The sequence below is a fragment of the Bartonella sp. 220B genome (assembly GCF_026930205.1).
GTDB lineage: Bacteria > Pseudomonadota > Alphaproteobacteria > Rhizobiales > Rhizobiaceae > Bartonella.
Map to the genome: position 1 here is coordinate 115,344 of NZ_JANHOI010000004.1, position 57,671 is coordinate 173,014.

The 57,671-nt window shown below is 38.3% G+C and carries 48 protein-coding genes (2 of these 48 cut by a window edge); 11 read left to right on the forward strand and 37 right to left on the reverse strand.

What is annotated here, in order from left to right:
• The 3 genes from aroC to NPX99_RS04345 all read right to left on the reverse strand — a co-directional run.
• On the reverse strand, positions 1–315 hold the 5' portion of the coding sequence (gene aroC, locus NPX99_RS04335) for a chorismate synthase (RefSeq protein WP_269030676.1). Its footprint begins 786 nt before the window's first position; 315 of the gene's 1,101 nt are visible here — the first part of the coding sequence; its start codon is at positions 313–315; the stop codon falls past the left edge of the window.
• A gap of 143 nt (positions 316–458) precedes the next feature.
• A complete protein-coding gene (fabI, locus tag NPX99_RS04340) occupies positions 459–1,277 on the reverse strand; it encodes an enoyl-ACP reductase FabI (protein WP_269030677.1) in 819 nt (272 codons plus the stop codon).
• A 123-nt stretch (positions 1,278–1,400) separates the two neighbouring features.
• Positions 1,401–2,303, reverse strand: a complete 903-nt coding sequence (locus NPX99_RS04345; protein WP_269030678.1) for a J domain-containing protein — start codon at positions 2,301–2,303, stop codon at positions 1,401–1,403.
• Positions 2,304–2,630: 327 nt separating this feature from the next.
• Between NPX99_RS04345 and pdxH the strand changes: the two genes are divergently transcribed.
• Positions 2,631–3,254 (forward strand): pyridoxamine 5'-phosphate oxidase, encoded by a 624-nt coding sequence (gene pdxH, locus NPX99_RS04350; protein WP_269030679.1) that lies wholly within the window; start codon positions 2,631–2,633, stop codon positions 3,252–3,254.
• A 276-nt stretch (positions 3,255–3,530) separates the two neighbouring features.
• Here the strand turns inward: pdxH and ubiA are convergent, their stop codons facing one another.
• Positions 3,531–4,535 (reverse strand): 4-hydroxybenzoate octaprenyltransferase, encoded by a 1,005-nt coding sequence (gene ubiA, locus NPX99_RS04355; protein ID WP_269030680.1) that lies wholly within the window; start codon positions 4,533–4,535, stop codon positions 3,531–3,533.
• 91 nt (positions 4,536–4,626) lie between these two features.
• On the opposite strand from ubiA, the gene purD reads away from it, so the two are divergent.
• Complete coding sequence (gene purD, locus NPX99_RS04360; protein WP_269030681.1) at positions 4,627–5,901, forward strand: phosphoribosylamine--glycine ligase; 1,275 nt, start codon at positions 4,627–4,629, stop codon at positions 5,899–5,901.
• A gap of 597 nt (positions 5,902–6,498) precedes the next feature.
• Here the strand turns inward: purD and NPX99_RS04365 are convergent.
• From NPX99_RS04365 to NPX99_RS04395, 7 genes are all read right to left on the reverse strand, one after another.
• On the reverse strand, positions 6,499–7,026 hold the full coding sequence (locus tag NPX99_RS04365; RefSeq protein WP_269030682.1) for a DUF6101 family protein: 528 nt from the start codon (positions 7,024–7,026) through the stop codon (positions 6,499–6,501).
• A 150-nt stretch (positions 7,027–7,176) separates the two neighbouring features.
• Complete coding sequence (locus NPX99_RS04370) at positions 7,177–8,586, reverse strand: FAD-binding oxidoreductase (protein ID WP_269030683.1); 1,410 nt, start codon at positions 8,584–8,586, stop codon at positions 7,177–7,179.
• 2 nt (positions 8,587–8,588) lie between these two features.
• Positions 8,589–9,551 carry an L-threonylcarbamoyladenylate synthase gene (locus NPX99_RS04375; RefSeq protein ID WP_269030684.1) on the reverse strand — a complete coding sequence of 321 codons (963 nt, stop codon included), beginning with the start codon at positions 9,549–9,551 and terminating at the stop codon, positions 8,589–8,591.
• Positions 9,548–10,189 (reverse strand): ribonuclease HII, encoded by a 642-nt coding sequence (locus NPX99_RS04380; RefSeq protein ID WP_269030685.1) that lies wholly within the window; start codon positions 10,187–10,189, stop codon positions 9,548–9,550. The genes NPX99_RS04375 and NPX99_RS04380 overlap by 4 nt, the downstream gene beginning before the upstream one ends.
• 293 nt (positions 10,190–10,482) lie before the next feature.
• Positions 10,483–11,391, reverse strand: a complete 909-nt coding sequence (locus NPX99_RS04385) for a 4-(cytidine 5'-diphospho)-2-C-methyl-D-erythritol kinase (RefSeq protein ID WP_269030686.1) — start codon at positions 11,389–11,391, stop codon at positions 10,483–10,485.
• Between the two features lie 243 nt (positions 11,392–11,634).
• Positions 11,635–12,486 (reverse strand): S49 family peptidase, encoded by an 852-nt coding sequence (locus tag NPX99_RS04390; protein WP_269030687.1) that lies wholly within the window; start codon positions 12,484–12,486, stop codon positions 11,635–11,637.
• A gap of 192 nt (positions 12,487–12,678) precedes the next feature.
• Positions 12,679–13,470: a tRNA1(Val) (adenine(37)-N6)-methyltransferase gene (locus NPX99_RS04395; RefSeq protein WP_269030688.1), complete on the reverse strand. Its 792-nt coding sequence runs from the start codon at positions 13,468–13,470 to the stop codon at positions 12,679–12,681.
• Positions 13,471–13,727: 257 nt separating this feature from the next.
• Between NPX99_RS04395 and NPX99_RS04400 the strand changes: the two genes are divergently transcribed.
• The 4 genes from NPX99_RS04400 to glyS all read left to right on the forward strand — a co-directional run bounded on the left by NPX99_RS04400 (position 13,728) and on the right by glyS (position 19,801).
• The gene (locus NPX99_RS04400) at positions 13,728–14,744 is read left to right on the forward strand and encodes a polyprenyl synthetase family protein (RefSeq protein WP_269030689.1); all 1,017 of its coding nucleotides are present in this window, start codon (positions 13,728–13,730) and stop codon (positions 14,742–14,744) included.
• 94 nt (positions 14,745–14,838) lie between these two features.
• Complete coding sequence (locus tag NPX99_RS04405; RefSeq protein WP_269030690.1) at positions 14,839–16,533, forward strand: tetratricopeptide repeat protein; 1,695 nt, start codon at positions 14,839–14,841, stop codon at positions 16,531–16,533.
• A gap of 102 nt (positions 16,534–16,635) precedes the next feature.
• Positions 16,636–17,586: a glycine--tRNA ligase subunit alpha gene (locus NPX99_RS04410; RefSeq protein ID WP_269030691.1), complete on the forward strand. Its 951-nt coding sequence runs from the start codon at positions 16,636–16,638 to the stop codon at positions 17,584–17,586.
• On the forward strand, positions 17,579–19,801 hold the full coding sequence (gene glyS / locus NPX99_RS04415) for a glycine--tRNA ligase subunit beta (protein WP_269030692.1): 2,223 nt from the start codon (positions 17,579–17,581) through the stop codon (positions 19,799–19,801). Before NPX99_RS04410 ends, glyS begins: the two co-directional genes overlap by 8 nt.
• Positions 19,802–20,427: 626 nt before the next feature.
• Here glyS and NPX99_RS04420 read toward each other — a convergent pair.
• From NPX99_RS04420 to NPX99_RS04455, 8 genes are all read right to left on the reverse strand, one after another.
• Complete coding sequence (locus tag NPX99_RS04420; RefSeq protein WP_269030693.1) at positions 20,428–20,922, reverse strand: F0F1 ATP synthase subunit B; 495 nt, start codon at positions 20,920–20,922, stop codon at positions 20,428–20,430.
• An 11-nt stretch (positions 20,923–20,933) separates the two neighbouring features.
• A complete protein-coding gene (locus NPX99_RS04425; protein WP_269030694.1) occupies positions 20,934–21,500 on the reverse strand; it encodes a F0F1 ATP synthase subunit B in 567 nt (188 codons plus the stop codon).
• Between the two features lie 130 nt (positions 21,501–21,630).
• Entirely contained in the window at positions 21,631–21,861 is a 231-nt protein-coding gene (locus NPX99_RS04430; RefSeq protein ID WP_004860748.1) for a F0F1 ATP synthase subunit C, read from the reverse strand.
• Between the two features lie 54 nt (positions 21,862–21,915).
• Positions 21,916–22,674: a F0F1 ATP synthase subunit A gene (locus NPX99_RS04435; protein ID WP_269030729.1), complete on the reverse strand. Its 759-nt coding sequence runs from the start codon at positions 22,672–22,674 to the stop codon at positions 21,916–21,918.
• Positions 22,675–22,681: 7 nt separating this feature from the next.
• Positions 22,682–23,113, reverse strand: a complete 432-nt coding sequence (locus NPX99_RS04440) for an AtpZ/AtpI family protein (RefSeq protein WP_269030695.1) — start codon at positions 23,111–23,113, stop codon at positions 22,682–22,684.
• Positions 23,114–24,007: 894 nt separating this feature from the next.
• On the reverse strand, positions 24,008–25,432 hold the full coding sequence (der, locus tag NPX99_RS04445; protein WP_269030696.1) for a ribosome biogenesis GTPase Der: 1,425 nt from the start codon (positions 25,430–25,432) through the stop codon (positions 24,008–24,010).
• 4 nt (positions 25,433–25,436) lie between these two features.
• Positions 25,437–26,108 carry a DUF2659 family protein gene (locus NPX99_RS04450; RefSeq protein WP_269030697.1) on the reverse strand — a complete coding sequence of 224 codons (672 nt, stop codon included), beginning with the start codon at positions 26,106–26,108 and terminating at the stop codon, positions 25,437–25,439.
• Positions 26,109–26,718: 610 nt separating this feature from the next.
• Positions 26,719–28,491, reverse strand: a complete 1,773-nt coding sequence (locus tag NPX99_RS04455) for an SLC13 family permease (protein ID WP_269030698.1) — start codon at positions 28,489–28,491, stop codon at positions 26,719–26,721.
• A 373-nt stretch (positions 28,492–28,864) separates the two neighbouring features.
• Between NPX99_RS04455 and NPX99_RS04460 the strand changes: the two genes are divergently transcribed.
• Together NPX99_RS04460 and nhaA are read left to right on the forward strand one after the other, a co-directional pair.
• The gene (locus NPX99_RS04460) at positions 28,865–30,556 is read left to right on the forward strand and encodes a hypothetical protein (RefSeq protein WP_269030699.1); all 1,692 of its coding nucleotides are present in this window, start codon (positions 28,865–28,867) and stop codon (positions 30,554–30,556) included.
• Positions 30,557–30,707: 151 nt separating this feature from the next.
• Complete coding sequence (nhaA, locus tag NPX99_RS04465) at positions 30,708–32,069, forward strand: Na+/H+ antiporter NhaA (protein WP_269030700.1); 1,362 nt, start codon at positions 30,708–30,710, stop codon at positions 32,067–32,069.
• A 915-nt stretch (positions 32,070–32,984) separates the two neighbouring features.
• Here the strand turns inward: nhaA and NPX99_RS04470 are convergent.
• Entirely contained in the window at positions 32,985–34,241 is a 1,257-nt protein-coding gene (locus NPX99_RS04470) for an aspartate kinase (protein ID WP_269030701.1), read from the reverse strand.
• A gap of 169 nt (positions 34,242–34,410) precedes the next feature.
• On the opposite strand from NPX99_RS04470, the gene ubiG reads away from it, so the two are divergent.
• Positions 34,411–35,154: a bifunctional 2-polyprenyl-6-hydroxyphenol methylase/3-demethylubiquinol 3-O-methyltransferase UbiG gene (gene ubiG, locus NPX99_RS04475; RefSeq protein WP_269030702.1), complete on the forward strand. Its 744-nt coding sequence runs from the start codon at positions 34,411–34,413 to the stop codon at positions 35,152–35,154.
• A 20-nt stretch (positions 35,155–35,174) separates the two neighbouring features.
• Here ubiG and grxC read toward each other — a convergent pair whose 3' ends face one another.
• Both grxC and NPX99_RS04485 read right to left on the reverse strand, forming a co-directional pair.
• On the reverse strand, positions 35,175–35,429 hold the full coding sequence (gene grxC, locus NPX99_RS04480) for a glutaredoxin 3 (protein ID WP_269030703.1): 255 nt from the start codon (positions 35,427–35,429) through the stop codon (positions 35,175–35,177).
• Positions 35,430–35,475: 46 nt separating this feature from the next.
• Complete coding sequence (locus tag NPX99_RS04485; protein ID WP_269030704.1) at positions 35,476–36,261, reverse strand: ComF family protein; 786 nt, start codon at positions 36,259–36,261, stop codon at positions 35,476–35,478.
• Between the two features lie 188 nt (positions 36,262–36,449).
• On the opposite strand from NPX99_RS04485, the gene NPX99_RS04490 reads away from it, so the two are divergent.
• Entirely contained in the window at positions 36,450–37,334 is an 885-nt protein-coding gene (locus NPX99_RS04490) for a methyltransferase domain-containing protein (RefSeq protein ID WP_269030705.1), read from the forward strand.
• A 15-nt stretch (positions 37,335–37,349) separates the two neighbouring features.
• Here NPX99_RS04490 and NPX99_RS04495 read toward each other — a convergent pair whose 3' ends face one another.
• The 4 genes from NPX99_RS04495 to NPX99_RS04510 all read right to left on the reverse strand — a co-directional run bounded on the left by NPX99_RS04495 (position 37,350) and on the right by NPX99_RS04510 (position 43,482).
• A complete protein-coding gene (locus NPX99_RS04495; RefSeq protein ID WP_269030706.1) occupies positions 37,350–38,705 on the reverse strand; it encodes an L-cystine transporter in 1,356 nt (451 codons plus the stop codon).
• Between the two features lie 230 nt (positions 38,706–38,935).
• Positions 38,936–40,309, reverse strand: a complete 1,374-nt coding sequence (locus NPX99_RS04500; RefSeq protein ID WP_269030707.1) for a glutamate--cysteine ligase — start codon at positions 40,307–40,309, stop codon at positions 38,936–38,938.
• A 68-nt stretch (positions 40,310–40,377) separates the two neighbouring features.
• The gene (locus tag NPX99_RS04505; protein ID WP_269030708.1) at positions 40,378–41,121 is read right to left on the reverse strand and encodes a 16S rRNA (uracil(1498)-N(3))-methyltransferase; all 744 of its coding nucleotides are present in this window, start codon (positions 41,119–41,121) and stop codon (positions 40,378–40,380) included.
• A 480-nt stretch (positions 41,122–41,601) separates the two neighbouring features.
• On the reverse strand, positions 41,602–43,482 hold the full coding sequence (locus NPX99_RS04510) for an AsmA family protein (RefSeq protein ID WP_269030709.1): 1,881 nt from the start codon (positions 43,480–43,482) through the stop codon (positions 41,602–41,604).
• 324 nt (positions 43,483–43,806) lie between these two features.
• On the opposite strand from NPX99_RS04510, the gene folD reads away from it, so the two are divergent.
• A complete protein-coding gene (gene folD, locus NPX99_RS04515; protein WP_269030710.1) occupies positions 43,807–44,706 on the forward strand; it encodes a bifunctional methylenetetrahydrofolate dehydrogenase/methenyltetrahydrofolate cyclohydrolase FolD in 900 nt (299 codons plus the stop codon).
• Positions 44,707–44,753: 47 nt separating this feature from the next.
• Here the strand turns inward: folD and edd are convergent, their stop codons facing one another.
• The 11 genes from edd to NPX99_RS04570 all read right to left on the reverse strand — a co-directional run.
• Positions 44,754–46,577 carry a phosphogluconate dehydratase gene (gene edd, locus NPX99_RS04520; protein ID WP_269030711.1) on the reverse strand — a complete coding sequence of 608 codons (1,824 nt, stop codon included), beginning with the start codon at positions 46,575–46,577 and terminating at the stop codon, positions 44,754–44,756.
• A 66-nt stretch (positions 46,578–46,643) separates the two neighbouring features.
• Positions 46,644–47,381 (reverse strand): 6-phosphogluconolactonase, encoded by a 738-nt coding sequence (gene pgl, locus NPX99_RS04525; RefSeq protein WP_269030712.1) that lies wholly within the window; start codon positions 47,379–47,381, stop codon positions 46,644–46,646.
• Between the two features lie 10 nt (positions 47,382–47,391).
• On the reverse strand, positions 47,392–48,867 hold the full coding sequence (gene zwf, locus NPX99_RS04530; RefSeq protein ID WP_269030713.1) for a glucose-6-phosphate dehydrogenase: 1,476 nt from the start codon (positions 48,865–48,867) through the stop codon (positions 47,392–47,394).
• A gap of 119 nt (positions 48,868–48,986) precedes the next feature.
• A complete protein-coding gene (locus tag NPX99_RS04535; protein WP_269030714.1) occupies positions 48,987–50,270 on the reverse strand; it encodes an NAD(P)/FAD-dependent oxidoreductase in 1,284 nt (427 codons plus the stop codon).
• Positions 50,271–50,281: 11 nt separating this feature from the next.
• Positions 50,282–51,709: a glutamine synthetase family protein gene (locus NPX99_RS04540; RefSeq protein WP_269030715.1), complete on the reverse strand. Its 1,428-nt coding sequence runs from the start codon at positions 51,707–51,709 to the stop codon at positions 50,282–50,284.
• A gap of 272 nt (positions 51,710–51,981) precedes the next feature.
• Positions 51,982–52,149: a hypothetical protein gene (locus NPX99_RS04545; RefSeq protein WP_269030716.1), complete on the reverse strand. Its 168-nt coding sequence runs from the start codon at positions 52,147–52,149 to the stop codon at positions 51,982–51,984.
• Between the two features lie 435 nt (positions 52,150–52,584).
• Positions 52,585–53,100 (reverse strand): DUF6622 family protein, encoded by a 516-nt coding sequence (locus NPX99_RS04550; RefSeq protein ID WP_269030717.1) that lies wholly within the window; start codon positions 53,098–53,100, stop codon positions 52,585–52,587.
• An 823-nt stretch (positions 53,101–53,923) separates the two neighbouring features.
• Complete coding sequence (locus tag NPX99_RS04555; RefSeq protein ID WP_269030718.1) at positions 53,924–54,838, reverse strand: hypothetical protein; 915 nt, start codon at positions 54,836–54,838, stop codon at positions 53,924–53,926.
• Positions 54,839–54,840: 2 nt separating this feature from the next.
• Positions 54,841–55,728, reverse strand: a complete 888-nt coding sequence (locus NPX99_RS04560) for a hypothetical protein (RefSeq protein ID WP_269030719.1) — start codon at positions 55,726–55,728, stop codon at positions 54,841–54,843.
• On the reverse strand, positions 55,721–56,356 hold the full coding sequence (locus tag NPX99_RS04565; protein ID WP_269030720.1) for a hypothetical protein: 636 nt from the start codon (positions 56,354–56,356) through the stop codon (positions 55,721–55,723). Before NPX99_RS04565 ends, NPX99_RS04560 begins: the two co-directional genes overlap by 8 nt.
• A 490-nt stretch (positions 56,357–56,846) precedes the next feature.
• Positions 56,847–57,671 carry the 3' portion of a hypothetical protein gene (locus NPX99_RS04570; protein WP_269030721.1) on the reverse strand. 75 nt of this gene lie beyond the right edge of the window, so the window shows 825 of its 900 coding nt (coding positions 76–900); its start codon lies off the right edge, out of view; it ends in the stop codon at positions 56,847–56,849.

Sequence of the window (57,671 nt, forward strand, 5' to 3'; positions counted from 1 at the left end):
AGCAATCGAGCCATAGTCTTTCGAGCGCTGATCCGTATTTTGAATTAACAAGGAAATTGGAGTCCCTGTTGTCATCAATGTTGTCTCATCATCCTGAATAACAACTCCCGAAAGAACTTCTACTTGGTCTAGCTCTCGCCGCTGCGTCGTATATTTGCTTTGTCCTGGTCGACGCTTATCAAGATAAGTTTGAATCTCCGCAAGCGTAAAAATAATTCCCGGAGGACAACCATCGATAACACACCCAAGAGCAGTACCATGACTTTCACCCCATGTTGTTACACGAAACAAATGACCAAATGTATTATGCGACATAAAAAATGACCCGTTTCTCCGTCAAAATATACGCAACCACAGTCTCTGTTAAGATGTGCAAAACAACCTCTCTTCCAAAATATCATTGGCCGTTTTAAATTCGGTCAAATCACCGCTGTTGAGCCAAACTTTATAACAAAACTTTATTCTTTAACGACGGAAATGTCTGGCGCATCAACAGCTTTCATGCCTATGACATTATAACCTGAATCCACATGATGCACTTCACCCGTAACAGAACGAGACAAATCTGAAAGAAAATAAAGAGCAGAATCACCTACTTCTTCAATTGTCACCGTACGACGTAAAGGAGCGTTATATTCATTCCATTTTAAAATATAACGGAAATCACCAATGCCAGAAGCGGCTAATGTTTTAATTGGACCAGCAGATATAGCATTAACACGAATATGCTGAGGACCTAAATCCACTGCTAGATATTTCACGCTGGCTTCAAGAGCCGCTTTTGCAACTCCCATCACATTATAATTGGGAACAACCTTTTCTGCACCATAATAGCTTAATGTTAAAATTGAACCACCATCTGACATTAATTTTTCTGCACGTTTGGCTAAAGCCGTTAAGGAATAAACAGAAATATTCATGGTCATCATAAAATTTGATTCGCTAATATCAATATAACGACCGCTTAATTCATCTTTATCAGAAAAACCAATAGCATGAACGAGAAAATCGAGTTTGCCCCATTTCTTCTCTATTACTTTAAAGGCTGTATCAATCGATTCACTGTCAGAAACATCGCAATGACCGCAAACAAACCCCTTTACTTCTGCAGCTAAAGGCTCAACACGTTTTTTCATCGCCTCACCTTGATAGGTAAAGGCAAGTTCTGCCCCCGCATTACGCGCCGCTTTAGCTATTCCCCAAGCGATAGAGCGATTATTTGCCAATCCCAAAATTAAACCACGCTTGCCGTACAATAAACCATTACCCTTAGCCATTAGCATTGCCCCATTGTTATTTAAAAATGAATATTATTCATCTGCCTATGGCATAGGTCAACTTTTTCTTCAAGCAATTGGTTAAAAATCAAAACAAAAACTACGCTTTATATCTCATTAAAATTAACTCTTTTGCATTTGCAAGAATTGTTCTAAAGCAGCATCTCTACCTTCCGGCAACATGATACGAACATGCACATAAAGATCGTCTCTTGTACCGTTTTTTAAACGAAGCCCTTTTCCTTTCAACCGTAAAACACGATCAGAACTTGACCAAGCGGGAAGAGTTAAAACTACACGCCCTTCCAAGGTCTCTACTTCTTCTTTTGCTCCCAAAACAGCATGTTGAAGGGAAACCGGTAAATCAAGATGAAGTGCCCTTCCTTCAACACGAAAACGAGGATGTTTTTGAATCTGAATGGTTATCAACGCATCCCCTGCTTGCCCAAAAGGCGCCTCTCCTCCTTGACCTTTCAAACGAATAGTTTGTCCATCTTCAACATAATCTGGTAATTTAATTTTTAACTTTTTTCCATTAGGAAAAACAGCTTCCACTTTTTCTGCTCCAACCATCTGCTCCAATGTTATGGCAAGATTAGCACGAACATGAGCACCTTGTTGAGAATGCGTATATTGTCTAGAATTTGAAAAGCTCCTTCCTCCACCAAACAAATCGCGAAAAATATCGCTCGCATCAAAACCAGTATCACTTGCAGATCTAAAATCAAAGCCTTTCGCCCCTCCTGAAAAAGGATTGTGACTATTGCCAAAGTTTTCACCAGCACCATAAGCTTGATAAAGCGGTTTTCCTTCCATATCAATTTCACCGCGGTCAAATTGGGCTTTTTTGTCTTTATCACCTATAATTTCATAAGCTTGATTGATTTCAGAAAACTTTTCTTTAGCCTTTACATCATCCTTATTGTGATCTGGATGATATTTCTTTGCTAATTTTCTGAATGCCGATTTAATCTCTTGCGGTTTTGCGGTACGTGCCACACCCAGAATCGCGTACGGATCACGCATATTGCCCTCTTTTCAATGTTTTCGTTTTGAAAATATCAAAACTGGTATGTTGTTAATCTCTCTCACAGCTTCATCAAACTATTCTCAAGAATGATTTTTTCTCTCTTTATATGTCTATAAAGAAACCAAAATACCAGATAAAAGAGACATTTTATTTTATAACTTATTGCATTTATACTAAAAACAAGAATGATTAAATGATTAAGATACTACAAGAGTACATGGCAGTACTGTTTTTGTTAATAAGAAAAAAACAGCATTTTATTTCTTGGCAACAAAGTAAATTAAAGAGCGCGCCACTCATACTCACTGACATTCGGAGTCGTTATGAACGATAAAGTACAAAAAGACGATGATTTTATGCAAATGCAAAAACCTTTTGCACTTTTTACAAAATGGCTTGAAGAAGCAACAGTGAGTGAAATAAATGATCCCAATGCTATGGCACTCGCAACGGTTGATGAAACGGGTTTGCCTAATGTTCGTATGGTTCTTCTCAAAGATTACAGTCCTCAAGGATTCGTCTTTTATACCAACTATGAAAGTTGCAAAGGACAAGAAATTTTAAAATCAATGAAAGCATCCTTAGGTTTTCATTGGAAATCGCTGCGTCGTCAGGTTAGAATTCGGGGAATTGTTGAAAAAGTCAGTAATCAAGAAGCAGATGCATATTTTCAATCGCGACCACGGGGTAGTCGAATTGGTGCATGGGCATCTAAACAATCTCGACCATTAGAAAACCGTTTTGTCCTCGAAAAAGCAATTGTTCAATATACTACGCGTTATGCGGCAGGAAATATTCCACGCCCACCGTATTGGTCCGGATTTCGTGTCATACCCCTTTCTATCGAATTCTGGCGTGATCGCCCCTTTCGTTTACATGAACGCCTGCTTTTTACACGTGATTCTGTCGAACATGATGATTGGCAAAAGCAAAAACTTTATCCCTAATTCTTCAAACTTTAAAAACAGAATAGAATTTGAATGAGAGTAAGTGATTTTAGTATCCCCATTAAAGTCTGTTTTCAGTTCCTTTAAGAAATAGGTAAAATTTGACGAGGTCACAATTTACATGGAAAAGTTTTCTGAGAAAAAAACACGTAGAATGCAAATTGACTATAAAAATTGCAAAGAATCAGAAAATTTTTAATCACTAAAAGCATCTTTAAACTTTCATTCCCTTCACTTCCAAAATCACATACATGTGGTCCTTTTTCTAACTTGTTGTTAAATAGCTGGGTAAATGATCATCCATATACCACCGCACATTAAACCAACGAAAACTATAAAACCAATAAACGAATTCGATTTGAAAAGCTTTAAGCATTGTGAATTGTCATCTACATCAAGCGTTTTAATTTGAATAAACATATGAATGCTTGCAATAATAATTCCCAAAAAGCTAAGGAGAGGAACCTGTGCCAAATAAAATGCTAGGCTAACAAAAATTACAAAACCACTATACAAAAATACCAAAGCACACTTAGTACCTTCACCAAAAAGAAGTGCCGTGGAACCTACACCGACAGTAGCATCATCCTCCTTATCTTGATGTGCGTAAATTGTATCATATCCTATTGTCCATAAAATAGATCCTACATAAAGTGAAATGGGGGCCCAACTCAAATTTCCACACACAACCGCCCACCCCATTAATGCTCCCCAATTAAATGCAACACCTAAAAAAAACTGCGGCCAATATGTTATACGTTTCATAAAAGGATATACCGCAACTGCTATCAATGATGAAATCCCTAGAAAAAAACTGTATCTATTAAATTGTGATAAAATACCTAAACCAACCAAACATTGCACTAGTATGAAAATTTTTGCTTGAAACCGACTCACATGCCCCGTTGGCAATGGTCGAGAGCGTGTTCTTTCTACCTGGGAATCAATTTTATGATCTACAAGATCGTTCCAAGTACACCCTGCACCCCGCATAGCTATAGATCCTAGAAAAAAAAGAAAAAGATACCAGAACCAATGAAAGAGCATTGATAAAAAAGGCAATTTGTGCATTTCATAAGAGACAAAAGCCATTGTCGTTGACCAAAAACAAGGCCACATCAATAACTGCCACCCAATAGGTCTATCCCAACGTGCCAATTGAGCATAAAACCACAAAGAAGATGGCAGGAAATAATAAACCCACTGTTTGGAGGATGCATCCATCACCCGTCCCTGTTTCTCAGGAGATTGAATATGTGCAATATTTTTATTTTTTTTCATCAAATAGTTTTACCTTTAGTCTTGCGATACAGGTATTTCATTCTTATGACAAGAAAACGTATTTAATCATCTTCTATGATAGGAGCAAACAATGAACATCCTTCTTATCGGCTCTGGTGGACGAGAACACGCTTTAGCATGGAAAATAGCAGCATCACCACTGCTAACAAAATTATATTGTGCTCCTGGAAATCCTGCAACAATGGAACTGGGTGAAAATATTGATTTGAACATTAATGACCACTCTCTCGTTGTTAACTTTTGTAAAACCCATTCTATTGACTTGGTTGTTGTTGGACCAGAAGCACCTCTCGTTTCTGGTATAACAGACTCTCTTAATAACGCTCATATATGTGTATTTGGACCGACTCAAAAAGCTGCTCAGTTAGAAGGTTCAAAAGCTTTTACAAAGGATCTGTGCCATAAGAATAACATTCCTACAGCATCCTACCAATGTTTTAATGATGCTGTAAAAGCCAAAGCTTATATCCATCAACAAGGTGTTCCTATTGTTATTAAAGACGATGCCTTAGCTGCTGGTAAAGGTGTTGTTGTTGCAACAACTATGGAAGAAGCATTTAACGCTGTTGATTCCTGCTTCAAAAATGCCTTTGATAAGGTAGAAAAAAAAATTGTTGTAGAATCTTTTCTTGAAGGAGAAGAAGCAAGTTTCTTTTGTCTTTGTGATGGTAAAATTGCTCTTCCCTTTGGATCTGCACAAGATCATAAACGCGTGGGGGATGGTGATACAGGAGCAAATACCGGTGGAATGGGAGCGTATTCACCAGCTCCTATCATGACACAGGAAATGGTTCAGCGTACTCTCAAAGAAATTGTCGAACCAACTCTCTACAGCATGAATGCAATGGGAGCTCCCTTTAAAGGTATCCTCTTTGTCGGATTGATGATAACGAAAAAAGGACCTGAACTCATTGAATTTAATGTACGTTTTGGTGATCCTGAATGTCAAGTTTTAATGATGCGTCTCAAAGAGGATATTCTTCCGCTTCTTCTTGCCGCAGCTCAAGAAAAGCTTGAACATAAAACCCTTCAATGGTCTGAAAAAACTGCTTTAACTGTTGTTATGGCTGCCAAGGGTTATCCAGACTCTCCTCAAAAAGGTACTGTTATCCGTAATCTTGATAAGGTAAATACTCTCCCTGATGTGAAGGTTTTTCAAGCTGGCACAGCATTACACAATGGAGAGCTCATTGCTCATGGTGGGCGCGTTTTAAATATAACGGCAACAGGAGAAACCGTTACGCAAGCTCAAAAACGTGCCTATGAAGCTGTCGATTGTATTGATTGGACAGAAGGATTTGTCCGCCGAGATATCGGATGGCGAGCCGTTGCACGAGAAAGTTAAATCCTTCGAGAAGTTTTTTTATCATTTAAATTCAGCTGTGATAATATTGTGCGTAAATCTGCTTACTGTTTTATATTTATCGTGATTTTAAAATATTGAATTTTACTTGAAAAATAAAACATATAAATAGGCTATTCATAGCCATTACAAAATAGGAAAAACAAAAAACTGATTATAAAGTTATGATTGCAATCACATAGTTATCTTGTTGTTATATTGATTTAAAATTCATTTGCTTTCCAGTTTTACAACGCATCTTTTGCTTATAAAAGCTTGAAAGCAAGTATTATATACTGTCATTTTCTTGGATAGAGAAAGCCATCAATTGTCTGTCCTCACTTACCAATACTTTCATGATAAGCGCAAAAACGAAACCACCATTGTCAAAAAGCATATTCTCACTGTATTAAAGCTGACTTAAATGCTTTGAAAAAAGGCGTTTGATATTATTAAGCATAAAGGAAAGAAGTCTCATACAATCAACACCTATTACAAGCTTAGGTTGTCAAAATTTTAATTTACAGTCAATAAAACGCAGAATGTAGCGTAAATAAACACATAGGACAGCACAATATAAAAAATGAATGCACATCAATACTACTGTAGAGCAACGCGATTCCCGATCACCAAACGCAAACCCAATGGATTGCTATAACGAAGTAAAAAGCGCTTTTGTTTAGAATGCAGTGTTGTCCCTAAAAAACGACGTAAATCAGAACGATCTTTAACAACCATAATGCGATGATCTTCATTAATCATCAGCATAGGAAGATCATAAATATCCGCCCATAATCGCCAATCCAGAAGAACATTATTTAAATCTCTAGAAACAAGAAGCGGAATGCAAGATTCTTTATCTGTATGGAATAACTCTAATGCAACCGCTCTCTCTCCTGAACGCGTTTTTACAGTACGTGCCGCAATTCCTTTGAAGTGATAAGAGGGTACTAAATGTGACAAGCTTGAGGGAGTATCGGTTTTAAAAAAAACACCGCGCTCACTTAACGAACAAACGATTTGATTGCCCGTTTTTGAGGAGAAATATGTCGTTGTTTGTGGCAAATGGCACGGATCTAATCGAAATTCAAGCACCGCTTTTGCCTGATTAAAGCATTGATTAGCCATATATAGTGTCCCAATTTATTCTAATAATATACCCCCTTTAACAGCTTTTTCTCATTGGATTATTAAAAGATTGAATAAAAAACAACTGGTTTCTTTTTTGGTTATTAAAATCTAAACAAAAACACGTGATAAAATTCATCTCTCTTTGAATTATAATATTTTTTTGGGATTCATAATTCCTAAAGGGTCAAGCATTTTTTTAATCCCTTGCATAATATCCAAGGCAACAGGTGATTTGAAAGTGCGAAGTTCCTCGCGCTTTAATTGACCAATTCCGTGTTCAGCAGAAAAAGCACCCTGATAGTGCATCACTAAATTATGAATATGATGATTCACTCGTGACCATAACTGCAAAAACACTGCAGGATCAGCTCCCACAGGTTGAGTCACATTATAATGCAAATTTCCATCACCCATGTGACCAAAACAAACCACCCGTGCTCCTGGAGCAATTTCTTCAACAATACGTGCTGCTTCAGCAATAAAATCAGGAATAGCAGCAAGAGGCACCGCAATATCGTGCTTAATAGACCCTCCTGCTAACTTTTGTGCAGAGGATATACTTTCACGCAATTGCCAAAAAAAATCTTGCTGCTTTAATGATTGCGCAACAACTGCATCCTCTATCACAGCATTTTTAAAAGATTCTTCTAAAATAGTATTTAGTACTGATAGTGCTTCACCCTCACCTTGTAATGACGAAATATTGACTAATACATACCATTCATGTTCATGTTCAAAAGGAGATCTCTCACACATCTTATAGTCTAAAGCCATTTGTAAGCTCAGTTGTCCCATAAGCTCAAAGCCTGTCAACATCTCTCCTCCATAACATTGAGCAAGAGATAAAAACTCGAGAGCTTTCGCTGGATTACTTAACCCCACCAAAGCAACTGCTTTTCCTTTTGGTCTTGGAAAAAGCTTTAAAACTGCAGCTGTTATAACGCCTAAAGTACCTTCTGCACCAATAAAAAGGTTTTTCAAATCATAACCGCTATTGTCTTTTTTTACAAAACGCAAATCATCCAAAATACGGCCATCAGGTAAAACGACCTCCAAGCCAAGACAAAGTTCACGCATATTACCATAAGCTAAAACAGCTGTCCCTCCAGCATTAGATGAAAGGTTTCCCCCTATCTGGCAAGAACCTTCTGAAGCTAAAGAGAGAGGAAAAAAACGATCTAATTCATCTGCTTTTTTCTGTAAATCCTGTAAAATAACACCAGCCTCTACTACAGCAAAATTACCTTCAAGACTCATACATCTTATCTTGTTCAATCTTTCCATGGATAAAAGAACACCCTTCCCACTCTCATCGGGTTGTTGACCACCCACAAGACCTGTATTCCCTCCCTGCGGCACAATTGGTGTGCGCGTTTGACTAGCTAACTGCATAATTGACGATATCTCTGCATTAGAAGACGGACGTAAAAGCAATGGTGTTTTTCCATGAAAAAATCCGCGTTCTTCAAGCAAATAAGGTGCAATTAACGCCTGATCTGTTATAGCGTGCGCCGCACCAACAATACTTCTAAATCTTTCAATTAATTTCTGCTCCATCTTCATTTCTCCTTTGGAGCTGCAGCACGCATGAGACGATCATTAATAGCCTCGCCCAATCCGTATGATGGAATAGACTCTACCGCAATAGATTTCACTTTGCATGAATCTAATTGCTTCATATATTGAAATAAATGAGAAGCTGCCTCTTTCAACTGGCCACTCTCACTCAAATTTAAAATAGAAACAGCATTTTCAACACCCATAATACGTTTGGGACCAAATGCTAAAAGGGCTTCACCGCTTTCCACCTTTTGTGCATTCAAACGAATTGCAGCATTGGGTGCATAATGCGATTTTAACATCCCTGGTGCCTCAATTGCAGCTTGCTGATCTATTCGTTTTAGCGATTTTCCTGCAATTTTTTCAATCTCTTCAGCCGCAAGTCCTCCAGGACGCAAAAGATAAAGTCTTTCACCACATACCTTAATAATCGTCGATTCAAGTCCTATTTTAGAAGGTCCTCCGTCAAGTATCAAAGGAACAGATTTTCCTAAAGATTCTAAAACAGCTTCAGCAGAAGTCGGGCTAAGACGTCCAGACTGATTCGCACTCGGAGCAGCGAGAGGACGACCAAAACTTTGTACAACTTCTGCAAAACAACTATCTGGAAAACGAACAGCCAATGTATTCAAACCAGAAGTGGTTAAAGGATGAATATCATGATGCACTTTTAAAGGTAAGACAAATGTCAAAGGGCCAGGCCAAAATACCTCCATCAATCGACGTGAAAGAATATCAATGTCAACGTAGCATTCCGCCATTTCGATGCCGCTTACATGAGCAATCAGAGGATTAAATTGTGGCCGCTTCTTTGTAGAAAAAATAGAAGAGACTGCCCTCCCATTGGTTGCATCACCCGCCAATCCGTAGACAGTTTCTGTCGGTAGCGCTACTAACCTTCCCTGTTCAAGAAGTGCAACTGCTTCCTTTATTGAAACACTATTGAAAGGCAAAATTGTCATGACACGTCATCCCTATAGTTTTCTTTGATGGGTGAAAAACTATATCGGTGTAATCCTACAACTGGTCCATATTTATGAAGAGCTACACGATGTGCTAACGTTGCATAACCTACGTGTTTTTCTAAACCATAATCTTTATAAACCTGTCCCGCACATTCCATCATTCTATCCCGTGTTACTTTGGCAATAATAGATGCCGCTGCAATTGAAACCGAACGTTGATCACCTTTAATCAAAGCAGCTGCTGGACATGGTAGTTTAGAAGGAATATCACGTCCATCAACCAGTACATAATGGACTGGAATTGCTAGCCCTATAATACTGCGACGCATCGCTTCCAAAGTTGCTTTTCTAATATTAGACTGATCAATTGTATGAGCACAAAGACTAGCAAGTGAAACCGCTAATGCATTTTGCAAAATTTCATCGTACAGTTTTTCACGTTGTAAAATAGAAAGCTTTTTCGAATCATTCAGCCCTTCAGGAATATGATCTTTATTCAAAACAACGGCTGCTGTTACAACAGGCCCCGCGAGAGGTCCACGTCCTACTTCATCAACACCCGCTATATAAAAAAAACCCTGTCTCTGCAAATCCAGTTCATAGGAAAAATTTGGCTGAAGTGGTAAATTAAACATTTTTGATAAACACAAATATAACCGAACAAATATCCATTTTTGCGTACAGCCTCTTTTCTAAAAGCTCTACAAAAATAGATCAGCAAACATCTTCATAAATTCTTGCACAAGCACCAGAAATAAAAGAACTTCATTACGCGGTCTCCCGCATTGCTATCCGATACTTCTCATAAAACAGCATCTTAGCATGTAACAATTTAATCTGGAAAACAAAAAATTATGCCATTACTTAATCTCTCTATTGCACATGATGAATCTTTACCCCAAAAAATCTTTTACCTTTAATTTATCTCTCAAGTTTTTCCTAAAGTTACGATAGGTTTTACAAACCAACTTGGGTGTATCGATTTGATAAAGAGAGCCGCCTTTTGAGCTGCTTTCTGATCTTTAAAAATACCAAAGCAAGTTGCTCCAGTTCCTGACATACGAGAAAAAAGAGCGCCACTCTCATCTAATAAAGATAACACGTGCGTTAATTGAGGTGCAATTTTTAATGCAGGAGCAAAAAGATCATTACGCGTTTCTTGTAAAGCCTCAACCAATGAATAAACTGTTTTAAGAGCTTCTGGATTAATCTTTAAAGAAGGATAATCATGCTTCTCCAAAGCCTTAAAAACAGCTTTCGTTGAAATTTGTTGTCCATGATTGACCAACACCATTGCAAAAGAACAAGCTTCTGGAAGTGGTATAATATCTTGACCAATTCCTTGCACAAAAAGTGGCTGCTGATATTCCAATGCAAAAAGACACATTGGCACATCAGCACCAAGAACTAAGCTCATTTGTGCTAATTTTTCACAAGAACAATCAAGATTCCACTGTTGACGCAATATGCTTATAACACCCGCAGCATCACCTGAGCCACCACCAATGCCTGAAGCAATAGGTAGCGTTTTAATCAGCCGAAAAAAAGAAGGCTTCGCATTTATAGGAAATGTGTTGCGCATAAAATCGCGTGCACGAACAACTAAATTATCCGCATCAGAAACAAGCTTATTTGCAAATGGTCCCTCTAAAAAAAAGCGATCACTTTCACACGGAGCATAACCTAGACAATCACCACTCAGACTAAAATAAACCAAACTTTCTATTAAATGATAACCATCCGCGCGCTGCCCAACAACGTGCAAAGCTAAATTCAACTTAATAGGCGTGAATAGATAAGAATGCCTTTTGAATGAAGCTTGCACATCCGATATCATCTTACGTAATATTCACCTGTACAGAGATCTTTTACCAATGTGCCCCTTGCCCCTTTATTAGATTCTCCGCAATAAGCATCTTGTAACATCTTCTGTACTCGTTTTTTAAAAAAACGATAAATGTAAAAAGCTATTATACATAATAGGCTGAATGCAGTCATCCGCATCATTTCATGCTTTCTCATAAACGCTTTTGAAGCAAAATTATCAACTCTCTTGAGAATTATCGAATGATACTTCTTATCACAAACCATAACGTTGCCAAAGTGCTCGCTCTTCTGCTAGCATCAAAGCACTATCAACCGCTGTATAAACCGCATGAGCAGAAATACCCGAAGGGAATTTAGGTCCTAAAAGGCTTTTTGGAGGTGTGATTAATCGAAGCTTGGTATCATTCCCAAACCGCTCCTTAATAACGGAACGCACATCATTCAATCCATCAATAAGTCCAAGTTCAATACTTTTCTTTCCGCTCCAAAACATTCCTGTAAAAATATTCGGATCATTTGATAACTTCGCTGCACGCCGCTCTTTAACCAAATCAATAAAAGTTTGGTGAACTTCGAGTTGTAGAGATTTCAAATGCTCAATATCTGCCTTCTTTTCAGGCTGAAAAGGATCTAAGGTAACCTTGTTCTTTCCTGCTGTGTAAACACGTCGTTCAACACCAATTTTCTTCAAAAGCTCAGGAAAACCAAAGGATGCTGAAACAACGCCGATAGAACCAATAATCGAAGAAGGATCAGCAAAAATCTCATCCCCTGCACAAGCAATCATATAGCCACCTGACGCCGCTATATCTTCAACAAATACAAGAACCTGTTTATTCTTTTCCTCTGCCAAATCACGGATACGCTTAAAAATAAAACGCGATTGCACAGGTGACCCTCCAGGAGAGTTGATAATAAGTGCAACAACCGGTGCTTTTTTATGTGCAAAAGCCTTCTCCAAAAGACTCGCACACCTGCCTAATGAAAGCGAGCGTGCTATCGGTGATGTTGAATCCATAATTGCCCCATGAAGGCGCACCACAGGAATTTCAAGTTTACTAGAACAAAAACGACGTGGAACAAGATTTTTAATAACGTCCAACAAAACAAAACCTCCTCATGAATTAAGACAAACCAAATAAGCAAGGACAACAGAAAGGAAGAACGCCGTAACCTCCAAAAGCAATAACCACCCCCCACATCACAACTAGAAATAAAACTTCATACAAAGTTTAAAGTCTCCTAAAAAACAAAGCTTTAATTTGAATTTAAGCAATAAACCGGAAAACACAAGAGATCATTTAAAAAGTTCCCACAAACTTATACAGCCATTATTAATTGCATCCACCCGCGGGGAAAAAATATGATCATCACCCTCATGTATAACCAATGCCGGCAATATGGATAAAGCCGCTTTGCTTCCCCGCTTTGCATAAAATAAAAGACGAATCGCCGCTGTTTTCGCGCGTGCATGAACGGGAATGATACAAATACCACCAAAGCGCCCTTCTAAAGCGCGTAAGATATCAGTCAGTGATTGTGGACGAGCAATTAACCCTAAATATCCACTTGGCTTCACAATTGCTGCTGCACTGCGCAACCAATGATCAAACATCTCTTCAGACATAACATGTGCCTCAGACTTTTGTTTATCAGGTGTCTTGCGATCCGTGGGACTATTAAAAGGTGGATTCATAATTGCAAAATCAAAAGAATTATCTGCCAATCCTGCTTTTAAGCGATTCTTACCTTTCAAAGTAACATCTGCTTCTAATAAACAAATTCGCTCAGAAAGTTTTTTATTTTGTTTTAGCATAAGCGTTTTTTGCGCATAAGATGCCATAAAAGCTGATCGCTCAACCAATGTAACATGAACCTCTAAACAACGCGAAGCAACTGCCAACCCTGCTGCACCAGCACCAGCACCTAAATCAACAACCTTCCCCTTTAAATCATTGGGAACTAAACTGGCTAATAACATAGCATCCATACCAGAACGATGACCATATTTACGTGGTTGCACCAAATAAAACTTCCCATGATGAAAACTGTCAATTGTGTCATCACTCTGATTCGTCATATCATTCATTTAAAAACCTAATGTTCATCTTTATGAATTGCACTTTTTCTATCAATTGTTGTCTAAAAAGCTGTTTTAAATTTTTCCCACAACTTCATAACAATCACCTCACACAAGCTTTTAAAATATTCCTTGCGAATATCATTCAAAACTTCTGTTCCTAAAAATGGCATCAAAAGCTTGAGTCAAAACAAAACCCCCTTTATGCTAGCAAATGAAAATAGAATTCATATCTGTCCATTGCAATACTTCTAGGAGAAAACACATTGAGTGTCGCCACAAAATTAAATCAGACAAGCAATAATCAAAACTCTCTCCAATCCCTTATCAACCTTACTCAACATGATATGGAGCGCGTAAATCAATTTATTCTCTCTATGGCAAAATCAGAGGTTGAAATGATCCCTGAAATTTCCAATCATCTGATCTTATCAGGTGGAAAGCGGTTACGCCCAATGATTACATTAGCCTCCGCTCATATGTTCGGTTATCAAAGTGATGGACATATAAAACTCGCAACAGCTGTTGAATTTATGCATACGGCAACTTTGTTACATGATGATGTCATTGATGAAAGTAATTTACGACGCGGAAAATCTACCGCACGAATGATCTGGGGAAATCAAGCAAGTGTCCTTGTTGGAGATTTCCTTTTAGGACAAGCTTTTAAAATGATGGTTGATGTTGGTTCTATAGAAGCGCTCTCTGTCCTAGCAAATGCTGCTGCAATCATTGCTGAAGGAGAAGTAATGCAACTCTCTACTGCAAAAAATGTAGAAACAAGTGCTTCAGACTACCTCAAAGTTATCAACGCAAAAACAGCAGCACTGTTTTCAGCTGCTGCTGAAGTGGGACCAATTATCGCCGGCTATGAAGAGAAAGAGCGTTCTGCATTGCGTGAGTATGGAACATTTCTAGGTCTCGCTTTCCAATTGATTGATGATGCATTGGACTATGGTGGCGCTACACAACATTTTGGAAAAAATATAGGGGATGATTTTAGAGAAGGCAAAATTACAATGCCTGTTATCCTTGCATATGCACGGAGTAATACAGTAGAAAAAGAATTTTGGAAACAAGCTCTTGAAAACGGTAATAACGATGATGAAGCTTTCACTCATGCAAAACACTTAATAGAAAAATATGATAGCCTCACAGATACAATAGAGCAAGCACGCATCTATGGTAAGCGTGCGACCAATGCACTTGCTTCAATAAACAAAAACCCTGCTCACCACGCTCTCATTGAAACTGTTGATTTTTGTATTGCGCGCGTAAACTGATTGTTTGCAAGCATCACAGTATTTTTCAATAAAGTAATCGGATATGATCTATAACCCATACAATCGATTGATTATCTTGAAAAGGATTAACTCTATGTGCAGTGCAGCAGTAGCCCGCTTTTTTACTCTCTTTATCGCGGGTATCATACTGATGCCATCAGCGACCTACGGCAAAATAAACGCCACAATTAATACAACCTCATTTACAGGTGCTTATTTAGCTGGAAAAATTGCGAGTTATGAAAACAAAACAGATCTTGCCATCAATTATTTTAAACAAGCACTTGTTTATCAACCTGATAACATCGAAACACAAAAAGAACTCTTTGAATCTATGCTCTCCGTGGGAACTTTCAAAGAAGCTGTTCAACAAGCAAAAAAACTTAAAGAGCAAGGTGTTGTCACTCCCTTTGTTTCCTTAACTTTATCGATAGAAAGTCTCATCAAAAAAAACTACGAAGACGCCAAACTTTTTCTACAATTAAAAGCACCTCCTGCTGCAAACAATCCAATACCTGAACTCATCGGTGCTTGGGCTACATTCGGGGCTGGACAACAATCTCAAGCAATCGCTGATCTTGAAAAAATCCAAGGACCTGCTTGGTATAGTCTTTTTATACGCTACCATCTTGCACTCATGAGTGATCTAGCAAAACACACACAAGATGCAGAAAAATATTTTACTCAAGCACTTAATAACCGACAAACTATTCTCATAGCTCCCAATACTTACGAACGTATTGTCATAGCTTATGCCTCATTCCAATTGCGTCATAAAATGCGCAATCAAGCTCTCCAAACTCTCAAGCATGGCGAAAAGGTGTTGCCAGGCCGAGAAATATTTAAAAATATCCGAGAAAAGATTGAAAAAGGTACTTCCTTAGAAAGATTGGTTAAAACACCCCAACAAGGAGCGGGTGAAGTATTATATAACTTTGGAACAGCCTTAAACCACAAAAATTCAGGACAAATTGCACGTATTTTTAAACAATTATCTTTTGCATTATTTCCTCAAAATGAAGCAACCCTTTTTCAATTAGCAAATATTTCTGTCAAACTGAATGATCTTGATCAAGCCATTAAGCTTTACCAATCTTTATCACCTAGCTCTCCTTACTATAAAGGTGGGCAGCTACGACTTGCATTCATTCTTGCACATAATAACAAGCATAACGAAGCCATTAAATTACTTCACGCATTAAAGAAAAAATTCCCTCACGATCGCCATATTGTGATAACGTTAGCCGCTTTTTATATGCAAGAAAATAAATTTGCTGAAGCTGTACAAATTATGGATCGTGCTATTGAGCAAATAACAAATTTTCAACGTGATGATTGGAAACTTTTTTATCAGCGCGGTATCGCTTTCGAGCGTTTACAGCAATGGCAAAAGGCTGAAATTGATTTGCGAAAAGCACTTCAATTTTTCCCTGATCAGCCACAAGTCCTTAACTATTTGGGCTATTCACTTGTTGAACGTGATCAAAAACTTGAGGAATCGCTTCGTATGCTGCAAAAAGCTTCTGCATTGCAAACTCAAAATAGTCATATTCTCGATTCTCTAGGATGGGCTTATTATAAGCTTAAGCAATATGATCAAGCTGTTCAAATATTGGAAACCGCTGTCAAATTGCAACCTGAAGATCCAACATTGAATGATCACTTAGGCGATGCTTATTGGCAAGTTGGGCGCAAACGTGAAGCAATATTTCAGTGGAATCATGCAATTGATGGGGAAGCAAAAGACTTCTTAAAAATCCAAAAAAAACTAAAATATGGTTTACAGTAAATAACGGTGCTTGACCATAACCCCATGAAACAATAGACAAGTATAGAAGATGAAGTCCTTTTGGACGCTATCTATGAGTTCAATATGAAAAGAGTATAAAGCATGAAACTGCCTGAACATCTCAATCCCAAACGTTCTTTTCAAGGACTTATCTTAACTTTACAAAATTATTGGGCTCGTTATGGATGCGCAATTTTACAACCGTACGATATGGAAGTTGGGGCTGGGACTTTTCATCCGTCCACAACATTGCGTTCACTAGGACCGCGCCCTTGGAAAGTAGCTTACGTCCAACCCTCTAGACGCCCAACAGATGGACGATATGGTGAAAATCCAAATCGTTTACAGCACTATTATCAATTCCAAGTGCTTATCAAACCTTCCCCTCCCAATTTACAAGAGCTTTATATTAAGTCGCTACAGGCCATCGGTCTTGATACAAAGCTTCATGATATTCGCTTTGTTGAAGATGATTGGGAAAGTCCAACGCTTGGTGCTTGGGGGCTTGGATGGGAGTGCTGGTGTGATGGAATGGAAATCTCTCAATTTACTTATTTTCAACAGGTTTGTGGCATTGAATGTTCTCCAGTTTCAGGAGAGCTCACTTATGGGCTTGAACGCCTCGCAATGTATATACAAGGTGTTGATAACGTCTATGATCTTAACTTTAATGGTTTAGATGGCGAAAATAAAATAAGTTATAGAGATATTTTTTTACAAGCAGAACAAGAATATTCATACTACAATTTCAAATTTGCTGATACGAAACTGCTACATCAACATTTTATCGATGCAGAACGCGAATGCATTGCACTTCTTGAAGCTGGGAAACCAAATAAAGAAAATGTTTTTCATCGATGCGTTTTTCCAGCTTATGACCAATGTATTAAAGCAAGTCATATTTTTAATCTTTTACAAGCACGTGGCGTTATCTCTGTAACTGAAAGACAAAGTTACATTCTTCGCGTTCGCGATCTTGCACGTCGTTGTGGAGAAGCTTTCTTACATACAGAAGCTGGTCAAATCACACTAAAGGAAAAATCTAATGTCTGATCTTCTTCTTGAACTTTTCAGTGAAGAAATCCCCGCACGCATGCAACGAAAAGCGGCTGCTGATCTCAAAAAATGTCTTACGGATCAAATCGTAAAAGCAGGCTTAACTTATAGGGCTGCTAAGGAATATTGGACACCCCGTCGTCTAACATTAGACATACGCGGTCTTTCTCTATGTTCAAAAGATGTTTATGAAGAACGTAGAGGCCCCAGTACAAAATCACCACAGCATGTCATTGATGGCTTCCTACGCTCAACAGGACTAAGCGATATTTCTGAAGCAGATATTGCTCATGATAGTAAAAAAGGCGATTTTTATGTCGCTAAAATCATCAAAAAAGGCCGAAAAGTAGAAGAAATTATAGCGGATATTTTACCAGATATTATTCGTAACTTTCCCTGGCCAAAGTCTATGCGTTGGGGTAAAGATTCAGCAAAAAGTGGCGCTTTGAAATGGATTCGATCTTTACAAAATATTCTTTGCGTCTTTGGACCAGAGATTGGTGAAACACATGTTATTCCGTTTGCCATCGGTTCTCTCAAAAGCAATAATCTAACCTATGGTCATCGTTTTTTAAGTGACGGAAAATCACTTCAAATCCGCCGCTTCGAGGATTATATTAGTAAACTTGAAGCCCATAAAGTTATTCTTGACGCGGAAAGACGAAAGAATATTATTTTGGCTGATGCCCAAAATCTTTGCTTTGCAAATGGTTTAGAACTAGTTCAAGATGATGCTCTTTTAGAAGAAATTGCGGGACTCGTCGAATGGCCTGTTGTCCTTATGAGCAATTTTGACAAATCTTTTCTTGAGATTCCTCCAGAAATTATTCGTTTAACCATTCGAGCTCATCAGAAATGTTTTGTAACGCGTACACAAAGCGATAAGATCAAACTCTCTCATCATTTTATTCTTGTTTCTAATATTCTTGCAAATGATGAAGGCAAAGAAATTTCTAAAGGAAATACTAAAGTTGTCTGTGCGCGTCTTTCTGATGCACTTTATTTTTGGCAAACAGACCAACATGATTTGCCCGATATTAAGCGTTTAGAATCTTCGGCAAAAAAATTTGATCTTGATTTAGCAAAGCCTCTCGATCAGAGAATGGCGCAATTGGATCATTTAAATGTAACCTTCCATGCAAAATTAGGAACACAAGGAGCAAGAGTAGAACGCATCACTGTTTTAGCACAAAAAATTGCTCCTTTGGTGGGAGCAGATCCGCTTTTAGCTAAACGTGCAGCAGTGCTCGCAAAAGCTGATTTGCAAACAGAAATTGTCGGAGAATTTCCTGAACTACAAGGACTCATGGGACGAAAATATGCCCTTCTTCAAGGAGAAGATTCTTGCATAGCTGAAGCAATTGAAGACCATTATAAACCCCTAGGACCAACAGATCGTATTCCGCAAGAACCTGTTGCCATCACAATTGCGCTCGCTGATAAAATTGATACGCTCGTCGGTTTTTGGCTTATTAATGAAAAACCTACCGGCTCCAAAGACCCTTACGCATTAAGACGCGCCGCATTGGGGATTATTAGGCTTGTGCTTTTGCGTGACTGGAAAATTAATCTTATTCCACTATTTGATTTGGCAGCAGACCTTTTCTTACAACAAAGAAACAAATATGAAGAGTTTCAAAAAGAAGATGAACAATTACAGAATCTTGTTCTAGAAAAAACAGAATATATTTTATCGGATCTGTTACTGTTTTTTCATGACCGTCTGAAAATCTACCTAAAAGAAGAAGGAGCCCGTTATGATGCCCTTGATGCAATCTTAAACAAAGATTCTGATGATCTTCTATTAATCGCCCGTCGTGTTGAAGCACTCATTGCCTTTATCAATACAAGTGATGGAAGCGACTTTTTAGCCTCTGTAAAACGGACTATAAACATTCTTGAGAACGAATTAAAAAAAGGCACAATAATAGCAAACAAAATTAACTCTGAACTCTTTACTGAAGCAGAAGAAAAACAACTCTATCGAGAAATTATGAAGATAGAAAGCAAAGTTCGTGATCACATCAATGCAACAGACTTTTCATACGCACTCAATACACTAGCACCACTTGGAAAATTTATCGATATCTTTTTTGAAAAAGTATTAGTAAACGATAAAAATCCCGATATTCGCACTAATCGTCTCGCTCTTTTGAAACAGATCCATAGCATTACGAAAACAGTAGCAAATTTTTCAAAACTTGTAGCTTAAAATAAGCACTTTATAAATTGACAGAATAAAAAGAGAATCTTTCTACTTTTTATTGTTTTTGCTATTGAACCTTAAAAAATATTATGAAAAATTCCCATACGATACTTGAGACAATTTTATTATAGAATTTATCATGTAAATGATACTTTAGAACAACAGATCAAAAAATCGAATAAATATTATAATACAACCATTTTATTTATAATAATATTACAATTCATTTACATACTAAATGAGAAAAACGAAAACAATATAAATCTTTAATCTAAAACTCTCTCGTAAGATTATATAACAAAAATCGTTCTCTTGTACATTCCAACTGGGATTAATATATGGATAAAATCTCTTTGAGAAAAATACGTCTTGAACTGTCTCAAGACAAAAGAAAGAGCAACATTTTGAGATGATAACATAATCATGATATCTTATGCTTTCATAAGCATAAGATAGCGGTATCCTAGGATATCTTGTGCGATACCTCTCACAGATAGTATAAAAAAGTTTGAGAGATATCTTTCTAAAGTAAGTAAACCATGACTCATGCAAGATAAAATTGAAAGAAATACTCAATTTTGAAAAGGAACTACTCTCCTAAAAAACTGGTTCTTTAAGCACTTTAACTACCATTAATTAAGATATGTTTTTATTTTATTAAGAGATTCTTCACAAAGAGACTCCTTAATAAGTTCATTCGCTTTATGAGAATCTAATTCTTTTGCGATAAGCGCACGAGCAGCAGAAACAGCCAATTCAATAGCAGATGAAGAAACCATGCGTATCGCATCAGCTTCCGCTTGAGCAATTTTTTGCTCTGCTAATTTATTGCGGTTTTTTACATACTCTTCTGCTTTTTTACGCGCTTCAGCGATAATAGCTGCAACTTCATGCTTAGCCGCTGCAATAATCTCTTGCGCATCCTTTTCTGCTTCCGCATGTTTGCGCTGATATTCAGCAAGCACTTCCTGCGCTTCTTCACGAAGACGGAGAGCTTCATCAAGTTCATCTTTAATACGCTTTGCACGCGCATCAAGATGATGCACAGCTCTCTGCGGAATTTTGAAATAGACCAAAAGAGCTAAAAAAAGAACTAACCCAACAAACGCCCAAAAAGTATCTGTCATTCTTGTATCCTTCAGTAATCCGCAACTCTAATAACTGAACGAACAGACTCTTTGCTGACATTAACATCAATCAACTTTTTTACGATTTCAAGAGCTACTTCTTCAGCGATAGAACCAACATTTTGCATAGCTTTATCTCGAATTTTTGTGATCTGTTTTTCAGCATCTGCTAATTTTTTTTCCAAACTCTCTTCAACTTCTTTTCGTTCAAGCTCAGCCTTCTCTTTTAACTCTTCACCAGCTGCTTGTGCTATAACATGAGCTTGCAAACGTGCTTCTGCCAATTTCCGCTCGTAAGTTTCAACTACAGTATCTGCTTCCTGCTTCATACGCATCGCCTGATCTAAATCAGATGCGATTCGATCCCGGCGTGTTTCAATAACACCACCAATACGAGGCACAATCACACGAGAAATAAAGAGATAAAAAAGCCCAAAAGAAATTGCCAACCAAAAAAAATGTGAAGAAAAATGCACAAAATCAAAAGGCGGAAACACACGATCTGCATGCTCTGCCACGTTTTGTACATGTTCTATCGGCTTGTCAGTGGTTTGTGCATAAGCGCTGGAAACAAACATCTTCTTTCATCCTTCAACAAATCACTCCCCCCCTAAAAACCGACGGTAATGGACTAACACTCTTCTCATTAAGCAACAAAAGGCACACCTCCCTCTCATACAGAAAACAGGTATCCCTTTTTGATGATGATTAAACTCCGAAAAGAAGCAACAAAGCAATAAGCAATGAAAAAATGCCCAAAGCTTCTGTCACAGCAAAACCAAAGACAAGACGGCCAAACTGACTATCTGCTGCTGATGGATTGCGTAATGCGCCAGAAAGATAGCTACCAAAAATATTTCCAAGGCCTAAAGCTGTCCCCGCCATTCCAAAGCAAGCAAGACCAGCACCAATATATTTTGCGGCAAGCACTAATTCCATATTATTCTCCTTTAAAGCGAAATTGCACTATTCGACGGAAAACCGCCAGTTTTATTAATGTCCTGGATGAACTGCATCATTAAGATACATACAAGTTAAAACCGTAAAGACGTATGCCTGAAGAAATGCGACCAAAAATTCAAGAGCAGTAATCGCTACGGTCATGATAAGTGGCAAAATTGAACCACCAACGCCTACAACCCCTACTCCAATCATTGAGACAACGAAACCAGAAAATACTTTGAGGGTAATATGACCAGCAAGCATATTAGCAAAAAGACGAAGTGAAAGACTGATAGGACGAGAAAGAAAAGAAATAACCTCGATCATCGTAACCAAAGGCAAAACCACAACAGGCACACCACTGGGAACAAACAGTTTCAAAAAATTAGCCCCATGCTTATAAAAACCATAGCCAATGACTGTCAAAATTACCACCATAGCCAATGAAAACGTAATCATAATCTGAGAAGTAATCGTATAAAAATAGGGAAAAAGACCAATAAAATTTGCAACTAAAATAAAAGTAAACAGGGAAAAAACTAAAGGGAAAAACTGCATCCCCTGCACACCAGCTGATTCCCGTAAAGTTGTTGCGACAAACTCATAAGCCATTTCTGAAAGAGACTGCATCCGTGTTGGAACCAACCCACGACTTGATGACGAAACAAAGAGAAAAACCGAAGTTATAACAACTGTAGCTACTATAAAAAACGATACATTTGTAAAGGATAAATCCATATTCCCTATAGAAATCTTAATCAGTCGTGAAATCTCAAATTGATGGATAGGATCTGGAGCGTGTGATATCACTTCAACCTCATTTATCGGACCTTTTGTTGGACCTTTCATCTTGGCGCAATACGCCTCTTTGCCTGAATGGACTGGAGGAAATATACCCCACAGACCGAAGAATACTCAATACACCAGCAGCAAATCCAAGAAAAAGAAAAAACACCAAACCCCATGGCCATGAACCTGCTAACTTATCAAACCCCACTCCCAAAACCACACCTACAATAATACTTGCAAGAAACTCACTCGAAAGCTTAATTGCATGCGCCATCTTGCCTTGTAACTCATCCCCCTCATTTTCATAACGCCGCTTCTTTAATGCTTTCTTATGCATTAAAGCTCTACCTAACTTCTCACTTCGACATTCTAAATCCTCTGAATGAAGACAATCTTTTTGCCCTTTTCCTTCCGCTTCAGTTTCCTGCACTGGCACAATGGGTTCACTCCCCTCTGCCATTATTGGCTCCTTAATCAAAAAGCAAAGTAAAGGCTAATCTATAAAACCGTGCGCATCATATTGTTCTCGAATTTATTCGTCAAGACGCTAAAAGAATTCTATCACAATTTATCCCACAAATAACATGCCTTTTCATTTTAGGAATCCTCACCCCTTACTCTTAAATCATCACTCCAACCTACAGAGGATACATCGCTTTTCAACTTTAGCAAACCATACAGCCCTCGTGTCAAAACACCAAGAAGCATATTGAGAAAATACCCTCTTTTACAGCGTTTATCCCTGTTCACAAATAAAGGATGATATTTATGAGTCTTCTACATCTTTTAATGTACGACATAGAACTGTAATGAATTGTGTTACCGTTGTGCAAAGAAGCCTATATAAACAAAATTTTAAATACTAGCACTACAGCACTTTGTATAGTTGTAATTAACTTTTTAAGTCTTTCTTCTTATATTCAAATGTTTTATGGTAAATATCTTTGCTTTTTGTGAAAAAACCGTCACAAATCAGCTTTCTCCTTGATAATTATAGATATGAGAACTTCTTTTGACCCCGCACTATAATTATGACTCTTCGATCCTCAGTTGTTACAACTCCTCTTAATTCAAATGTTTTATTAAAAAGGCTTCTGCTTTAAATAATCCTGATTCATACATTGATTCCTTTCAATAACGCATCAATACAGGATTTTTTTTGTTTTAGATTAAGAGAAATTGTAACAAGAAAATAGCATAATATGAGACCTATTCATTCAATAGAGGGAATGATAAAATTATTTTTATAAATCAATATATTTTTGATATTAAAATGGTATCATTTACGAAAAAGTCTATTGTCTTAAACTGGTTCTTAAATATAGATTTCATTCACTTAAAAAACAGAAAAGAATTATTTCTTTCTGGAACGTGACGCAAAAGGATTATCAGATGCGCGTAATGATATACGAATTGGCACACCCGGCATATCGAACGCATCACGTAATCCATTGGAAAGATAACGTAAATAGGATTGAGGCATTATCTGTGGTCGCGAACAAGAAATCATAAATCCAGGAGGACGTGTCTTAATCTGTGTTATATATTTAACCTTAAGTCGACGACCAGAAAATGCAGGTGGTGGATGATGCGCAACAACAGTTTCAAGCCATCGGTTCAGTTTTCCCGTGGAAATACGGCGATTCCACACACGGTGCATCATCATGATATTTTCCATCAGTTTATCAATCCCTTGAGCATATTGTCCCGATATAGGAACAGCTCTCAAACCACGAACCTGAGGAAGAAGGCGGCTACATTTTTCATGTAAATCAATCAATGTCACCTGACTATTTTCAACGAGATCCCACTTATTAAAAGCAATAAGCGGAACGCGCCCTTCACGAATCACAAGATCAACAATTTGCAAATCCTGCTTTTCAAACGGTGCCGTTGCATCAAAAACGATCACCACCACTTCTGCAAAACGAATTGCACGTAAAGTATCTGCAACAGAAAGTTTTTCCAATTTTTCTTGTATTTTCGACTTCCGCCGCAAACCCGCAGTATCAAAAAGTTTAATATGACGGCCACTCCATTCCCAATCTACAGAAATAGAATCACGTGTAAGTCCTGCCTCTGGTCCTGTTAACAACCGATCTTGTTTCAACATGCTATTGATGAGAGTTGACTTTCCTGTATTTGGACGCCCTGCAACTGCAATCCGAATGGGCTTATTTTCATCGTAAATAAATCCCTCTTCCAAATCATCCACATCAACACCAACGGATGCAGGTTGTATAGCAGTATATTTTTGTTCGTTTTTATGTTCAAAAGCGCGTTGCTTACCAACAGCATCTACAATTGCATCACGAAGATCTGTAAGCCCTAGACCATGTTCAGCAGATATTAGACAAGGCTCCCCCAAACCCAATGACCATGCTTCATACTCTCCACCTGTAGCTGCTTTTGACTCAGACTTATTGGCAACAAGTACTATCGGTTTGCCTGACTTGCGAACCAATGAAGCAAAATTTAAATCACTCGGCGTTATTCCACTTTTGGCATCAAACACAAATAAAATAAGATCGGCTTCCTCAATGGCAGCTTTTGTATGGAGACGCATACGGCCTTCAAGTGTATGGTCACTCGCTTCTTCTAACCCAGCCGTATCAATCACATCAAAACGCAAATCTTGAAGTTTCGCTGCATGAATACGCCGATCACGTGTTACGCCTGGCTTATCATCAACCAAAGCTAATTTTTGCCCAACCAAACGATTAAAGAGTGTTGACTTCCCAACATTAGGGCGACCAACTATAGCAATAGTAAGGTTCATAAATTCATTCCTTACTTACCTTGCCCTCTGCTTGTATAAGCTCAAGCATCATACGAGACCGATCTGCTACTTTTAACCCTAAAGCACCTTCTTCAGAAATTTTCCTAAAATAATCAACCGCTTCTTTCACTTTATCAGCTTTATAGGCAGCTAAGCCCAAAGCCTCTCTTGCAGACATACGCATCGGATCAACATCATTTGCCATATCTTCAACGCGCTTTTTAACCTCATCCAAAGTCCCTGTATCAACCAAAATATAAGCTGCACGAATTTTTGCAACTTTCCGCAAAATTTGTGGTGCTTTTTCATCAGCCGCAATAGAATCAAAGGCTTCTACTGATTTAACATTATCCCCTTGTTCCATGAACAAAGAAGCCTCACGCAAACGAGCAAGAAAAGGATATCCTCCAAAGTTAGAGACTTTAACATTTTCCAATTGTTTCATCGCTTCATCAAAATGACGTGTATCCGCAAAATCAAGGCTTTTTACAAATGCATCACCAATATGACCAGCTTTCTTTATTTGTTCATGATGGTAAATTTGATAAGTCACTACCATCAAAATGAAAATAACGACTGCAATAATAATTGCAAAACCATAACGTCTCCAAAAAGCAAGAGCTTTTTCCTGACGAACCTCTGCATTAACTTCAGCAATAAAACTATCATACGACATATATCATACCTTGGAAAAAATTCACTTTTTGTGCTTTTACGCATAAATGCATAAAGATGGTAGCCCTCATGAACTAAAAAACTTAAAATTTCTAACTTATTTATTTCAAATCGTATCCAAACCACTGAAACTTTTGTAACGACATCAATCAAAAACGATAGAACCGCACTTTGGTTCATAACATAGTTTTATATCCCTTTTTAAACTGCTATCATATCCCTCACGCCCATTATATAAGCCTCTTTATAATCTCAAGAGCTTTTCGTGTCTTCTCCTTGTTATATTATATACGAGAATTATCTTTTAAAATCTTAAAAGCAACAATCCTATTGCACTTTTCAAAGCCTTTAATTGTAGAATTTCAGTGGGAAAGCAATCCATTAAAAAACTTTCACAAAGAGACATTGCTTCATTTTTATGATTGAAAATATTTTTACCAAATAAACAAATTTCGTTATCCAGAATGGAAGAAATGCGGAAACTCCATGATAAAACTCTATTTAAAATTCAAACTTCAAGTAAAACTCTGTGTACAAAATATTTCTCTTTAACTTAGTTTCACTCGATTGATAACCTCTTTTGGCTGTCACTCACAGTGTCTAAAAATGTTTTATTGTAATGGCCAAATCCACATGAGCATTGGAACAGCAACAATGACTATCAATACCGCCAACGGAGCACCAAAGCGTGGATAATCACTAAAACGATATCCCCCTGGCGCCATCACGAGCATATTACTTTGGTGTCCAATAGGCGTAAGAAACTCACAACCTGCACCAATTGCAACAGCCATCAGAAAAGCTTCAGGCTTATAATGAAGAGAGTGAGCAAAACTTGACGCGATTGGTGCTACCATCATAACTGTCGCTGCATTATTCAAAAATGGCGTTACCAACATGGCTGTAACCAACATCAGCGCCAATGCACCAGAGGGTGGAAAAAATACCGCCAATTGGCTCAGCCATTGACCTATGAGATCCGTACATCCTGTCTTCTCTAGTGCTTCACTCACCGGAATAAGAGTTGCTAATAAAACTAATATTTGGCCATCTAATGCTTGATACAAGTCACGCGCTGGCAAAACGCGAAAGATAACCATGGCAATAGCAGCAGAGAAAAAAGAAAGGGAAACGGGTATAATATGAAAAGCCGTACAAATGATCGCTATAAAGAGAATAGCTAAAGATACAAAACCATGACGTAAATTGCCAAACACAATATTGCGTTTTGCTAAGGGTAAACATTTCAGTTCCCGTAATAAATTGGGAATAACCCTCTCTTGTCCTTGCAAAACAATCACATCTCCAAGATGGAAAACAATATCCTCAAGCCTCCTCCGCACCCTTTCATGTTGTCGACTTAACGCAAGAAAATTCACATCATAGCGATCAAAATACGAAAACTCTTTTGCACTGATACCAATAAGGGGGGAATTATGCGTGACAACGGCTTCAATAATATCAATGTCGCTGTCCTTGTCTCCCGTAGAAAGAGTCCTACCAGAGAAAAATTCTAAACGAGCAGAATTCATCACACTATCTAGCCCCGTATGCGAACCTTCCAACAAAACAATATCGTTTTCAGACAAAATAAAATCTGGCAACGGCGAAATAGAAACTTTGTTTCTGATAACTTGAACCACCATGACATCACCACCTGATGGTTTAACAAGGTCCACTATCGTTTTTCCTACAATCGGTGAATTTATTGGAATATGTACTTCTGAAATATAGTTACGAATATCAATAGCATCATCAAACGATACACCTGAGCGTACACGTACAGGTAAACGCCAAGAAAAAAACACCAAATAGAGTATACCAACAGTAGCAACAGCCGCACCAACTGGAGTAAAATCAAACATGGTAAAAGGAGACCCCGTTAAACGTTCTTGCATAGCTGAAATAACAACGTTAGGAGAAGTCCCTATTTGTGTCATAAGACCACCCAATAAAGAACCAAATGCCATGGGCATCAAAAAGACAGAAGGAGAAACCTGAGAACGACGCGCAAATTGAAAAGCAATAGGAAGCATGATAGCCAAAGCACCAATGTTTTTAACAAACATTGATAAAAACACTACAGAAATAACTAAAAAAGCCAATTGAAGACGTACTGATCTCACATCTGGCCATATCCGTTGAATAATAAATTCCATTATACCAGAACGCGATACAGCTGTACTGACAACAAACACACTCCCCACAATAATAACAATATCATTACTAAAACCGCTAAATGCCTCCTTTGGGCTAACAAGCCCCACAATGCAAGCAACCAATAATGTACAAAGAGCGACAAGATCATAACGGAATCGATCCCAAATAAAAACAACCATCATGAGACCAATGATAGAAAAAGCCATTATTTGATGTCCTGTCATGATACCCATCTCTCCCCATTAGATTACAATAAACACATATGTTGTTTTAACTGTTCCTATAAAAAGCAGCAAGATAAAAGCAAACATAAGTTCATTTTAGAGTGATAAATTATGATCAGCACATACTTCTCTCTTTGGTTATAAATGCTTTTTTATAAAATATTGAAACCAAACAAAATTGCTGACAGTTGATAAAAATGTTTTGCAAAAAAAGCAGAATGACTCTAAACGTGAAAGGGAATAAAAAGAGATAACTATTGGGTTGGTGCATGCTATATTTAGAGCCTTTGTCATTGCTTAAAGAAATTTGTGTACATTCTCACATAGAGTAAATAAAGCATCACACAGAGTGATAAAAGTGAAAGAAGAAATAATGACCAATCTTAATGGTGGATACCGAGGAAATTTAAAATACTGGCTAACATGTATTATTGGATTTATTGCTATTCTGACAATCGTAGTTTTCGGCGGTTTTTATATAGCAAAACCCTATCTTGACAGTTTTGTAAAACAAGAAATAGCCCGCCGTTCTATAAAAGCAGAGACAGCCGAAGTTAGCATCATAGGCAAAGTCAATTTGACAAATGTTACACTGCCAGTTCCTGCTGATACATCACTTAAAATTGGTGCCATTTCAGCCCGCCCTCCTTTTTCTTTTATTCCTGGTACTTTTACACTTTATAATGTTGACTTAAAGCATAATAACATTCACATAAAAATTCCCAAAATTTCCCTTAATAGTGTATACTTTAAGAAAAAAGATACTACGATCACATCCCACATTTTGCAATCAATTATGCGTATTGAACTTTCCTCAATTGTTGCGCCCAATATACTGCTTTCTATAGAAGATAAGAAAGAACTCAACGAAAAACTTGAGATAAAGGGTTTTCAGCTTTCTGGTTTTAAAAATGGTCATATTGGTTCTGTTAGCTTCAAAAATATGGACCTTAATATGACAGCCAAGAATGGTGAAAAACAAACGCATATTATTAGCAAAAGTGATGCAATAGAAGCACGTAATATTGATATCAACTATGCTGATTTTATTATTTTAGGAAAAAGTAATTCTATCAATCAAATTAAAAATGTTACCGGTCCTATTTCTCTGAAAAATCTAATCGTTGATATTTTTGAAGGAGAAGAAAAAAACATCTCTTTATCTCTTGGTAAATTTAAAACATCTGGTTTTAAAGTGAAACCATTGGAGCCAACAACTGAAAATTTGATCAAAGCTTATCTGAACGAAAAAAAAGTAACTAACAAGAAAACTGAAAAAACAGCACGACGTGATATTCTCATAAATAACTTGCTCACTATTACCTTAGCTGATGCAGAAGTGAATAACCTCAAAATCGATACACCACAATTTAAAGGAACACTCGAATCATTCCAGTTTACACAAAGCTTATGGAAGCAACCTATACCCAAAAAACTTCTTATCTCTTTCAATAATATTTCAGTTTTACCTAAAAAAATGAGAGAAGAAGACTTAAAGCTCTTCAAAAAAATAGGTATTGAACACTTTGATTTTTCAGAAAAAATTGATATTTCTTATGATGAAAAAAAACGTACGCTTGCTCTTAATGCAATGTCTTTCAACATGAAAAATATTGGATCTGGAAAAGTATCAGCAAAACTTGTTAATGTTGATGAAAAACTTTTTTCTGCTCAAAAAGACTTAATGACTCTTGCTTCTCAAGACCTTAGTGTCACTGATATTAACATTAGATATACAGACGCTGGTTTCATTGATAAACTTTTTTCTTATCTCGCACGAAATCTTGGTGATACAAAACATGATCTCAAAAAAGAACTCTATGACAATTTCTATCTGATGATGACACAAACCCCCCAAATTTTGCTAAAAGATCATGAAAAAGCTGAAAATATTTCAAATTCTCTTGGAGACTTTGCTAGAAATCCACAAACATTGGTTATTCAAATAACAGCAAAAGATAACAAAGGACTTACAATAGCTGATCTCGAAACTGCTCTGCAAAACGATTTGTCCAAAGTTTTGGATAAAGTGCATCTCACTGTCAAAAATCAAACATCACCTTAAAAAATAGCATTTAGCTTTGAACATAATGATCTTGTTTGTAAATTTAAGGGCTTTATTCCTCTTTTTTCTTTTGTATGATATAAGAAAACATCATACAGAGTAGTTTATATAAAAAATTAATTGGTAAAATTGTCGACACTTGGAGTTGTTCATGTCTGATTTATCTTCAAATCGTTTGCCTAATCGCGCGTCTCGTGTCACAAATCAAGCGCTTTCCGCTATTGAACGCTTTCTTCATATTGAAGCTCTCAGCGGTATTGTTCTTTTGTTAGCGGCGGCGGCCGCACTCATTTTTGCTAATTCTCAATATGCCTCTCTTTATGAATCCTTCTGGCATACACCCTTTGGCTTTAATTTTGGTCATTTTACCCTCTCTTGGGATTTGCATTTCTGGGTTAATGATGCTCTCATGACTGTTTTCTTTCTTGTTGCGGGAATGGAAATCCGACGCGAAATTCATGAAGGTGCTCTCGCCGATTTTAAACAAGCAGTTTTGCCAATTGTTGCAGCAATAGGTGGAGTTTGTCTTCCTGCAATTATTTATCTCAGTTTTAACTTTAATGGGGGACATACGCATGGTTGGGCAGTCCCAACAGCTACAGACATCGCCTTTGCACTCGGAATTCTGGCTCTTCTTGGCAAGAAAATTCCTTCTAATCTTCATATCATTCTTTTATCTTTAGCAATTATTGATGATATTATCGCTGTTCTTATTATTGCTTTCTTCTACTCAACGAATATTGATCCCAGTGGTCTCTTTATTACAGTAGCAGGGATTGCTTTAGTATTATTTTTTCAATGGATTGGACTCGCTTCGGCGTGGCTTTACATTCTACCTGGTGCAATCATCTGGTGGGGATTAATGGCGACAGGTGTTCATCCATCACTTGCTGGTGTGATTTTAGGGATGATGACTCCTGTTTTTCCTACCCGTACTCTGGTAGCTCCGCTCACCATGTTAAGCAACGCAATGCAAGTCCTCCAAGAAAAAAATACAAAAACAGATCTACATCATATCTCAACTGCATTAAAAAAGATGCGCAAAGGACAACGTGATATGATTGCTCCAGTAACGCGTGTTCAGAAAGCCTTGCATCCTTGGGTTGCCTACGGCGTGATGCCAATTTTTGCCTTTGCAAATGCTGGTGTTAGTTTTGCAAATTTCGATCTTTCTTCTCATGAATCCTTTTTAATCGTGCTTGGTGTGGTCATTGGTCTCTTTGTTGGGAAACCTTTTGGAATCATTGCTGCTAGCTATCTAGCCGTAAAATCAGGGCTATGCCGCCTGCCTCCTCAAATGACTTGGACTGGTGTTTTGCTCATTGGATTTTTAGCAGGAATTGGCTTTACAATGTCTATCTTTGTTTCAATGCTTGCTTTTAAAGATGTTATCCTGCTTGACTCCGCAAAAATTGGTGTCCTTTGTGGATCGGGTTTATCTGCTCTTGTCGGCCTTGGATATGGAGTTATTTACATCAAACGCAACAAACAAACTCCTCATAGTTTTCAATAAACCAAGTAACAATACATCTTTATGTAAACTTTAAAAAAATGATTTGGTTCATTTATTGAGCATCATTCATTATAATGATAGAAATAAATTAAGGGGGAATATTTGATATCTTCATTGATCAACAAGTGAAAAATCTCACGCCCTAAAACCTATTTCACTCAACTGATCAATTTTATGAAAGAGACTTAAATAAAACGAACGTGCAATTTTGCCGCATTACAGTATGTCTTCACATGATTGAAACATTGAAATCTTGGCCAATCAATGCACATGTATAATGAGTAGAAAGATAATAAGCAGACAAAAAATATAGGACAAATTTTTTATTGTAATTATTTGTACTAAAATCGTGGATGGAAATTTCAAGCGTCTCAATTTACTATCACTATAACTGTTTATACTGTGATTTCCGATAATAAAACGCATATCACTTTGTTTATTGAAAACTATGAGGAGTTTGTTTGTTGCATTTGACGCAAATAATCCCTTAATAATAAAAGAAGATAAATCAAGCACCATAAATCATGTATGCAAAAAAAGCTTAGTTTATTCTCCCAATTGAAGTATTTCTCTACGAATAATTTCTGCACAAATCCTTTAGATATTTACTTTCTCTCAAATAAGAATAAAATTAGATCTGCAAGAAATGCGGAAAATTCTAAATAATCATCTGAGAAAAGCAAACATCAATGGAATATATCTTATCGAATTTGTTTTACATCATTGCGTAAATAATAAAATCTATGCGCTCGATATTCTAACTCAGCTTTCACCAAGATTTCTCTAACAGACATATTTGAAAGAGTAGCGCACTTTTCTCTCTCTAAACATTTATGTAAAGAGTCCTTCGTTTTTCTTACATACATGAACGCTTCATACTCATTTGGAAATCTTTGTTAGAGTTGAAAAAAATATTTAATCCTTATCAAGATTATAAACAGCATGTAATGTTCTGACTGCAAGTTCAGTATAAGCACTATCAATCAAAATAGAAATCTTAATCTCGGAAGTTGTAATTGCTTGAATATTAATACCTTTTTCAGCCAAAGCCTGAAATGCTATAGCCGCAACACCTGCATGGCTGCGCATTCCAATCCCAATAACCGATATTTTGGCAAGATTGCTTTCAAATTGGATAACATCAAATCCAATCTCTTGGCGGTTTTTCTTAAGAAGTGCAACAGCTTTCTCTACATCGCCTGATGGTACAGTAAAAGTCATATCCGTTTTGGAGCCATCTTCAGAAATATTTTGCACAATCATATCGACATTAATTCGCTCTTCAGCTAAGGGACCAAAAATTGCTGCAGAGATCCCCGGGCGATCTGCAAGTCTACGGAGAGAGACTTGTGCCTCATCCTTAGCAAAAGCAATACCAGTAACATTTTGTTGTTCCACAATTTCATCCTCATCGCAAATAAGTGTTCCAGAAGAATTCATTGAATCCCCCATGCCTAATGCATCGGGATTCTCAAAACTTGAACGCACGAAAGTACGAACTTTGTGAACCATTGCCAATTCAACAGAACGTACCTGTAAAACTTTCGCTCCAAGAGAAGCCATTTCCAACATTTCTTCAAAAGCAACCTTTGGTAAACGACGTGCCTTAGGTTCTATACGTGGATCTGTTGTATAAACACCATCCACATCTGTATAAATATCACAGCGATCAGCTTGTATCGCTGCCGCTATAGCAACAGCACTCGTATCTGATCCCCCACGCCCTAAGGTAGAAATCCGATTATCCGGAGCTATCCCTTGAAAACCAGCAATAACTGCTACTTGTCCTTCCTGAAAACGCTTTATCAAAAAAGAGCCATCAATATCTGTAATACGCGCACGACTATGCGCACCATCCGTGTGAATAGGTATTTGCCAACCAAGCCATGAACGCGCATTGACTCCCATTTCTTGAAGTGTAAGAGCCAACAAGCCTGCTGTTACCTGTTCACCAGAAGCAACAACAACATCATATTCATGAGCATCTCTCTGTATTGGTGAGGCGTCACATGTCCACTGAACAAGCTCATTGGTTTTTCCAGCCATCGCGGATACTATAACTGCAACCTCATTGCCAGCATCCACCTCTCTTTTAACATGCCGTGCAACATTCTGAATACATTCAATGTCTGCTACAGATGTTCCGCCAAATTTCATGACAATCCGCGCCATTAATAACACTCTTACCTTTAACAGTGAGAATAAGAACTTACTCCCATATCAACAAACCACTTTTTCACATATAGAATATCTGTCATTTGTGCAAGTTTAGTTATATTTATATTATTTTCTTTTGACTTTAGATAAAATCTATCTGACTTAAAAATACAAGGAAAGCGATATGATAAATGAAACACATACCACAATTGATCAGAATGAAATTGATCACTTCTCGCATATTGCTTCTGAATGGTGGAACCCGCAAGGAAAATTTCGCCCACTTCATCAATTCAATCCAACACGTCTTGCTTATATTAGAGAAAAAATCTGTTTAGAATTTAATCGCGATCCTATCTCACTTATGCCCTTCGAAAATTTAAAAATTCTTGATATTGGCTGTGGAGGTGGTTTGTTATGTGAACCAATGGCACGTCTTGGCGCTACGGTTGTAGGAGTTGATGCTGCACAAACCAATATTGAAGTCGCAAAAACCCACGCCACACAAAATGGACTTTCTATTGACTACCGCACAACAACTGCAGAAGCACTCGCCAATGAAGAAGAGCAATTTGATATCATCCTCAATATGGAAGTTGTTGAGCACGTAGCTGATGTTAACCTCTTCATGGCAGCTACAGCAAAAATCCTCAAACCACAAGGGTTGATGTTTGTCTCAACACTCAACCGTACATGGAAAGCATGGGGACTCGCTATTGTAGGTGCTGAATACATTTTACGCTGGCTTCCCAAAGGGACCCATGACTATAAAAAGTTCTTAAAACCTCAGGAACTTAAAAGCCTTTTATCAAAAAATGCTCTGACTGTCATTGATAAGATCGGCATTACTTATAATCCATTAAACGACAGCTGGAATCGCTCGAACGATTTGGGCATCAATTATATGCTTCTCGCAAAAAAGTCTTGAGCTGATGTAATCTACAATGACTATGCGTCTTGCAATAAAGAATTGAGTTTCCCTTCATTTTCTAAAGCGTAAAGATCATCGCAACCGCCGACATGATAATCACCTATGAAAATTTGTGGAAATGTATTACGTCCATTTGCTCGCTGTACCATTTCTTGGCGAAGAGACGTTGATGCATCAATATCTGTATATTTTACTCCTTTTTTATCAAGCAAATCACGTGCTTTCATACAGTAAGGACAGTTAGGACGTGTATAAAGTGTTATCTCTTTCATGATTATTCTCCAATGCTTTCAAAATACTATTAACTTTAAGCTTCTTTCAAGAACTAGGAAACACAGAGTCCTCTTTTAATACGCGCGAAAATGTTAACACATCAACCCGTCGCGCACCTGCGCGTTTTAATGTCTCAGCTGCAGCTGTAACTGTCGCACCGGTTGTGAAAACATCATCAATCAACAAAATAGAGCAGCCCTCTAGATATTTTTTAACTTTACGCGGCACTTTAAAAGCATTCAGTACATTTAATTTTCGTTCCCTAGCAGATAAACTAACTTGCGGACGGGTATGTCGACAACGCACAAGCCAGCCGGGCTTAAAATGTTTTTTCTGTGCGATTGCAATATAACGAGCAAGTTCAGCAGATTGATTATAACGTCGCTGTAAAAAACGACGAAAATGCAAAGGAATGGAAATAATAACATCACAGTCATTAATAATCTCGCGCCCAGCAAAGACCATCCAATTCGCCATAAAAGATGCCATTTCTATATGATCACCATATTTCAATCGCGTTACCAGCGTTTGTGCTACCCCCTTATGAACAATAGCCGAGCGAACACGCGAAAAAGGAAGAGAATTCCGAAGAGCTTCACCACTGAGAAAACCATCCCCCATATCACAAACAAAAGGGATTCCCATAACAGGACAATAAGGTTTTGTAATAAATTGAAGATCTTTCCAACACTCGGGGCAAATCGTACCATAAGCAGAAACACTTTGTTTACATCCAGGACAAATCGGCGGATACAAAATTGTTAGCAAACGTTCAATGAACTTGCTTAATATATTTCCGCTATTTAAAGCCACTCCTTGCAAGCATAACATTATTAATTTAGGCTTTTACAGCTTTCCCTGCATAAAAAATCTTTTCTCTTTTTTAATTTTAATTCCTTTAAAAATTCTTACTTCTTATAAATTTGTTTTTCTTTTCACATCACAAGCTTGACAGATCTTGCGCAAAATGAACCTTTATAAAATATACTTTGAATTATAGATTGAAAGGACTTAACCATATGCCACACCCTTTCATTTTTGATCATGACCGGATTGAACAATTCCGCAAACGTGCTTTTAAAAAAGCAAAAAAAGGGTGTGACTTTTTATTGTCCTACCTGGCCGAGGATCTTCGTAAACGTCTCAGTACTGTGGATCGTTTCTTTACATTAGCTCTTGATTTACATAGTCATACAGATCTTGCAGCGCAAACTCTCTTACAATCTGGAAAAGTTCATTCCGTAGAACGCGTTGAAACGGACATTCTTTATCAAAGCCATGACAAAAAGTTTCATTTACGCCCTCGAGAATTTCTCGACTTTCCTCAAAATTATTGTGACCTTATTGTTTCACTTCTTTCATTACAATTGACCAATGATACCCCTGGTGTTCTTCGTCAGATAAAAAACACCCTTAAACCAGATGGTTTATTTCTGGCTGTTATGGCGGGAGCGGGTACACTTGTAGAATTACGTGAATGCTTACTACAAGCCGAAATGGAAATCTATGGTGGGGCAAGCCCTAGAATTTATCCTTTTGCCGACATTCGTGATGTAGGTGCTCTGTTACAACGTGTTGGTTTTGCTCTCCCTGTAGCAGACATTGAAACTATCACAATACGCTACAATACAATGTTTGACCTTATACATGATCTCAAAGCTATGGGAATGCAAAATGCGCTTATCAATCGCTCAAGACGTCCTGTATCCAAGCGCTTTTTTCTCCGCGCAGCAGAAATCTATGCACAACGATTTAGTGATCCAGATGGACGTATTCGCGCGCATTTTTCTTTCATCTGGCTCTCTGGTTGGTCACCTCATCAAAATCAGCAAAAACCTCTCCAACCTGGCTCAGCACAAATATCTCTTGCAGATGCTTTAGTAAAACAGCTCCAAAAACCATAGCCTCAACATGAAAAATTATTTTTCAAAGATGGTTTTATCCGTTGTCCGTAATATTTGACTGGTTATAGTTCCTGCTAACATTGAATCACTGACATTGAGAGCTGTACGCCCCATATCAATTAAGGGTTCGATAGACATAAGGACAGCAACCAAAGAAACAGGAAGCCCCATCATTGGCAATACGATCAATGCAGCAAAAATAGCTCCTCCACCAACCCCAGCAACACCAATAGAACTCAATGTTACAACACCAACAAGAGTAGCAATCCAAGTAGGATCAAGGGGATTAATACCCATAGAAGGTGCTATCATTGTCGCAAGCATCGCTGGATAAAGGCCTGCACAACCATTTTGTCCAATTGTTGCCCCAAAAGAAGCTGCAAAACTCGCAATTGATTGTGGTACACCAATCCATTGCGTTTGCGCCTCAATATTCAAAGGAATACTTGCAGCACTTGAACGACTGCTAAAAGCAAATGTCAAAACCGGTAAAACTTTTTTGAAAAAACGAAAAGGATTAATCCCTGATATGCCAAGCAAAATACCATGAATTACGAACATAAGAATAATGCCAACATAGGAAACGATGATAAAAACCAATAAATCTAAAATATCTGCAATATGTGAGGTTGCTCCGACCTTCGTCATAAGGGCAAAAATACCATAAGGTGTCAAAGCAATTACAATACGAACTAATCGCGTAATCCAAGCTTGTGCTACTTGAATAAATAAAAGCGCTTTTTCTCCCTTTTCTGAATCATCTTTCTTTAAAAGAAGAACCGCCGCTCCTAAAAAGGATGCAAAAATAACAACACTGATAATTGATGTACGCTTGGCTCCACTTAATTCAGCAAATGGATTTTTAGGAATCAAGGATAAAATCATTTTTGGAACATTCATATCTCCAAGTTGAGCAATACGGTCCCCCAGAAGAGCTGAAACATTTTGCCCTTCATGGACCAAACCATTTGCTGTTAATCCAAAGAAATTAACCACAAAAACACCGACCAATGCTGAAAGAGCAGTTGTAAAAAGCAATATTGAAATGGTCATTATACTCATTTTACCAACAGCATAAACAGAATGCAAATGAGCAACCGCTGAAACGATAGAGACAAAAACCAATGGCATAACAATCATTTGTAGTAATAAGATATAGCCATTACCAACAATGCTAAACCATTCAACAGACTTCAACAAGGTGGCTTCACCTGCTCCATAAACAATCTGTAAAACACTGCCAAAAATCATGCCAAGGATAAGTCCGAGCATAACACGGAGTGAAAGGTTCCATTTCATCCTCTTACTTTGAGCAAGCCATAATAAAAAAATAACAAATAGAAATAAATTGATGAAAAAATTAAATGCCATTGTTTATGCCCACTATTGTTATGCTTGATATTGAATAATATGCATAGCTCAAAAGCAATGCCTGATCGGAAAGTGGAATATAAAGCTTGCAACGCTTTTACAAAATCATTATTTTTTTAATTTATAGGTTAGAAGAGAATTTTTTATCTATTAATCACTCTTTAAAGGAAATAAAAAATCAAGTAAACTTATTTTCCTATTTTTATAAAATTCTCTTTGCAAAGAAAACATTAATAGGCGCATTCTAAAAATATAGGTTCCACAGTCTCATTCCAAATAGAATGATAAAGAGACAAAAACCTATCGGCATTTGTTTGGCCCATTGCAATTACCTCTTCTAAAGGAACCAAAAAATTTGTCTCATCTAAACCATCCGCATCATACTGTCTGCGATTTTTTAAACCCTTGCGTGAAATAGCAACAGCCTGACGCGCTATTTCTAAAATTATGGTCTGACGAAAAGGTGTTCTTAATCCTTCTTTAGGAACACGTCTGCGCATATCCAAGACTTCTTCAAAACACCAATCTTTTGTCAAAGCCTCTGCTTCATTCAATGCTTCACTATCATAAAGAAGTCCAACCCAAAAAGCCGACAACGCACAGATATGCTTCCAAGAACCGCAATCAGCACCTCTCATTTCTAAAAATCGTTTTAAGCGCACTTCGGGAAACAAAGTTGAGAGATGATTAACCCAATCTCCCATATTGGGGGTTGAATTCGTAACTTGTCCCCTTAATGCTCCTTTCATAAACTGACGAAAAGTTATATGTGTACAATCATAATAACGACCGTCGCGCACGACAAAATACATGGGGACATCAAGTGCCCATTCAACGTAATCCGCAAAACCAAAATTCTCAGAAAATACAAAAGGAAGAACTCCTGACCTCTGATTATCAGTATCACGCCAAATTTCTGAGCGCCAAGATAAAAAGCCATTAGGTTTCCCCTCTGTAAAAGGTGAACTAGCAAATAAGGCTGTCGCAACAGACTGTAATTTCATTGATACTTGCATTTTTCGCCGCATATCAATTTCAGATGAAAAATCAAGATTCACTTGAACCGTTGATGTGCGATACATCATATCAAGTCCACTATGACCAACTTTTGGCATATAATTTGTCATAATCTGATAACGCGACTTAGGCATTCGCGGCGTTTCAGATAAAGTCCACTTTGGGCTAGCCCCCATACCGAGAAAACCAATACCCAATGGTCCTGAAATTTTTTTGAGAAGAGCTAAATGCTCCGTCACCTCGCAATAAGTATGACCAATGGTTTTCAATGGTGCACCAGATAATTCAAATTGTCCCCCAGGTTCTAAAGAAATAGCACCTTGACCAACTGATCCTATCAGCCCAATAATGTTTCCCTCATCCACAATAGGCTGCCATCCTAAAGCTTCTTGCATTCCCTCTAAAAGTGCGCGAATTCCTTTAGAACCTTCATAGGGAACAGGACGAAAACCATCTATATAAAACGGAAATTTTTCATGTTCTGTACCAATACGCCAATCATGCTCTGCTTTACACCCCTCTTGGAAATAGCTAACCAAGGAATCTAAGTTATAAATTTCACTTTCATCCGTTATATCAAGCGCCATAACTTATTGTATCCTATCATCAGTTCCATCATTTTAAATCAATCATTTAGAATGATTCTACGAACTTCTCAATGAATTGACCAATCCCCCACGGTAACATTAAGAAGAGCCAAAGCAGCAACAGCTGCAGTGTCAGCGCGTAAAACACGCGGTCCTAAAGATATCGGAATCACAAATGGCTGTTTTTTTAATAAGTTCCGCTCTTCCTCACTAAATCCGCCTTCTGGACCAATGAGAACACCAAACGTCGTCATTTCATACTTTTTTAAAAGATGCAATGAATTGCGCGGTTTGTGCGCTTCATCACAAAAGAACAAAGGGCGAGCCTCGTTCCAATGTGCTAAGAGCTCCGGTAATGAGACAGCAGAAATACACTCAGGTACAGATAAAATACCACATTGCTCTGCAGCTTCAATAACATTAGCTTTCATACGCGCTATATTGATACGCGTAACTTGTGTGTGATGTGTTATAACAGGCTGCAAAATCGATACCCCCATTTCCACAGCTTTCTGCACCATATAATCCAAACGCGCGTTTTTTAGTGGAGCAAAGCAATAAATGAGATTCGAATGCGCTGTTTGCAATCTTTCCTGATGAATAAGCTGAAGCACAACAAACTTTTTCTTAATGTCGATGAGTTTAGCAAGCCATTCACCATCCTGTCCATTAAAAAGTAAAATTTCAGCGCCTTCTTGCATCCGCAAAACATGTATAAGATAAGAAGCTTGCGCTCCCTCTATCTTGATTACTTCATTCAAAGCAAGTGGTTGTCGAATAAATAACCTTTTAAGTTTATAATTTACGCGCATAGAATTGTGCCAAAATTAACTATAATCATCGGGTAGATAAAAAACATATAACAAAAAGAGAAAATTATATCTATAGAACTATAATATATTAAAGAATTATAGAGTTTTTTTCGCTTTATGAGATAATAGTTGGAACAAATGGGTCACTAAGTGATTCTGCTTATCTGAAATTTTATAGAAATACATTATTCACCTTTGCATTCAATCATAAACCACATGGTTTGGGTCACATGGTTTGAGGAAAAATATGTCTGCTAAAAAAGCTACAATTATCACTATCATTAGCCTATTGGCTTTTATTCTAATTACTGTAGGAATCGGCTCCGTAGGAGCTGATGGGAAGTTTCCCGTCACTAAAGACGGTTATGGCATTTCTTCAGAGATCCAATAAGTACTTGAAAACTTATCTCCAAGAATTTTATAATGACATAAGACTTTTAACAGTTTTTTTTAATGTTTACCAGTACCAAAAAATAGCGGTCAATTTACATAAATGTCTTTTTTGACCAAAAAATTGCCGCGTTTTTGTCCTTCAGAACTAAAAGAAAAAGTAAAAGGCCAAACGAGACTGTTAGCAAGGCATTGAATATCCTGACAGAGCGTTTCTGAGCTATGCGTTTTTCGCAATCGTGCCTGCAATCTAAATTCATTCTGTAGATCTTGCATAATAGAAAATGAAATTGTTCCCAAAATGGATAAACTCCAATCTGCAGTACGCATCAATGATTCTATTACCTTTATCGTACTGTTTGAAAACGTTGTTTGAATATCCCAGAGATCAAAAGCTGTTGAAAGAGCTTCGTTCCCCATTAAGAGAAATTGCTCATTTTTTGAAAGTCTCATCTGTAAATCATTCAAATCATATCCTAATAATCGACCAGAAGACAGTTTCAATGTTAATTTACCCTGCATCTTCGAAAAGATTTCTGACCAAGAACTACCAAACGTTTCTGCCGTCATAGTAAAGTTTGCTTTGCTCTGTGCAAATGGAGTCATTCTCAGAGCCTCTGTAGCAGTTTGTATATCAACAGAAGTTCCTGAAATGTGTCCTCTAATATGCATTTTCTTCCCAGTTGGTATAACTTCAATATTACTTTGCAATGAGCCACCAAAAACATTTGCATGTCCCAGATCAAAAATACCATGCCCATTTTTTATTTGTATCGCAGCAGCTAAATTCGTAAGTGCGAATTTTCCTACTTTTGCTTGTGGCGAAGAAAGCCGTATATCCACTCCAATACGATCAAAAATTTCCATATCAAGGAATGAATCCTGTTTTTTAACAGAAGAAAACATTGATCCCAAAACATTAAAATCTAGGTTATCAAATGCTAAAGATCCCATTACAATTGGGACATAGTCCTGAAAATCAACTTCTAAAGCTCCACGCGCATTTGCTGTACCCATCGTAAATACAACATTATTCATTTGGATATGCATTGGCTGTGCTAAAAAACCAGAATCCCATACAATAGGTGCTTTTAATCTATGCCCCCAAAACTGATTACCTCCCATCCAAGACAATGTCTGATCCCAACCAGGAGAACGCATCGATAGCTTTCCATCAAAACGATAATATTCAGATAATCGTGCCTGCCCTATAAAGGTTACACCACCACGCACAGAATTGAGACTTGCCTTAATCTGGCTTTTCCCTCCTGCTAAAAGCAGCAACGCTTGATTGGCATCAATTGATAATTTAGTTAACTCTCCGCGCCAACGAGCAACCGCACGAAATTTCACTTCCTGCGTCGATTCGGGCCAATCTAAGGTCGCATTTAAACCCGTTATCTTTTCTGCTATTCTGGAAAGGCGATCATGATACACAAGAACACCATTTTCAACCACAATCCGCCCAAACGGTTGCTTTAAAAGACGCTCTATATCAGGATGGTCAGGATTATGCTTCAATATTTCACGAGCACTGCGTATTGCTAATCCTAATGCACCTTGTGATCGTGAAAAACTATCAAAAAAATCTGCAGCTGTTTTAACAGGCTTTTCCATAACAAACTGAGGATGCACAATTCGCGTTTCTGAAAAAGAAACATGTCCAAAAAGAAGATCAATTAAAGAAAGATCAACCTCTATTGATTCAGCTTCCATCAACGGCAAAACATGATTTATCTTTGATGTTAAAGTAACACCAGAAAGAAGTGCTTTAGGGGAAGGAAAAAGATTCAATCGTGGCGGATCACGCAATTGCACATTATAACCCGTCCACGCACTCAAATCCTGTGCTAAACGAATACGAATCGTATCGGTAGAAACAAGATAAGGTAAAACAAAAAGACCTACTCCAAACAATAAAATAATTGTAATAAAAATTCCGCTCAAAAATTTTATTATTCTAATGCACACAATCTTCCTCTACACTCTCACTCCTATTAACAAGATTAAAAGCAAACTTAAATGATCGTTAAAAAACTTCCTATAATCCTAAACTTTGCCTTATTTCATTTAACAACTTCATTATTCTTGTTCTTATCCAAAGTTTATGAGAACAGCAATGTTGCTGCTTCTTTACAAAGTGATTATTTTAAAAGCTGTCAAAAATTATAAAATACATAATATTATCGTACCAATCTTTACTGTTCTCATAAGAATATTGCTATAAAACGCTATTGTCTTGTCAGAAAATGCTTTACAAAAAAATAAACAGCCCTATTGAAAGGATCTCTCTCAATGAATAATATTATCGACGGAAAAAAGCTCGCTGAAGAGATTATTGTAAAAGTTAAGGCTGAAACAACAAAACTTCGCAATAACTACAATATACAACCTGGTATCGCCGTCATTATTGTCGGAAACGACCCCGCGAGTCAGGTTTATGTTTCATCAAAAAGCAAGAAAGCCGAAGAATGTGGTTTTTTTTCAATTAAACATATGGTTTCCAAAGAAACACAAGAACCCGAACTTCTTCAGCGCATTGCTGCGTTAAATTCTGACCCTAAAATCCATGGCATTTTGGTGCAACTTCCTCTGCCTGCCCATATCAATACAAACCGCATAACACAAGCCATTGCTTTCCAAAAAGATGTTGATGGCTTCCATTATATCAATGTAGGAAAACTCGCAACCAATAACCTTGAAGATGCTATCATTCCTTGTACACCAGCAGGCGCTATGATGATGATTGAACAACAATGCGGACGAGATTTATCCGGTCTTGATGCCGTTGTTATTGGACGCTCTAATATTGTAGGAAAACCTATGGCCGCTCTTTTAACTGCAGCAAATGCTACCGTAACAATTGCCCACAGTCGTACGCGTGACCTTGATGATGTATGTCGTAGTGCCGATATTTTAGTAGCAGCTATAGGTCGCCCACAAATGATTAAAAAAGACTGGGTTAAAAATGGTGCCATTGTTATTGATGTTGGCATTAATCGCATTGCAGCTCCAGAAAAAGGTATAGACAAGACACGTCTTGTTGGTGATGTCGATTTTGAAGCAATAAAAGAAAAAGCTGCTGCAATTACCCCTGTTCCAGGAGGAGTTGGACCTATGACAATTGCCATGCTCATGGTTAACACACTCAAAGCAGCTGCTCGAGCACACAATCTTCCTATACCAAAATTCTAAGAAATTTTATGCATATTCAATTTTAATTGCAATGAATATTCCTTTACTCACGCCATAAAAACAGATGCTCCTTGATCTGCACGATTAACGGATTGGCGAAAAACACGAAAAAGCTCACGCCCAACACCATATTCGTTCTTTGAAAGATCAGGAGGCGTGATCGTTCGTGCATGAAATTTTGACAAATCTTCCAAAAGAGCTAATTCTCCCACATGCGCATCAAGACAAACGATATCGCCATCTTGCAAACGTGCAAGGGGACCATTATCCAAAGCTTCTGGTGTTACATGGATTGCTGCTGGAATTTTCCCTGATGCACCTGACATACGTCCGTCCGTTATTAACGCTACTTTTTGACCTCGATCTTGTAAAAGACCTAAAATTGTCGTTAATTTATGAAGTTCTGGCATGCCATTGGCTCTTGGCCCTTGATAACGGATGACAGCGATAAAGTCTTTGTCATTCAACGCTCCAGATTTAAAAGCCTTTTGTAGTCCCTCTTGATCATCAAAGACAAGAACTGGTGCTTCAATTCGCCAATGTTCAGATTTAACAGAAGAAACTTTAATAATAGCTGTCCCTAAATCTCCTGATAAAACACGTATACCACCATCAGATTGAAAGGGGTTTTTCCACCCTACTAATACCTTCTGATCACCACTTTCCTTGAGAGCAGGCACACGCATTACGCTGCCATCAGCAGAAAGTTTTACTTCAATTGCATAAGCATTGAGATCTTTACCAAAAACTGTACAAACATCCTCATGCACTAACCCTGCCTCAATGAGCTCGCGAATAACAAATCCCATACCACCAGCGGCATGAAAATAATTGATATCCGATAAACCGTTAGGATAAATCCGTGCTAAAAGAGGAACAACTGAAGAAACTTCTGCAATATCATGCCACGTCAACTGAATCCCGCAAGCAGAAGCCATAGCAATCAAATGAATTGCATGGTTAGTCGATCCTCCTGTCGCATTTAATCCTACAAGAGCATTCACGAAAGAACGTTCATCAACTATCATACCAAGGGGACTATAATCATCGCCAAGGGCTGTCATTTCAAGTACACGCTGAGTGGCTTCCTTTGTTAAAGCATCACGCAACGGTGTATTCGCATTGATGAAAGAAGCTCCCGGCATATGGAGTCCCATCATCTCCAGTATCATCTGATTTGAGTTAGCAGTTCCATAAAATGTACAGGTTCCTGGTCCATGGTAAGAACGTGCTTCTGATTCCAGTAATGTTTGGCGATCTATCTTATTTTCTGCGTAAAGCTGGCGTATCTTGGCTTTTTCATCATTGCTTTGCCCACTTGTCATAGGACCCGCAGGAATAAAAATTCCTGGTAAGTGACCAAATGTGAGCGCTCCAATTACTAAACCAGGTACGATTTTATCACAAACCCCAAGATACAATGCAGCATCAAACAGCTCGTGTGATAAACCTATAGCGGTCGCCATTGCAATTACTTCACGGGAAAAAAGAGAAAGCTCCATTCCCGCATTTCCTTGTGTTATACCATCACACATCGCAGGAACACCACCTGCCACTTGTGCAACGCCACCAACCATACGAGCAGCCTCTTTAATGAGATGAGGAAAAGACGAAAAAGGTTGATGTGATGAAAGGATATCATTATATGCAGTGATAATACCAATATTTCCAACAATATTACGCTTTAATCGCTCTTTGTCTATTTGACCACAGGCCGCAAACCCATGAGCCTGATTGGCACATCCTAAAAAACTTCTCTTAGGACGATTTTCCCACGCCTTAGCAATACGATCTAAATAAATTTCTCGTGTTGGTAAAGAACGCTCATAAATCTTTCTTGTAACCGTAGCAATTGTTTTAGAAAGTGCCATAATTTTATACCCCCTCATTTACGCTTTCCATCATTAACGAGAGATTGCGTGTTCTCTAAATCTGTATCACATTTTCACTTCGCTTATTTCATTTTCATCGGGTGACCAATAAACCTGAACAAGGTGATGGGCATTGCGTAAAACCGCACGAACAGGCATTTTCATTTCATCCCCATCCTGACAAACTTCTTCAAAACAATCGCGTTTCTGAAAACCTTCAAAATGGAGAAGTATGCAACGAGATTGTATGATAACTGGCAAAGTTAACGTAAGTCTTGGCTCTAAAGCGCTCTTTGCATGAAGTGGCAAAACGAGCGCCTGCGTTTGAAGATCAAGCGCTTGTTTCAAACGATCGGCATCAGGAAAAAAAGAAGCAGTATGTCCATCTTTCCCCATTCCTAAAACAATAACATCAAATGGTCTAGGCAAGGTATTAATACGACTAGCAGCTGAAAAAGCTGCAAGTTCAACAGTGATTGCTTTATGATAAAGTCCTACAAAATGTGCTTTAGACGCAAAGTTTTGTAATAAATGACACCGTACCATATGTTCATTTGAACGCTCATGCTGAGTAGGTACAAAGCGTTCATCAATCAAAGTGATGATAATATTTTGCCAATCAATATCAGCTTTTGACAAATAATGAAAAAATAATTCTGGTGTTTTACCACCAGAAACTGCTAAAATTGCGCGCTTACGCTCAAGAACAGCCACACTAAGCTCTGCTGCAACACGATCAGCTAATGCTAAAGCTAGGGACGTCGGTGTTTCAAAATTTAAACGGTCAATATTCATTCCACGCACACTTCTTACTCTAAACTAAGTTGTTCCATATACGCCCATCACGTTCCATCAAAAGTGCCGAAGCAGATGGTCCCCACGAACCGGCACTATATCCATGAACAGGTTGCTTTATTGCTTGCCATCCCTCAAGAATAGGATCAATCCAATACCAAGCAGCTTCAACTTCATCTCGACGCATAAATAGGGTTTGATCTCCGCGAATAACATCCATCAAGAGACGTTCATAAGCATCAGGATTACGTTCAGAAAACGCAGAGGCAAAACTCATATCCAATGGAATATGACGAAATCGCATACCACCAGGACCTGGATCCTTAATCATCAACCATTGCTTGACCCCTTCATTAGGCTGAAGACGAATAACGAGACGATTAGAAAAAATTTCATCTAAATTCGTATTAAAAATATTATGAGGAATGGGTTTAAAAACAACAACAATTTCAGACATCCGTGTAGACATGCGTTTACCAGTTCGTAAATAAAAAGGTGTCTCTGCCCAACGCCAATTGTTAATCTTAACCTTAAGTGCGACAAATGTTTCGCTCTGACTGACTTTTTTCCCTAAATCATCAAGATAAGAACCCACAGAAACACCATTCAAGGTACCAGAAAGATACTGCCCACGTACAGTGTATTGCTCTACATTATGCACATCAAGAGGTGTTAAAGAATGTAAGACTTTCAGTTTTTCATCACGTACAGCATTTGCTCTATTGGTAAAGGGTATTTCCATAGCAACCAAACAGAGCAATTGCAGCATATGATTCTGTACCATATCGCGTAGAGCACCTGTACTGTCATAATATTCTGCACGTCCTTCCAATCCTAAAGATTCAGCAACCGTTATCTGAACATGATCAATATAATTGGAATTCCATAACGGTTCATAGAATGTATTGACAAACCTCAATGCCATTAAGTTTTGAACTGTTTCTTTACCAAGATAATGATCAATACGAAAGATTTGATCTTCCTCAAACACTCTTGCAAAGATATCATTGAGCGCAATTGCTGTTCTTACATCACGGCCAATAGGTTTTTCGATAATAATCCGTGTTTTCTGCGTTACCAAGGCATTTTGGACTAATCTCATCGCGATATCATCAAAAAGGTGCGATCCAACCGCTAAATAAAAAGCTCTAACATCAGCTGGATTTTTTGACAAAACTAGAGCAAGATCGCACCATCCCCGATCTGACGTGATATCAACAGAAACGTAGATTAAACGCGAAAGAAAACGATTCAATTCAATTTGGTTGAGACTTTTTGGATGAACATGTTTTTCTAGAGAAGCGCGAACAAAATTTCGATATTCTTCACGACTTAATGAAGAGCGTGAAACCCCTATAATGCGTGTTGGCTCACTCAATTGTCCAACACACTGGCAATGATAGAGGGCTGGAATAAGTTTGCGTGACGTTAAATCACCATTTCCACCAAAAACAATACAATCAAAGGAAGAGACTGGAATAATTCGACTCACCATGAACTTGTCTCTCTTCTCATTTAATTATAAAAGCTTAAACAATTTATAGAAGCTCCAATCATTAAAGCAGATAGATCTTAAACAAGCCATTAATTTTCTTCGTTTTAAACAATATCCAGTTACAAATAATCCATTAAAGAAAACCAGCGCATTACTAAAAACACAAGCGGATAACGCAGAACTTTTCCACCTGGAAAAGATGAAATCTTTAAATCCTGAAAAGACGCAAAACGTTCATGCTTCCCAGTGAGCCACTCAGAATATAATTTCCCTATAAAAGGAGCAAGTATAACCCCATGTCCTGAATAACCACCACAATAAGTTATACCCGAAAGAAGTTGGCGAACATAAGGCATACGTTCAACTGTGATCGCAACCGTTCCCCCCCAATGATGAGTCAGCTTTATAGAGTGTAGATGAGGATAAATTTCAATAATCTGCCGTCGTATACGTTCTTCTAAATTTGTAGGATACTGATTATCATAACTTTCTACTCCACCAAATAATAAGCGATTATCAATGCTTTTACGAAAATAGCGTACCATAAAACGGGAATCATCTACCGATTCTCCTCCCTGAAGAATCGAATCGTCTTTTGATAATGGTTCCGTTGCTCCAATATAAGAGCGGATAGAAAAAATATTTTTTTCAATAAAATGCTGAAGTCCAAGTTTATAACCATTGGTCGCCAATAAAACATGTTCAGCCTTTATCTTGCCCCGTTCTGTTAGCACGCTATAATGGCTACTATCGCGTTTTACTGCAGTTACTTGCGTCTTCTCATAAAGCTTAGCACCAGCGTTTTTTGCATTTTTTGCTAATTCAACAACGAGCTTTAGAGGATTTATATGACCAGTATTCGCATCATAAATACCACCATGATAAAAAGAAGAGCCAAGCCGCTTAGCTGTTTCATCCTTGTCCAGAAAAGTAAGACCATGATAGCCATAACGTTGCATTGTTTCCACATGCCGTTGATAAGATGTGAGTTCACGTTTTTTATGGGTAACGGAAAGATGCCCTTCCGTAAAGTCACACTGACAATCGGACATCGCACACCAAGATAGAACATCTCTTTTGGCTTCTTCAGCGAGATCAAACAGGACTTTACTTCGCTCAAAACCATATTTTTTTTCCAATGTTTCTACCCATTGTCGTTGCCCCGTTCCCAATTGCCCACCATTGCGCCCTGAAGCACCATCACCAAACCGTGAAGCTTCAAACAAAACAACATGGACTCCAGCCTTAGCTAAATGATACGCCGCTGAAAGCCCTGTAAATCCACCGCCGATAATAGCCACATCGCACTGTATCTGTTCATCCAAAAACGGATAAGAAGGACGTTCTTCTAAACTATCTTCATACCAAGAAATTCCCGGAGAAATCGGATTGTCATTCATCATCGTGATAAACCTCAAACATTGAGCAAGAGATACTCGCGCTCCCACGGACTAATCACTTCCATAAAAGTTTCAAACTCTTGTCGTTTGATTGCAGCGTAAGTACTGACAAATACATCTCCTAGAATTGCGCGTATTGCTGTATCTTGTTCAAATAAATTGACCGCTTCAATGAGTCCACGTGGTAATTCAATATTATCAGCATTGACATTATTTGTTGTTGGCTCATCGGGTTCAAGCTTTTGCTGTAATCCAATGAGACCGCAAGCCAAAGAAGCTGCAAGAGCTAAATAGGGATTAGCATCTGACGAAGGGAGTCTATTTTCAACACGCCGTCCTTGTGGAGCAGAACGAGGTACACGAAAAGCCGTGGTACGATTATCATATCCCCATCGCAAATTAACAGGTGCTGAAATATCAGGCATAAGACGTCGATAAGAATTTACATAAGGAGCTAGCATGACAAGTCCCCCCGCCATATGTCTTTGTAATCCACCAATAAAATGGCGAAAAAAGACACTTTCCTCACCATCTTCTTGGGTAAAAATGTTCATACCTGTCTTCTGATTAACAACCGATTGGTGAATATGCATAGCAGAACCCGGCTGTCCTTGAATGGGCTTGGCCATAAAGGTCGCATACATATTATGCTTAAGTGCCGCTTCACGAATTGTGCGTTTAAACATAAACACTTGATCAGCTAATTCAATTGGATCACCATGGCGTAAATTGATTTCAAACTGGCCAGCCCCCTCCTCATGAATGAGCGTATCAATTTCTAACCCTTGCGCTTCTGAAAAATGATAAATATCATCAATGAACTCATCAAATTCATTTACACCAGCAATCGAATAGCCCTGTCCCCCACCAATTGAGCGTCCAGAACGACCAACTGGAGGTACTAAAGGATAATCAGGATCAGGATTTTTCTCTACCAAATAAAACTCAATCTCTGGTGAAACAACCGGCTTTAGCCCCATTTCTGTGTAAAAATCAATCACTGTTCGCAAAACATTGCGTGGTGTATAATCCACAATCTGCCCGTTTTGATACACAAGATCACAAATCACTTGTGCGGTAGGCGCATCTTCCCATGGCACAATGCTTAACGTAGAAAGATCAGGCTCAAGGCGTAAATCTCCATCTGTTTTGGGATATTCAAAACCATGTCCATCTTCAGGATAATCGCCTGAAATTGTTGCCACAAAAACAGCTGAAGGCAATGCCAACGATGTTTCTGATGTAAATTTCTTAGAAAGCATCATCTTGCCACGTGGTACACCTGCTTGATCAGGCGTAATACACTCAATATCTTCTACATTACGAAAAGCAAGCCACTGCGAAACTTGCTCCCAATTGTCTACACCACGTAAATTTTTGAGAAAGCCAGAAACAGATTTAGAACCCTTACTTTTCATTTGTTTACCATTTTTCACAGCCATGACACACTAACTCAAAAAAAATAACCAAGTTCCGCCCTCATGGTATCACTCCATCTATGAACGTCACGAAAAAACTTTATCAATGTAATTTTTAAAGAATGTCATAACTTCCATCAAGGTAAAAGAGACCTTACCATCATTATAAGCTGCTTACACTATCAAATAGAGAAAAAAATGGTACTGCACGCGATACATCGGTGCTAACGTTCTCTTAAAAACACACAGATAATTACAACCAGCTTCAAAAAACAGCCTTACCAATGAAGTATTGGCTAGATGGTTGCGTGCACAACGCAATAATGACACACTGATTCCCGCAAGCCTACTTCACATATTGTACGCGTAGCCTGTACGGAGTCTGCCGCTCCTAAATACTCAGACGTAATGCTACTGGATCGTACAGTGACCGCAGTTGCACCCTTAACACCGGTTCCTAGCATATCATAATGCTTGACAAAAGCATCATGCCATCATAGCAATCGCTTTGCGTATGGGTTACACAACATAGTTCTACAAACTGTTGACGCATTGCTAAGCTGGCGCATTGCCAAGCTAAGAGTTTTCTTGCCCACCTACACCAATGAGACCATCACTATCCTCTTTTTGAATCGTAAAACAAAATGATTTACCATGAGCGATAAACCATCTGTTCAAAGTCCAGCTAGCTTAAATTCATAGCATTTCTAAACCTTTAGGTTCGCTCTGCCCCCCTTGGGGGCAGAGTCAGAATATCACTTCCGTCACGTATTCACGCGCTGGGACAAAAAATCTGAAACTATGAGGCAACGCTGCGTTTGTATGCAACGTTGTTATTAGGAATAAGCTTCTATTGAGATAATTCTGATGTGAGTCCCCCACAGCTAATGCTAGAGGGATTAATTTGGATTCTTTCGAAATGTTATATATAAATTTAATGTGCCGCCCCAAAACACACCACCAGTGAACCCACTTAAAAGACCAAAAAGAAGGTTAAAATCAAATGCATATTTCAAATCAGGTTTAACATTGAGAAAAACAATCAATGTGAATTTGATGACAAAAGTGATAAGAATAAATATCAGCGTCAACGGCGTACCAGGCCGGATAATTAAATCCGTTCCCTCTTTGATTTTTAAACGCGGAGCGGCACGCCAGAGCAACCAGCCAACGCCAGCGCCAATCATCAGCCCCGCCAACATTGAGATTGCTCCCCAGCGCGGGAACGCCAGCTTGTTAATCACATCGCTTCCGCCTAAAAAAAGAAAGATTAACGGCAATAGAAAAAGGCGGTAAACCCCCATTTCCCTATCTTTCAATGCGATTATTCCACTCATAATGAGAAAAATAAGCAAAATCCAGACCCATAAAGGGGTTCCGGTCAGAATGTTAAACAATGACATATTATGCTTCATAGTGTTATGCTCCATAGTGTTTGACTCGATAAAATATTGCATGATGTTAGGAAGATATTTAGAAAAAACTGATGCAAGGCTTCGAGTAACAAACCCTGTTTCAAATAGTTATGGGCTAAATCCCAGTGAGAAATATCGATTTTCCCGCAAGCCCGCATCGGTGCGATTAAAGTGATACTCTGACATATACCCAAGAAATTTGGCTCGGTGCGATGCTTTATAGCCATGATTGGGGGACCTTTTTATATTTTTCTCTTAAATCCTTTGATGATAAACCGAAAGAATGAGAGCTAAACCGCGCTTGATAGTGCGCGAGAAGTATCGACATACGACAAACGAAAAAAGCCAACAATCCCAGCTCAGGAGCAGCCCGATGTTTGCTCATGATGCTTGCAATTAGAAAATCGACATTGGGTTGCAGTCCCTGTATTGTCCGAAATAGATCGCGCAAGCGAACTGAAGGGGCGCATAGGCGCCTGAAAGCGTAAAAAAAAGAAATCAACCCGGACATCCCGTTGCATAATCGGATGACCAAACCCTAGCCAGGGTTTGTCTTTGCAATAATGCGTTACCGCCACCTCAAGATCCCGGCTTCAATCTCATGGAGGACACTAGAAAGTCGCATGATAGCATATTGCAGGCTCCCATATGCGCGGGGCCAGTGGCACAAAACCCACCGATTAGTGCAGAAATGACGTCGCTCTTGGTACTGGACGCGTTACGTCGATGCTAACCTTCTCTATTTTTTGCAGAACAGAAAGCGCGTATCAGGCTTTCTAGCCATACTTAGAGTACACAAAGTTATTCATCACTCTACAACACTTTAAGCGCGCAATTTTATGTTTTGTATTAAAGGATTTTTGCTTTCAAAATATACGAACAACATCACACAAAGTAGAATAAACAAGCTGCCCCCAACATTAAACCAAACCTTATCTGTAACCAGCACTGTTGCACCGAAACAGTTAACAATAGCATGGACAAAAAAAGGCGCACACGCATAAAATTTAGAGCGCGTAACAACACCACGATACGCCAAGCATGTATTGAAAATATGCATGAGTATGACGCTCATTAAAGCACACAAAAAAATACTCGCTTGCGTCCAGGAATAAAAAATTACATACTCATTGGCTAATAACCTAGATCGAATAGGCCAGCCATTATAAACAAGGAAAGGCCCTAGCGCCTTATAAACTAATTCGCATAAACCCCAGCCTATGCCAATATTCAGCGGCAAACGCCACAAAAAACTAGGCGAGCACCGATAAAACTTAGTAACTAACCAACGACGCATGGCTTCTTCTGCTACAACAAAAAAAACCGTAAATGTTAAAAATAAAAAAACAAGCGCCAGCCCCTGCTCTGCACGACTCTTGGTTTCAACAATACTCATCATATAAAGCGTTTTTATTACAGATTGCTCCCAAAAAGCAATAAACCCGCCAGCAATGCAGCTAGCAACAAACCATCCCACAGCACCAGCGACAACCAATTTGAACTTCAGAAAATGATGAAACACACATAGAAGAAAAACAACGCCAAGCACTTGCAGTAAACGTAAGGCATCAAGTTTATGTTCTGTTTCCGAGTAACGCCATACTAACAGAACAATCACCCCAAAAACTATGCCGCTCAACAGCACATTTATCCAACTAAATGTAGAGCGAAAAAAATTATAAATGACAGCGCCATAAATAAGGCCTGCGAGAAGCGAAGTAATAAATAAAACCAACATTATTATGCCCCCTCATTTACTACAGCGTACCTGCTATTTTTCTTCATGGATAATCTGTCTTGCACAAAATCATAAATTTGCCGCATAAGAGCAAACATAAGAATAGTAGCGATTGTATAATGCCCAATTGCAAGAAGTTCTGGCTCAGCGGCCCGCCATGAAAAGCGCGCCCAAGCCGCCAAGCATTGTAAAAGCAGGATAAGAACAAAAAAACGCCATTTCTTGTCAAGGCAAACCACAAGCATTAAAAAAGTTGATAAAAGATTCAGACCTATAATAAACGTATAATATATTACCGTCTCAAGTAAAGAAAGTAAGGCGTCCCTATCAAGACTAAAAACCCCTTTTAGGATTTTCACAGTTTCTGGTAGAGATGTAAGCAGTGCAAGCCCTATAGCAGCCCCCCAAATCCCCATTCCCACGCCCAGTGCTGCCTCTACACCATTGCCATTATCCTCTGGCACCCAATGAGAAAGCAAAAAAAACTGCATAATCGCCATGCCTATAGGGAATAGACTAACAGCAAAAACAATATTAGGCGTACTATAAGCAGAAAAATCAAAAATCAAACTGCCTATCATACGCATAAACCCGTATAGAAAAAAAATCAAAAGCACATAACAACCAGCGCTTGACCCAATAATCGCCTTCGTGCCTTTAAACGCTTTAACCAAAGAGAGTAACCAGCGGTACCCCAATATAAGCGAAAGCGCCAAAACATAATAAGGAAAATAACTCGCAGCGCCATAAACATAAAGAAAAACAAGACACAAAACAACGAGCAAGAAAACCAAACGTTCAACCAATGTTTTTTTCTTCATCAAAGGAAAAATAATCAGCACCAGACAAAAAACGGCGCCGATAACAGATAATGTCAATTTGTCAAGCATTATTGTAAGCCTCAGAAATAGAATTTATTAATATTGCATAGCCTGAAGAAATGTCAAACATAGACAAAAGACCAACCGCAAAATGAATTACAAAAGGCAGATAGAAATAGGCCTTGCGCTTATTTTGGAAACCAAGATACATAAAGCGCGTATTTACAACATGCATCAATACAATCATGCCCGCGGCAATAAGATAGCTGATCGCTTGTGGACAAGATTCAAATGCGACATAGCCCACCATTTGTGGCGCCCTATCAACACGGTAATTCAAGTAAAGAAAAAGAGCTGGGAGGGTCTTATAGCATAAGTCTAGAACACCCCAGCCCAGCCCGAAATAAAGGACCTCACGCGCAGCTAATTCTGGCTTATATACGTGAAGCAACCACAAACGCAAAAGCTCCGCAGTTAAAACTGATATCAAAAGGATAAAAAAGGGATAGTTTGCAGCAACCAAACTCATGTAATGCACCACCTGCTGCTGGCTATTATTAGCAGCAGACAAAGCAGGCAATGGCAACAAAGAGCTCAAATATACAAAACCTGCCCCAATACACAAGGCAGCAACTGCACCACAGAATCCAAGAACTAAATATTTATATAAGTAGTGCTCGTACAGAATTAAAAGCATGCCAAGATAACATACCAAAAGCAAAGATAAGTCTGGAAGCCCACTTTCACTATGTGGATAAGCGAAGATGATAGCGCAGGAAAGGCCAGCTAGCCCCCCCAAAAATGACGCGCTCGCCCAACAAGCCATTGTTTTTAAGGAAACGAGGGCTGGAACTTATCCCAAAACTAAGCAGCATTCCAAAAATTAAGTCAGACATATAATTTCCTTAAAGCGCCTTGCCCTCCCAAGCATACCAAGATATTATTGCGGGAGAAAAACTCCCTGCTAAGAGGCTGATAGTGTACCCCTTAGCAAGGCCTTTACCTTGTTAAAAAAGCCAGGTCAAACAACAATTTCATCACTTAGAGCGAGCACAATCCCAACCAGCTTTAGCAATATCCGCGGCTGCGCCACGGGACCCCGCCTACTATTGCTCCAGAAACTGCCCCTCCTGGGTTGGCTGCTCTAGGCTTTAGGATAACCCAAAGAACTATAGCCTCCTGTCTTCTCACTCAGTTTTCCTTTTAAACGGGTTAATCACGCTAAGCTTCACACTCTTTGATTTAATGTAACGCACGTACACATAAACAACATACATCAAACAAATCCAATTTATAACCATTCCATAGTTATCGTCTGTATGAACAAACGCTACAGAATAAGAAACAAAGAGGCTAAAAAACAGCTCAGCAAGAACATCAAGGACCAACCAATAATATTTCTTTGTAGTAACAAAGAGAACCATCAAAAATGTCAAAAAAACCTGGCCCGTTAGAATAGCAAAACCAAGCACCGCATAATCAAACATTTTTTTCACTGCCTCCCTGTTTGCAAAACCTATCTGTTGATAGATTTCTCGAAGGTCTGATAAAAGCAGTGATGACACAAAAAAGACGCCTATGGCAAACCCACAGCCAATGCAAATGCTTAAATCTAGCATTGACATAGATTTTTCCTTCAAAGCTTTAGCAATTAGGACATAGCGAGCCCCCTCTATCATCAACGGAATAATGAAAAGCAGATAAATATAGCTCGAAAGCTGCAGATCAAAAAAATCTAACAGAACGTCATCACTCATAACAATAAAACCAGCTGCGATGAAAAAAATGGGGCAACTTGCGATAATGGCCAAACTAAAGCACTTTATATTGTTTACTATATTGGGTATAAATTCAATGCAAAAAGAAAGAAAGAACATAATTATAGCAACATGAGAAGATGTTATCGACACATCGTCTATATACTCAAAGATATATATGATGGGAGGAGCAACCAATGCCGCCACTATGAATGCAACCATGCTCCCCTTGTATAACATGCTTTTTCCATTAAT

Bases quoted from the DNA above. Each gene is read 5' to 3' on its own strand.
- NPX99_RS04430 (WP_004860748.1), bottom strand. From the start codon at position 21,861: ATGGAATTAGTGCTTGCCGCAAAATATATTGGTGCTGGTCTTGCTTGC.
- NPX99_RS04460 (WP_269030699.1), top strand. From the start codon at position 28,865: ATGACCAATCTTAATGGTGGATACCGAGGAAATTTAAAATACTGGCTA.
- NPX99_RS04385 (WP_269030686.1), bottom strand. From the start codon at position 11,391: ATGATATCGGATGTGCAAGCTTCATTCAAAAGGCATTCTTATCTATTC.
- NPX99_RS04380 (WP_269030685.1), bottom strand. From the start codon at position 10,189: ATGTTTAATTTACCACTTCAGCCAAATTTTTCCTATGAACTGGATTTG.
- NPX99_RS04365 (WP_269030682.1), bottom strand. From the start codon at position 7,026: ATGGCTAATCAATGCTTTAATCAGGCAAAAGCGGTGCTTGAATTTCGA.
- NPX99_RS04565 (WP_269030720.1), bottom strand. From the start codon at position 56,356: ATGCTTTTAATTCTGTACGAGCACTACTTATATAAATATTTAGTTCTT.
- der (WP_269030696.1), bottom strand. From the start codon at position 25,432: ATGAACCTTACTATTGCTATAGTTGGTCGCCCTAATGTTGGGAAGTCA.
- nhaA (WP_269030700.1), top strand. From the start codon at position 30,708: ATGTCTGATTTATCTTCAAATCGTTTGCCTAATCGCGCGTCTCGTGTC.
- NPX99_RS04500 (WP_269030707.1), bottom strand. From the start codon at position 40,309: ATGGCGCTTGATATAACGGATGAAAGTGAAATTTATAACTTAGATTCC.
- fabI (WP_269030677.1), bottom strand. From the start codon at position 1,277: ATGGCTAAGGGTAATGGTTTATTGTACGGCAAGCGTGGTTTAATTTTG.
- NPX99_RS04420 (WP_269030693.1), bottom strand. From the start codon at position 20,922: ATGACAGATACTTTTTGGGCGTTTGTTGGGTTAGTTCTTTTTTTAGCT.
- zwf (WP_269030713.1), bottom strand. From the start codon at position 48,867: ATGGTGAGTCGAATTATTCCAGTCTCTTCCTTTGATTGTATTGTTTTT.
- ubiG (WP_269030702.1), top strand. From the start codon at position 34,411: ATGATAAATGAAACACATACCACAATTGATCAGAATGAAATTGATCAC.
- NPX99_RS04540 (WP_269030715.1), bottom strand. From the start codon at position 51,709: ATGGCTGTGAAAAATGGTAAACAAATGAAAAGTAAGGGTTCTAAATCT.
- NPX99_RS04545 (WP_269030716.1), bottom strand. From the start codon at position 52,149: ATGCTAGGAACCGGTGTTAAGGGTGCAACTGCGGTCACTGTACGATCC.
- folD (WP_269030710.1), top strand. From the start codon at position 43,807: ATGAATAATATTATCGACGGAAAAAAGCTCGCTGAAGAGATTATTGTA.
- purD (WP_269030681.1), top strand. From the start codon at position 4,627: ATGAACATCCTTCTTATCGGCTCTGGTGGACGAGAACACGCTTTAGCA.
- NPX99_RS04405 (WP_269030690.1), top strand. From the start codon at position 14,839: ATGTGCAGTGCAGCAGTAGCCCGCTTTTTTACTCTCTTTATCGCGGGT.
- ubiA (WP_269030680.1), bottom strand. From the start codon at position 4,535: ATGAAAAAAAATAAAAATATTGCACATATTCAATCTCCTGAGAAACAG.
- NPX99_RS04425 (WP_269030694.1), bottom strand. From the start codon at position 21,500: ATGTTTGTTTCCAGCGCTTATGCACAAACCACTGACAAGCCGATAGAA.
- NPX99_RS04410 (WP_269030691.1), top strand. From the start codon at position 16,636: ATGAAACTGCCTGAACATCTCAATCCCAAACGTTCTTTTCAAGGACTT.
- NPX99_RS04560 (WP_269030719.1), bottom strand. From the start codon at position 55,728: ATGCTTGACAAATTGACATTATCTGTTATCGGCGCCGTTTTTTGTCTG.
- NPX99_RS04495 (WP_269030706.1), bottom strand. From the start codon at position 38,705: ATGGCATTTAATTTTTTCATCAATTTATTTCTATTTGTTATTTTTTTA.
- NPX99_RS04490 (WP_269030705.1), top strand. From the start codon at position 36,450: ATGCCACACCCTTTCATTTTTGATCATGACCGGATTGAACAATTCCGC.
- pdxH (WP_269030679.1), top strand. From the start codon at position 2,631: ATGAACGATAAAGTACAAAAAGACGATGATTTTATGCAAATGCAAAAA.
- NPX99_RS04470 (WP_269030701.1), bottom strand. From the start codon at position 34,241: ATGGCGCGGATTGTCATGAAATTTGGCGGAACATCTGTAGCAGACATT.
- NPX99_RS04505 (WP_269030708.1), bottom strand. From the start codon at position 41,121: ATGCGCGTAAATTATAAACTTAAAAGGTTATTTATTCGACAACCACTT.
- grxC (WP_269030703.1), bottom strand. From the start codon at position 35,429: ATGAAAGAGATAACACTTTATACACGTCCTAACTGTCCTTACTGTATG.
- NPX99_RS04555 (WP_269030718.1), bottom strand. From the start codon at position 54,838: ATGTTGGTTTTATTTATTACTTCGCTTCTCGCAGGCCTTATTTATGGC.
- glyS (WP_269030692.1), top strand. From the start codon at position 17,579: ATGTCTGATCTTCTTCTTGAACTTTTCAGTGAAGAAATCCCCGCACGC.
- NPX99_RS04535 (WP_269030714.1), bottom strand. From the start codon at position 50,270: ATGATGAATGACAATCCGATTTCTCCGGGAATTTCTTGGTATGAAGAT.
- NPX99_RS04345 (WP_269030678.1), bottom strand. From the start codon at position 2,303: ATGCGTGATCCGTACGCGATTCTGGGTGTGGCACGTACCGCAAAACCG.
- NPX99_RS04455 (WP_269030698.1), bottom strand. From the start codon at position 28,491: ATGACAGGACATCAAATAATGGCTTTTTCTATCATTGGTCTCATGATG.
- NPX99_RS04450 (WP_269030697.1), bottom strand. From the start codon at position 26,108: ATGTCGTATGATAGTTTTATTGCTGAAGTTAATGCAGAGGTTCGTCAG.
- NPX99_RS04370 (WP_269030683.1), bottom strand. From the start codon at position 8,586: ATGGAGCAGAAATTAATTGAAAGATTTAGAAGTATTGTTGGTGCGGCG.
- edd (WP_269030711.1), bottom strand. From the start codon at position 46,577: ATGGCACTTTCTAAAACAATTGCTACGGTTACAAGAAAGATTTATGAG.
- NPX99_RS04375 (WP_269030684.1), bottom strand. From the start codon at position 9,551: ATGACAATTTTGCCTTTCAATAGTGTTTCAATAAAGGAAGCAGTTGCA.
- NPX99_RS04395 (WP_269030688.1), bottom strand. From the start codon at position 13,470: ATGAATGATATGACGAATCAGAGTGATGACACAATTGACAGTTTTCAT.
- NPX99_RS04485 (WP_269030704.1), bottom strand. From the start codon at position 36,261: ATGTTATGCTTGCAAGGAGTGGCTTTAAATAGCGGAAATATATTAAGC.
- NPX99_RS04440 (WP_269030695.1), bottom strand. From the start codon at position 23,113: ATGGCAGAGGGGAGTGAACCCATTGTGCCAGTGCAGGAAACTGAAGCG.
- NPX99_RS04550 (WP_269030717.1), bottom strand. From the start codon at position 53,100: ATGAAGCATAATATGTCATTGTTTAACATTCTGACCGGAACCCCTTTA.